This window comes from Microcella sp., assembly GCF_046296455.1.
GTDB lineage: Bacteria > Actinomycetota > Actinomycetes > Actinomycetales > Microbacteriaceae > Microcella.
In genome coordinates this window covers 1-57,671 of sequence record NZ_JBKBLF010000004.1, presented here as the reverse complement: position 1 = coordinate 57,671, position 57,671 = coordinate 1, and the positions used below count along the sequence as shown (strand labels likewise).

Genomic DNA, 57,671 nt, shown 5'->3' with positions numbered 1-57,671 from the left:
CGATGCTGGGCTTGAGCAGCTCGAGCTGCACGATCTCGTGGCGCTTCTTCTCGCCGCCCGAGAAGCCCTCGTTGACGTTGCGCTCGGCGAACGACGAGTCCATGCGCAGGGCCTCCATCGAGCCGCGCAGGTCTTTGATCCACGATCGCAGCGCGGGCGCCTCGCCGTCGAGCGCGGTCTTGGCGGTGCGCAGGAAGTTCGAGACGGTGACGCCCGGGATCTCGACGGGGTACTGCATCGCGAGGAACAGCCCGGCGCGAGCGCGCTCGTCGATGCTCATCGCGAGCACGTCGGCGCCGTCGAGCGTGATCGAGCCGCTATCGACGGTGTACCGGGGATGCCCGGCGATCGTGTACGCGAGCGTCGACTTGCCCGAGCCGTTAGGCCCCATGATGGCGTGCGTCTCGCCCGAGTTGATGGTGAGGTTGACGCCGCGCAGGATCTGCTTGGCGCCCTGATCGGTCTCGATGCTGACGTGGAGGTCGCGGATCTCAAGAGTGGCCATTGTGCGGTTCTTCCTTAGGAGGCGGTCGCCGGGTCGGCGATGTTCTGGGAGACGTCGACGAGCACGTCGGTGCCCTCGATCGTCACGGCGTAGACGGGAACCGGCTCGTAGGCCGGGAAGTTGCGGGGCTTGCCGGTATCGAGGGCGAACTTCGAGCCGTGGGCCCAGCACTCGATGGCATCGTCTTCGACGAAGCCCTCGCTGAGCGAGATCTCGCCGTGGGTGCAGGTGTCTCCGAGCGCGTGCACGGCGCCGGACGAGTCCATGACGACGGCGACGGGTGTGCCGTCGACGACGACCTTCTTGGCCGAGGCGGGGCTGAGCTCATCGAGAGCGCAGACGCGGGTCGCGGTCATCTCACACCACCGCCACAGCGTCGAGCTCGGTCTCGATCGCAGCGATGAGCCGCTGCTCGAGCTCGGGTGCGCCGATCTTCTGCACGACCTCGAGAAGAAAGCCGAGCACGACGAGCCGGCGCGCCTCCTGCTCGTCGATGCCCCGCGAGCGCAGGTAGAAGAGCTGCTCGTCGTCGAACCGGCCCGTCGCACTCGCGTGGCCCGCCCCGGCGATGTCGCCCGTCTCGATCTCGAGGTTGGGGATGGAGTCGGCGCGCGTGCCGTCGCTCAGCACGAGGTTGCGGTTCTGCTCGTACGAGTCGGTGCCCGTGGCGTCGCGGCCGATGAGCACGTCGCCCACCCAGACCGTGCGCGCTCCGGTGCCGTTGAGGGCGCCCTTGTAGGTGACGCGACTGATCGTCTGAGGGGCGATGTGGTGCACGTAGACGCGCTGCTCGAGGTGCTGGCCGGCGTCGGCGAAGTAGAGACCGAGCAGCTGGCCGTCGGCACCCGATCCGGCGAGGTGCACCGAGGGGTTCACGCGCACGATCGCGCCGCCGAGCGAGACGACGACGTGCTTGAGCCGGGCATCTTTGTCGACGCGGGCGAACTGGCTCGAGAGGTGCACCGACTCGGCGTCCCACTCCTGCAGGCTGACGACCGTCAGGTCGCTGCCTGCTCCGGCCACGATCTCGACATTCTCGGTGAGGCGCGCGCTTCCGCGGTTGTCGATCACGACGATGCCGCGAGCGTTGGGCATCGCCGTGATGACGGTGTGCGCGGCCCGCGGTGCGCGATCGGCACCCGTGCGGTCGATCGTCACCGCAACGGGCTCCTCGCTCGTGAGGGTGACCGAGAGTGCCTTCTGCGCGGTCGACCAGGCGTTGGCCGCGGCGCGCTCCTCGGCGAGACCGGCCGACCCGACACGAGCGTCGTCCATCGCGACCCACTCGGCCGTCACGCCGGTCGCGCTCGAGACCTCGGCCGGGAAGGCCGAGCCGTCGAGCTGACCGTCGATGAGGTCGCGGATCTTGTCGACCGGCGTCAGCTTCCACTCGAGCTCGCGACCCGTGACGACCGGGAAGTCGTCGTGGGCGGCGGAGGCGAAGCGCTCGTTGCGGGTCTGCACGGGCACGGGAGATCCCGGGCCGTGCGGGTGCTGCTGGGTCTCGGTCGTGGGCTCATGCAGTGTCGAGACACTGCCGGCGGGGGCGGAACTCATCTAGCCGACGCTGCCTTCCATGCTCATCTCGATGAGCTTGTTCAGCTCGAGTGCGTACTCCATGGGCAGTTCGCGCGCGATGGGCTCGATGAACCCGCGCACGATCATGGCCATGGCTTCGTCTTCGGGGAGCCCGCGCGACTGCAGGTAGAACAGCTGCTCTTCGCTCACGCGCGACACCGTCGCCTCGTGGCCGAGCTGCACGTCGTCGACGCGGATGTCGATCGCCGGGTAGGTGTCAGAGCGCGAGATGGTGTCGACGAGCAGGGCGTCGCAGCGCACGGTGTTAGCCGAGTGGTGCGCGTTCGCATCGACGCGCACTTCACCGCGGTAGCCGGCCCGCCCGCCGCCGCGCGCGATCGATTTCGATACGATCGACGACGTCGTGTACGGCGCCATGTGGATCATCTTCGCGCCCGCGTCCTGGTGCTGCCCGGGGCCCGCGAAGGCCACCGAGAGCGTCTCGCCCTTGGCGTGCTCGCCCATGAGGAAGATCGACGGGTACTTCATCGTCACCTTTGAGCCGATGTTGCCGTCGATCCACTCCATGGTGGCGCCCTCGTGCGCGACCGCACGCTTGGTGACGAGGTTGTAGACGTTGCTCGACCAGTTCTGAATGGTCGTGTAGCGAACGCGCGCGTTCTTCTTCACGATGATCTCGACCACGGCCGAGTGCAGCGAATCGCTCTTGTAGATCGGCGCGGTGCAGCCCTCGATGTAGTGCACGTACGAGCCCTCGTCGGCGATGATGAGCGTTCGCTCGAACTGGCCCATGTTCTCGGTGTTGATGCGGAAGTAGGCCTGCAGCGGGATCTCGACGTGCACGCCCGGAGGCACGTAGACGAACGATCCGCCCGACCACACGGCCGTGTTGAGGGCGGCGAACTTGTTGTCGCCGGCCGGGATCACGGTGCCGAAGTACTCGGTGAAGAATTCGGGATGCTCGCGCAGCGCCGTGTCGGTGTCCATGAAGATGACACCCTGGGCCTCGAGGTCTTCGCGAATCTGGTGGTAGACCACCTCCGACTCGTACTGCGCGGCGACGCCCGCGACGAGGCGCTGACGCTCGGCCTCAGGGATTCCGAGCTTCTCGTAGGTGTTCTTGATCTCCTCCGGCAGCTCCTCCCACGTGGTGGCCTGCTTCTCGGTGGAGCGCACGAAGTACTTGATGTTGTCGAAGTCGATGCCCGACAGGTCGGCGCCCCACAGCGGCATGGGCTTCTGGCCGAAGAGCTTGAGGCCCTTCAGGCGCAGGTCGAGCATCCACTGCGGTTCGTCTTTGAGGGTCGAGATGTTGCGCACGACGCTGTCGTCGATGCCGCGGCGCGCGGTTGCACCGGCGGTGTCGGAGTCGCTCCAGCCGAACTCGTACTGGCCGAGGCCTTCGAGCTCCGGTCGGTCGATGAGCACGTCAGACATGCGTTTCCTCTTCTCTCTACCGAACCCAACCGTGGTCGGGACGGGGACATTCCAGGACATCCTGTTGCGTGGCGGCCTTCGGCAGACGCTCAACGAGCGCCCATACACTGAGGTCGGACGAGATGTCGTGCGCTCAAGCCGCCCCGCAGTTCGATGATGCGTGGCCCGCGGTCGACACTGACTGATGAGCTTCGTCGATTCTATCGTGCGCAGCCTGAAAGAGGAGGAACCAGACCGTGAATCGGCTGTGGCAGGCGCTGGTCGGAGCGGGCCGGCGGGTCAAGGAGTGGCTGCCGACAACGGTCGACCGGCGGGTGCGGGTCATCGCCTGGGCCTCGCTCGTGAGCCAGACGCTCATCGTCGGCACCGGCGGGGCCGTGCGCCTCACCGGCTCGGGCCTCGGCTGCCCGACCTGGCCGCGCTGCACCGAGGACTCGTTCATCGCGACGCCCGAGATGGGTATTCACGGCATCGTCGAGTTCGGCAACCGCTTGCTGACGTTCGTGCTCGTGATCATCGCGATCATCGCCTTCCTCTTCGTCGTGCGCATGCGGCGCGAGCGCCCTGAACTGCTGCGGCTCTCAATCGCCCTCGGCCTGGGAATCCCGGCCCAGGCCGTCATCGGGGGCATCACGGTGCTCACCGAGCTGAACCCGTGGGTCGTGGGATTCCACTTCGTCGTCTCGGCCGTGCTCGTCGCCCTCGCGGTCGTGTTCGTGCACCGCGTGCACCGCGGGCGCACGACCGGCGAGCTGACCGTTCCCGCGCCGGTGCGCGCCCTGGCGCTCGCAACGGCCGCGGGCGCCTGGGTCACCGTGCTCGTCGGCATCGTCGTGACGGGCTCGGGCCCGCACGCGGGCGACGGCGGCGCGGCGCGCAACGGCCTCGACAGCGAGCTGCTTCAGCACGTGCACTCATGGCCCGCCTACATCACCGCCGGGCTCAGCGTGCTGCTGCTCATCGCGGCCATCCGCGTGGGCCGCCGACCGCTCGTGCGCGCCGTCGTGGCACTGCTCGCCGTCGAGGCCGTGCAGATCGTCGTCGGTATCGCGCAGGCGCGGCTCGGGCTTCCCGAGCTGCTCGTGGGCATCCACATGGTGCTCGCGTGCGTGCTCATCGCGGTGGTCACGCTCGCGCTGCTGACGCTGCGCCGTAGCGAGAGCGAGCTGTCGCCCGTCAGCCCGCAGCCGCTTCTCGCGAGCGCCGCCCGCTAGAACGGCAGCAGCGGGTCGATGCCCACGGCCACGAAGAGCAGCGTGAGATACGTGATGCTCGCGTGGAACACGCGCATCGGGGCGGCCTCGAGACCCCGTACGGCACGACTGTGCAGCCGGTGGCTCTCGACGATGAACCAGCCGCCGGCGAGGAGTGCCACCGCCGTGTAGAGCGCCCCCATGGGGGCGATGGGGATGAGCAGCAGGGATGCCGCGACCGTCGCCCAGGCGTACAGCACGACCTGCACCCCCACCGTGGCGCGGTCGCGCAGCACGGCGAGCATGGGCACGTCGGCGGCCGCGTAGTCCTCGCGGTACTTCATCGACAGCGGCCAATAGTGCGGCGGCGTCCAGAGGAACACGACGAGGAAGAGGATGAACGGGGGCCAGTCGAGCGAGCCCGTCACGGCCGACCAGCCGATGAGCACGGGGAAGCACCCGGCGATGCCGCCCCAGATGATGTTCTGCTCGGTGCGGCGCTTGAGCACGAGCGTGTAGATCACGACGTAGAACACGATCGCGGCGAGCGACAGCGAGGCGGCGAGCCAGTTCGTCGTGATCCCGAGCCACACGATCGAGACCACGCCGATCGTGTAGGCGAACACGAGCGCGGCGCGGTCAGAGACCTCGCCCGTCACGAGGGGCCGGTTCTGCGTGCGGTTCATCAGCCGGTCGATGTCGCGGTCGATGTACATGTTGAAGGCGCCCGCCGAGCCAGCCGAGAGTGCGCCGCCGACGAGCGTGGCGAGCACGAGCCAGATGCTCGGAAGACCGTCGGCTGCGAGGATCATGACGGGCGCCGTCGTGACGAGCAGCAGCTCGATGACCCGCGGCTTGGTCAGGGCGATGTAGGCCGAGAGGGTGCGTCGGATGCTTCGCGGTCGCGTCGTGACGGCGTGATCGAGAGCGGTATCCATAGCTCCTTCATTCGTGGCGCGGGAATGCCGCCAGTCTACGCGAGCGTTCATGGGAGCAGGGCCGCGCACCCGTCGCGGCATACGACCCTCTCTATACTGGCGGGGGCCGACGACGCCCTGCACGCCGACGCTCGTGCAGGAACGAGCGGGGCCCGCATCCGTCTGAAGAAAGGGCTGTACCGACGCCATGACCGACCTGACCTGGGATGACCTGGACCGCCGCGCCGTCGACACCGCCCGATTGCTCGCCGCCGATGCTGTCGAAAAGGTCGGCAACGGCCATCCGGGCACCGCGATGTCGCTCGCGCCCGTCGCGTACCTGCTGCACCAGAAGGTCATGCAGCACGACCCGAGTGACCCCACCTGGCTCGGTCGCGACCGCTTCATCCTGTCGGCGGGGCACAGCTCGCTCACACAGTACGTGCAGCTCTACCTCGGCGGATACGGCCTGGAGCTCGACGACCTGAAGGCGCTGCGCACCTGGGGCTCGAAGACCCCCGGCCACCCCGAATACGGCCACACCGACGGCGTCGAGATCACGACCGGCCCGCTCGGCCAGGGTCTCGCCTCGGCCGTCGGGTTCGCCTATGCCGCGCGATTCGAGCGCGGACTGCTCGACCCCGAGACGCCCGCCGGTGAGAGCGTCTTCGATCACCACGTCTACGTCATCGCCGGCGACGGCGACATCCAGGAGGGCGTGACGAGCGAGGCCGGATCGCTCGCGGGCCACCAGCAGCTCGGCAACCTCATCGCCATCTACGACTCGAACCAGATCTCGATCGAAGACGACACCGATATCGCATTCACCGAAGACGTCGCGGCGCGCTACGAGGCCTACGGCTGGCACGTGCAAACGGTCGACTGGAAGAAGACGGGCGAGTACGTCGAAGACGTGCACGCCCTGCACGGCGCGCTCGAGGCGGCCAAGGCCGAGACCTCGCGCCCGAGCCTCGTGATCGTCAAGACGATCATCGGCTGGCCCGCCCCCACGAAGCAGAACACCGGCAAGATCCACGGATCGGCGCTCGGCGGCGACGAGCTCGCCGCGACGAAGCGCGTCATGGGCTTCGACCCCGACGAGCACTTCGCCGTCGCCGATGAGGTCATCGCGCACACGCGCCAGGCCGTCGACCGCGGGCGCGCGCGCCGCGCGGCCTGGGACGCGCGATTCGCGGAGTGGGCCGCGGCGAACCCCGCCCAGAAGGCCCTGCTCGACCGCATGCTCGCGGGCGAGCTGCCGACCGAGCTCGACGCCGCGCTGCCCGTGTTCGAGGGCGGCACGAGCGTGTCGACCCGCGCCGCGAGCGGCAAGGTCATCAACGCCATCGCGGGCGTGCTACCCGAGTTCTGGGGCGGCTCGGCCGACCTCGCCGAGTCGAACCTGACCACGATCGCGGGCGGCGGCTCCTTCGCCCCGAGCGAGCACTCGACGCACGAGTGGTCGGCGAACCCCTACGGCCGGGTGCTGCACTTCGGTATTCGCGAGCACGCGATGGGCGCGATCCTCAACGGCATCGCCCTGCACGGCCGCACCCGCGTCTTCGGGGGCACCTTCCTGATCTTCAGCGACTACATGCGCCCCGCGGTGCGCCTCGCGGCGCTTATGAACGTGCCCGTCACCTACGTGTGGACCCACGACTCCGTCGCTCTCGGCGAAGACGGCCCGACGCACCAGCCGATCGAGCAGCTCGCCTCGCTGCGCGCTATCCCCGGCTTCTCGATCGTGCGGCCCGCCGACGCGAACGAGACGGCGCATGCCTGGAAGGCCGTGCTCGAGCGCCGCTCTCCCGCCGGCATCGCCCTCACCCGCCAGAACATCCCGGTGTTCGCGCGCGGCACGGGCGCCGCCTCGGGCGACGAGCTCGCCGCCGCCCACCACGTTGCGAAGGGTGCCTACGTGCTGGCGGAGGCCGCGAACGGCACCCCCGACGTGATCCTCATCGCGACGGGCTCCGAGGTCGCGGTGGCGATGGATGCGCGCTCGCAGCTCGCCGAGCACGGCATCCACGCGCGTGTCGTGTCGGCTCCCTGCCTCGAGTGGTTCGACGAGCAGAGCGCCGAGTACCGCGAGTCGGTGCTCCCCTCGTCGGTGACGGCCCGCGTCTCGGTCGAGGCCGGTCTCGCGCTGAGCTGGCACCGCTACGTCGGAGACCGGGGCCGCTCGGTGTCGATCGAGCACTTCGGTGCCTCGGCTGACTACCAGACGCTCTTCCGCGAGTTCGGCATCACCCCCGAGGCTGTCGTCGCCGCGGCACGCGAAAGCATCGCGGCGCGCTGACCCGCCCCACCCACTCTGTCCGCCACCACTCCACCACCCACGATTGAGGACACCATGAGCTCCACCCCCACTGCCCAGCTGAGCGACCTCGGCGTCAGCATCTGGCTCGACGACCTCTCGCGCGACCGCATCACTTCGGGCGGCCTCGCCGCGCTCATCACCGAGCGGGATGTCGTCGGCGTGACCACCAACCCGACCATCTTCGCGGCTGCACTCGCCACGGGCACGACCTACGACGCGCAGGTGCGCGAGCTCGCGGCCGCGGGCGTCGACGTCACGCGCGCCGTCTTCGAGATCACGACCGACGATGTCGCCGCCGCGAGCGACATCTTCTCCTCGGTCTACGGCGCGACGGGTGGCCAGGACGGCCGCGTGTCGATCGAGGTCGAGCCCGGGCTCGCGCACGATGCCGCCGGCACGATCGCGCAGGCCCAGCAGCTCTGGAAGAAGGTCGGCCGACCGAACGCGATGATCAAGATCCCCGCGACCTTCGAGGGCCTCGAGGCCATCACCGAGACGATCGCCGCCGGCATCAGCGTCAATGTCACCCTCATCTTCAGCCTCGAGCGCCACCGCGCGGTCATCGACGCCTACCTCACGGGCCTCGAGAAGGCGCACGCCGCGGGCATCGACCTCTCGACCATCCACTCGGTCGCCTCGTTCTTCGTGTCGCGCGTCGACACCGAGATCGACAAGCGGCTCGTCGAGATCGGCACCCCCGAAGCCCTCGCCCTCAAGAGCAAGGCGGGCATCGCGAACGCGCGGCTCGCCTACGAGGTCTTCGAGCAGGCCTTCGCGACCGAGCGCGCCGCCGCGCTCCTGGCCGCGGGAGCGAACGCCCAGCGCCCGCTCTGGGCTTCGACCGGGGTGAAAGACCCGAGCCTGCCCGACACCCTGTATGTGACCGAGCTGGCGGTCGGCCGCACGGTCAACACCATGCCCGAGAAGACCCTGCAGGCGACCTTCGACCACGGCGTTATCGCCGGCGACGCCGTCACGGGCAGCTACGACGAGGCGCGCGACGTGCTCGCCGCCCTCGACGCGCTCGGCATCTCGTACGACGAGGTGACCGCGCTGCTCGAGAAGGAGGGCGTCGAGAAGTTCATCGTCAGCTGGAACGAGCTGCTCGACACCGTGAGCGCCGCTCTCGAGGCCGCGCGATGACCCTCACGGTCGCCGCGCGCGGCGACGCGCAGCACGCTATCGACGCGCACGTTCCCTCGCTCGTCGAGCATCTCGTCGCAAGCCGCATCACGGCGGGCGACAGCACGCTGTGGGGTGCCGCGGCTGAAGCGGAAGCGAGCGTGCGGCTCGGCTGGACGCAGGCCGTCTCGGTCTCGCGCCCCCTCGTCGCCGAGATCGTCGCGCTGCGCGAGCAGTTGACCGAGCGCGGCATCACGCGCATCGTGCTCTGCGGCATGGGCGGATCGTCGCTCGCCCCCGAGGTCATCACCCGCACGGCAGGCGTGCCGCTCGTGGTTCTCGACTCGACCGATCCGAGTCAGGTCGCGACGGCCCTCGGCGAGCACCTCGGCCACACGGCCGTCGTCGTCTCGTCGAAGTCGGGCTCGACCGTCGAGACCGACAGCCAGAAGCGCAGCTTCGAAGCGGCCTTCCGGGCCGCGGGCATCGACCCTGCCGAGCGCATGATCATCGTGACCGACCCGGGCTCGCCGCTCGAACAGGCCTCGCTCGCGGCCGGATACCGCGTCTTCTCGGCCGACCCGACCGTCGGCGGCCGCTACTCGGCACTCACCGCCTTCGGCCTCGTGCCCTCGGGCCTCGCGGGCGTCGACCTGGATGCCCTGCTCGACGAGGCCGAGGCCGCGAGCCTGCCGCTCGCCGTCGACAGCGCCTCGAACCCGGGCCTGCAGCTGGGTGCCGCGATCGCCGGCACCGCGCCGCTGCGCGACAAGCTCGTCATCGTGGCCGACGGAACGCACATCGTCGGCCTCGGCGACTGGATCGAGCAGCTCATCGCCGAATCGACAGGCAAGAACGGGCTCGGCATCCTGCCCGTCGTCGTCGGCATCGATGCTCCCGAACTGACGAGCGGCGCGGCCGATGTGCAGGTCGTGCGCCTCGTCGCCGACACGCGCGCGACGCGCGAGGTCGCCGATGGCGAGATCGAGCTCTCGGGCTCGCTCGGCGCCCACCTGCTCACCTGGCAGTACGCCACGGCTGTCGCGGGAATGCTGCTCGGCATCAATCCATTCGATCAGCCCGATGTCGAGTCGGCCAAGGTCGCCGCGCGCGGGCTGCTCGACGCGCGCCCCGAGCCGCTCGAGGCGCTCTTCGTCGACGACGGCATCGAGGTCGTCGGGCCGGCCGGCCTGCTGAGCGGGGCATCCACGATCGGCGACGCCGTGCGCGCGCTCGAAGCGGCGGTTCCCGAGGGCGGCTACGTCGCCGTGCAGGCCTACCTCGATCGCATCGCGCACCCGGAGCTCGAGGCCGTGCGGCACCTCATCGCCGCGCGCACGGGCCGTCCGGTCACCTTCGGGTGGGGGCCCCGGTTCCTGCACTCGACCGGTCAGTACCACAAGGGCGGTCCCGCGCGCGGAGTCTTCCTGCAGGTGACCGGGTCTCTCGGTGACGACCTCGAGATCCCCGATCGCCCCTTCAGCTACGGTCAGCTCATCGCGGCGCAGGCGGCGGGTGACTCCGCTGTGCTCGCCGAGAAGGGCATGCCCGTCGTGACCCTTCGCGTGCGCGACGCCGATGGCATCGCCGCCATCATCGCGGCGATCTCCTGACCCGCTCCGCCACCACGAGGAGAACAATGGCCCCGGCCGCCATCGCCCGCGACAGCAATCCGCTGCGCTCCCCCGACGATCGTCGGCTCAACCGCATCGCCGGGCCGAGCGGGCTCATCATCTTCGGTGTGACGGGCGATCTGTCGCGCAAGAAGCTCATGCCCGCGGTCTACGACCTCGCCAACCGCGGCCTGCTTCCCCCGGGCTTCGCCCTCGTGGGTTTCGCTCGGCGCGACTGGGAGACCCAAGATTTCGAGCAGGTCGTGCACGACGCGGTCAAGCAGTACGCGCGAACCCCTTTCGACGAAGAGGTCTGGCGGCAGCTCGCCTCGGGCATCCGGTTCGTGTCGGGCGACTTCGACGACGACGATGCGTTCGCACGCCTGTCGGCGACGCTCGCCGAGCTCGACCGCGAGCGCGGCACCATGGGCAACCACGCCTTCTACCTGTCGATCCCACCGAAGTCGTTCCCGCTCGTCACCGAGCAGTTGCGCCGTAGCGGGCTCGCCGAGGCCCAGGCCGGCGAGTGGCGCCGCGTCGTCATCGAGAAGCCCTTCGGCAGCGATCTCACCACGGCGCGCGAGCTCAACGACGTCGTCGAGTCGGTGTTCCCGCCCGACTCCGTGTTCCGCATCGACCACTACCTCGGCAAAGAGACGGTGCAGAACATCCTCGCGCTGCGCTTCGCCAACATGATGTACGAGCCCATCTGGAACGCGAACTACGTGGATCACGTGCAGATCACGATGGCGGAAGACATCGGGGTCGGGGGCCGCGCCGGGTACTACGACGGCATCGGCGCCGCGCGCGATGTGATCCAGAACCACCTGCTGCAGCTGCTCGCGCTCACCGCCATGGAGGAGCCCGTCTCATTCGACGCGGCCGACCTGCGTGCCGAGAAGGAGAAGGTGCTTTCGGCGGTGCGGCTGCCGAAAGACCTCGCCACCGGAACGGCGCGCGGCCAGTATGCGAGCGGCTGGCAGGGCGGCGAATGGGTGCCCGGCTTCCTCGACGAGGACGGGATGAACCCCGCCTCGGTCACCGAGACCTACGCGGCCATGCGCCTCGACATCAACACGCGGCGGTGGGCCGGGGTGCCGTTCTACCTGCGCGCTGGTAAGCGGCTCGGCCGACGCGTCACCGAGATCGCCGTGGTCTTCAAGCGCGCGCCGCAGTACCTCTTCGCCGAGGCGCAGACGTCGGCGCTCGGGCAGAACGCCCTCGTGATCCGCGTGCAGCCCGACGAGGGCGTCACGATCCGCTTCGGGTCGAAGGTGCCCGGTGCCGGAATGCAGGTGCGCGACGTCACGATGGACTTCGGCTACGGCCACGCCTTCACCGAAGCGAGCCCCGAGGCCTACGAGCGGCTCATCCTCGACGTGCTGCTGGGCGACCCGCCGCTGTTCCCCCGCCATGAAGAGGTCGAGCTCAGCTGGAAGATCCTCGACCCCATTGAGGAGTTCTGGGCCACCCAGGGAGCGCCCGAGCAGTACGCGCCGGGAACCTGGGGTCCGCAGTCGGCGGACGACCTGCTCGCGCGCGACGGACGAGTGTGGAGGCGCCCGTGATCATCGACCTGCCCGACACGACCGCAAGCCAGGTGTCGAAGACCCTCGTGCGGATTCGCGACGAAGCCGGGGCTGTTGCCCTCGGCCGCGTGCTGACGCTCATCATCACGAGCGAGATCGGCGAGGAGGAGGACGTCATCGCGGCGGCCAACGAGGCCTCACGCGAGCACCCCATGCGCATCATCGTCGTCTCGACCGACAGTGCCGGCGCGACGGCGCGGCTCGACGCCGAGATCCGCGTGGGTGGCGACGCGGGCGCGAGCGAGGTCATCGTGCTCCGTGCGCACGGTGCCACCGCGACCGACCTGCGCGGGCTCGTCACGGGGCTGCTGCTGCCCGACGCTCCCGTCGTGTCGTGGTGGCCTGGCGAGTGCCCCGACGCCGTGTGCGAGACACCCCTCGGTCGGCTGGCACAGCGCCGCATCACCGATTCCGCCTCGACGACCGACCCCCACGCGACCCTGTCGCGCATCGCCGCGGGCTACCGGCCGGGCGACACCGACTTCGCCTGGACGCGGTTGACCCTGTGGCGCGCGCAACTGGCTGCGGCTCTCGATCAGCCGCCGTACGAGCCCATCACGCGCGTGCAGGTCGCGGGCGCTCCCGACAGCCCTTCGACGGCGCTGCTCGCCGCGTGGCTCGGCCTGCGCCTGCAGGTGCCGGTCGAGATCGATGTCGCCGACGGCAACCCCTCGTCGGGCATCCACCGCGTCGTCTTGCACCGCGCGAGCGGAGAGATCAGCCTTGAGCGCACACGAGCGGGGGTTGTCGAGCTGCACCAGCCGGGCCAGCCCACGCACGAGCTCTCGCTGCCGCGCCGGGGGCTGCGCGAGTGCCTCGCCGAAGAACTGCGTAGGCTCGACCCTGACGATGAGTTCGGCGCCGTGCTCGAGAGCGGGTTCGGCAGCTCGACCGCCGCCTGACGTCGGCGCCCAACGCGCCCCGCTCCGCAGAGAGGCTCCACCACTGTGACCACCGAACGCCGCGTGCTCGTGCACGCCGACCGCGCCGCTCTCGCCGGCTCGGTCGCCTCCCGTTTTCTCACCAAGATGATCGATCTTCTCGATGAGCGCGACGAGGTTCACCTCGTGCTCACGGGGGGCAGCGTCGGCATCGAGGTGCTCGCGGCGATCGCGGCGCTGCCGGCGCGCGACCAGATCGACTGGGCTCGGGTGCACGCGTGGTGGGGCGACGAGCGCTGGGTGCCCGCCGGGCACGCCGACCGCAACGAGCAGCAGGCGCGGGATGCCCTGCTCGACCTCGTCGCGATCCCGGCGTCGAACATCCACGCCTTCCCGGCCTCTGACGAAGGGCTCACGCTCGAGGAGGGTGCCGAGCGCTACCGCGACGAGCTGCTCGCCGCGGGCGGGGGCGACTTCCCGACCTTCGCCATCACGTTCCTCGGGGTCGGCCCCGACGGCCACATCGCCTCGCTCTTCCCCGAGCGCGACGGCCCGCGCGTGACCGAGACGGGCGTCATCGCCGTGCACGACTCCCCCAAGCCGCCGCCCGCACGGCTCACGCTCACGCTGCCGCTCATCAACCGCTCCGAGCGCATCTGGCTCGTGCTCGCGGGGGGCGACAAGGCCGCCGCCCTCGGCCTAGCGCTCGCCGGAGCGGCGGTCGCCGACGTTCCTGTCGGCGGCGTGCTCGGCACCAAGCGCACAGTCTTCTTCATCGACGACGATGCCTCGTCGGAGGTTCCCGAGTCGCTCATCGCGCCGACCAGCTACTGGACGGGCGCGATGGATCAGGCCGAGTGGACGCTCGGCGAGCAGTAGGGCGCGGTCGTCAGACGGCGCCGCGCCGCTGACGCAGCTTGAGAAGGGCCTCGTCGAGGATCTGAGCCGCTTCTTCGTCGGTGCGCCGCTCTTTCACGTAGGCCAGGTGCGTCTTGTACGGCTCGTTCTTGGCCACCTGGGGCGGGTTGTCTTTGTCGCGACCGGCGGGGAGGCCCGTCGACGGCGAGTCGATGACCTCAGGGATCTCTTCTTCGGGCAGGTTCGCCGCGAAGTGCCGCACGGTCTCGTTGCCCATCGCATCCCAGTACGAGATCGAGATGCGCTCGGCGTGGATGCCGCGGTCCTGCTCGCCCATCGGGCCGGAGCCCACGCGCGAACCCCGGATGGCGCTGCCGCCTGAAACCATGGTGTGCTCCTTAGACCGCGTCGAAGCGCGTGATGAGACCGAGCACGATGATCGAGCTCACCCAGACGAGGGCGAGGATGATCGTGATGCGGTTGAGGTTGCGCTCGGCGACGCCGGAAGCGCCGAGGTTCGACGTGACGCCGCCCCCGAACATGTCGGAGAGGCCGCCACCGCGCCCGCGGTGCAGCAGGATCATCAGAGTGAGCAGAAGGCTCGTGATCCCCAGGATGACCTGGAGCACGACCTGAAGGATTTCCACGGATCGGACCTCTCGCGCGTTTCGGACAGTCTCCTACCCTACCGGACGGCGGGCGGAGCGGGGATCAGGCAGTGCCGACGTGCTTCGGGAACCGGGCGATGCTCGAGAACTCGTCGACGTCGAGGCTCGACCCGCCGACGAGAGCGCCGTCGACATCCTTGTGCTTCATGAAGCCAGCGATGTTCGCGGCCTTGACCGAACCGCCGTACAAGATTCGGGTGCGCTCGGCGGCCTCGGCTCCGAGCACCTCGGCGATCGTCACGCGCAGCGCGGCGCAGACCTGCTGCGCCTGCTCGGGCGTGGCGGCCTGCCCCGAGCCGATCGCCCACACGGGCTCGTAGGCGACGACGACGTCGGCATCGGCTGCGAGCGCCTCGAGCACGACCCGCAGTTGCGCCACGGGCACCGCCGAGGGGCCGTGCTGCTCGAGGTCGTCGGCCGTCTCGCCGACGCACACGACGGGAACAAGGCCATGCCGCAGAGCCGCGACCGTCTTCTCGGCCACGACCTGGTCGGTCTCGGCGTGGTACTGCCGGCGCTCGCTGTGGCCGATGATGACGTAGCGGCAGTCGAGGGCTGACAAGAAGGCGCCCGAGATCTCGCCCGTGTAGGCACCGCTGTCGTGCACCGACAGGTCTTGCCCGCCGTAGCGCAGCTCGAGCTTGTCGGCGGTCACCAGCGTCTGCACGCTGCGCAGGTCGGTGAACGGCGGGAACACGGCGACCTCGACCTGGGCGTAGTCGTGCTTCGCGTCACGCAGGCTCCAGGCGAGCTTCTGCACGAACGCGATCGACTGCAGGTGGTCGAGGTTCATCTTCCAGTTGCCCGCAATGAGCGGGGTGCGTGCTACTGCCATCCGAGGACCTCCAGGCCGGGGAGCTTCTTGCCCTCGAGGAACTCGAGGCTCGCCCCGCCTCCGGTGGAGACGTGGCCGAAATCGCCGTCGGTGAAGCCGAGGGCGCGAACGGCGGCCGCGGAATCGCCGCCGCCGACGACACCGAGTCCTGAGACGCGCGTGAGCGCCTCAGCGACCGCCCGCGTGCCGCCCGCGAACGCTGCGAACTCGAACACGCCCATGGGCCCGTTCCAGAACACAGTGGTCGACGAAGCGACGAGCTCGGCGAAGCGCGCTGCGGTCTGCGGGCCGATGTCGAGCCCGATCCCGGATGCCCCGGCCGGGCCCTGCTCGATCGCATCGGCCGGCTGCACCGTGTGCGGCGCGTCGGCGGCGAAGCGCTCGGCGACGACCACGTCGGTCGGGAGCACGATCTGCACGCCGCGCCGCTCGGCCTCGGCGAGGTAGCCCCGCACGGTGTCGAGCTGGTCGGCCTCCAGCAGGCTCGCGCCCACCGAGTGGCCCTGCGCGGCGAGGAAGGTGAACAGCATGCCGCCGCCGACGAGCAGCCGGTCGACGCGCGGCAGCAGGTGCGCGATCACCCCGAGCTTGTCGCTGACCTTAGAACCCCCCAGCACGACCGTGTACGGCCGCTCGGGGCGCTCGGTGAGTCGATCGAGCACGTCGGTCTCGGCCGAGATGAGCGACCCGGCTGCGCTCGGCAGCGTCTGCGCGAGCTCGAAGACGCTCGCCTGCTTGCGGTGCACGACACCGAAGCCGTCTGAGACGAGCGCGTCGCCGAAGCGGGCGAGCTCGTCGGCGAAGGCTTGCCGCTCCGAGGAATCCTTCGCCGTCTCGCCGGGATTGAAGCGCAGGTTCTCGAGAACCGCAATGCCGCCGTCGGCCAGACCGGCCACGGCATCCGCCGCCGAATCGCCGACGGTGTCGCTCGCGAACGCCACCGGGGCGCCGAGCAGCTCGCTCAGGCGCTGCGCCACGGGGCGCAGGCTGTAGCGCTCGTCGGGGGCGCCCTCGGGCCGCCCGAGGTGCGAGACCACGATGACCTTCGCCCCGCGGTGCAGCAGGGCGTTGAGGGTCGGCAGCGACGCGCGGATGCGCCCGTCATCGGTCACGACGCCGTCGCTGAGCGGCACGTTGAGATCGCACCGCACGATGACGCGTCGACCGGAGAGGTCGCCGAGGGACTCGATCGTACGCAGGGCCACGGAGGCTCTTCCCGTCGTCGCCGCGCCTAGAGGCGCGCGCCGACGAACTCGGTGAGGTCGACGAGACGGTTCGAGTAGCCCCACTCGTTGTCGTACCAGGCCGAGACCTTCACGAGGTTGCCGCTCACGTTCGTGAGCTCGGCGTCGAAGATCGACGAGTGCGGGTTGAGCTGGATGTCGCTCGAGACGATCGGGTCTTCGGTGTACTCGAGGTAGCCCTTTAGGCGCCCCTCGGCCGCGGCGGCCTTGTAGGCGGCGTTGATCTGCTCGACCGTGAGGCCCTCGGTGGGGGTCACGATGGTGAGGTCGACGATCGAGCCCGTGGGCACCGGAACGCGGTACGACGAGCCGCTGAGCTTGCCCTGCAGCTCGGGCAGTACAAGACCGATGGCCTTCGCCGCGCCGGTGGATGCGGGCACGATGTTGATGGCGGCACCCCGCGCGCGGCGCAGGTCGCTGTGCGGACCGTCCTGCAGGTTCTGGTCGGCCGTGTAGGCGTGCGCCGTCATCATGAAGCCGCGCTCGATGCCGAAGGCGTCGTTGAACACCTTGGCGAGGGGGGCGAGGCAGTTCGTGGTGCACGAGGCGTTCGAGATGATGACGTCGGTGGCCGGGTCGTAGGTCTCTTCGTTGACGCCCATGACGATGGTGGCGTCATCGCCCGTCGCGGGCGCCGAGATGAGCACCTTCTTGGCGCCGCCGGCGATGTGCTTCTTGGCGTCCTCCGCCTTCGTGAAGCGGCCGGTCGACTCGATGACGATGTCGACGCCGAGGTCGCCCCACGGGAGGGCGGCCGGGTCGCGCTCTTCGAACACGCGGATGCGGCGGCCGCCGACCGTGATCGAGTCGCCGTCGTGCGAGACGTCGTGAGCGAGCACGCCGCCGACCGAGTCGTACTTCAGCAGGTGCGCCAGCGCGGCGTTGTCGGTGAGGTCGTTCACGGCGACGATCTCGAGGTCGCTGCCCTGGGCGAGAGCCGCCCGCAGGTAGTTGCGGCCGATGCGGCCGAATCCGTTGATGCCGACTTTCACGCTCACGGGATCTCCTGTTGCTCAGGCGCCCACGGCGCCATTGGTGGTGGTAGAGGTGGTGGGGTGGTGCGGGGGGAAAAGACGATGGCCGGGGCACGAGCCCCGGCCACGACGCCTGTTACGACAGTAGCAGGAGCCCGTCGCTGTGCGAGCGCGCCGCCGCGAAGCGGTCGGCCACGTTCTGCCAGTTCACGATGTTCCAGAAGGCCTTGACGTAGTCGGCCTTGACGTTGACGTAGTCGAGGTAGAAGGCGTGCTCCCACATGTCGAGCTGCAGCAGCGGCACGGTCGCCTGCGCCGTGTTGCCCTGCTGGTCGAACAGCTGCTGGATGATCAGGCGGCGTCCGATCGGATCCCACGACAGCACGCCCCAGCCCGAGCCCTGGATGCCCATGGACGCGGCCGTGAAGTGGGCGACGAACTGGTCGAACGAGCCGAAGAACTCGTCGATCGCGGCGGCGAGCTCACCCTCGGGCTTGTCGCCCCCCTCGGGCGAGAGGTTGGTCCAGAAGATCGAGTGGTTGATGTGGCCGCCGAGGTGGAAGGCCAGGTCTTTCTCGAGCCGGTTGATGTTGGCGAAGGCACCGGTCGCGCGCGCCTCGGCCATCGCCTCGAGCGCACCGTTGGCCCCCGCGACGTACGCGGCGTGGTGCTTCGAGTGGTGCAGCTCCATGATGCGGGCGCTGATGTGCGGCTCGAGCGCCGCGTAGTCGTAGGTCAGTTCGGGGAGCGTGTACACAGACATGAGAGCTCTTGTCTCCTCCAGATAGGGCGTCCGGTCGCCGGGCTGCCGACGACCGCGCTGACGGGGGGCCAGTCTACTGAAGGCAACCGAACCCCACCCCGCAGTGTTCCCGCTCGACGCGGCTCAGTCGAGATCGATGTCGGGCGGCAGGTTTGCGTCGGTGCCCGGGATGCCGAGGGTCTCGGCGCGCTTGTCGGCCATGGCGAGCAGCCGGCGGATGCGCCCGGCGACGGCGTCTTTCGTCATGGGGGGGTCGGCGTGGTGGCCCAGCTCGTCGAGGCTCGAGTCGCGGTGGTCGAGGCGCAGCTGACCGGCGTATCGCAAGTGCTCGGGCAGGTCGTCACCGAGGATCTCGAGGGCGCGCTCGACCCGGGCGCATGCCGCGACGGCCGCTTGCGCCGATCGCCGCAGGTTCGCGTCGTCGAAGTTGACGAGCCGGTTGGCCGTGGCGCGCACCTCGCGCCGGGCGCGCAGGGCCTCCCAGTCGGCGACCGTGGTCTCGGCCCCCATGAGCCGCAGCATCTGGCTGATCTTGTCGCCGTCGCGGATGACCACGCGGTGCACTCCGCGAACCTCACGGGCCTTCGCGGCGATGCCGAGGCGCCCCGCGGCGCCGACGAGGGCCATAGCGGACTCGTTGCCCGGGCAGGTGATCTCGAGCGCGGCCGATCGCCCGGGATCCGTCAGCGAGCCGTGGGCGAGGAACGCCCCGCGCCAGACCGCCGCGAGCTCGTCGCGCGACCCGGTGGTGAGACGGTTCGGAAGGCCGCGGACGGGCCGGCGCCGCGCATCCAGCAGCCCCGTCTGACGGGCGAGCGTCTCGCCGCCCTCGAGCACGCGCACGACGTAGGCGGGGGTCTTGCGGATTCCCCCGGGCGAGAGCATCGCCGCGTCGCTGCGCATGCCGTAGAGCTCGACGAGGTCTTTGCGCACACGACGGGCGATCGCCGGAGTATCGAGCTCGACCTCGACCGCGACGCGCCCCGAGATGAGGTGCAGGCCGCCGGCGAAACGCAGCACCGTGGCGAGTTCGGCAGCGCGCACCGTGGTCTTCGTGATCACCAGCTGCGAGAGCTCGTGCTTCACGTCAGCGGTCAACGCCACGGCGGTCGTCCTCTCGAGGGGGGCAGGTGAGGGGGTACGGCAATCGACCTTACTCGCGTCCCAGGTCGCGATGCTTCACGGTGATGCCCACGCTCGGCATCACCCGCATGCGCTCGGCGAGCTGCTGAACGAGTGCGACCGAGCGGTGCTTGCCACCCGTGCAGCCGATCGCGATCGTCGCGTGGCGCTTGTTCTCGCGCGCGTACCCGGCGAGTACGGGGGTCAGCATGGCCTCGAAGGCGTCGAGGAACTCGCGGGCGCCCTCTTGTGCGAGAACGTACTCGCTCACGGTCGCGTCGAGACCCGTGGCCGACCGCAGCTCGGGTTGCCAGAAAGGGTTCGGCAGAAAGCGCGCATCGGCCACGACGTCGGCATCGGTCGGAATGCCGTACTTGAAACCGAAGCTCTCGAGCGTGACCTTCACGCCGGGGCTGCCCTGTGCCGAGAAGATCTCGGTGACGGTCGTGGCGAGCTGGTGGATGTTGAACTCGGTCGTGTCGATGATGATGTCAGCGAGCTCGCGCACCTCGAGCATGCGCTCGCGCTCGCGCGCGATGCCGTCGAGCAGCGTGCCGTCCTCCTGCAGCGGATGCGGGCGACGCACCTGCTCGAAGCGCCGCACGAGAGCCGCATCGGTCGCTTCGAGGAACAGCACGCGAACGGTGTCGCGCGCGCGCAGCTCGGCCACGATCGCGGCGAGATCGGCGAACAGCTTGCCGCCGCGCACGTCGACGACCGCGGCGATGCGCGGCAGTGCGCTGCCGGGGTGCACGGCGAGGTCGACGAGCGGCCTCAGCATCTGAGGCGGCAGGTTGTCGACGACGTACCAGCCGAGGTCTTCGAGGGCATTCGCGACCGTCGAGCGGCCTGCGCCCGACATGCCGGTGACGATCAGCACATCGTGCGGCACGGTCTCGGGCATCAGTCCTCGCGTCGACTCGGGGTGGGGTTCCAGACTACCCGTCGTCGCGCAGGGTGCGATGGACGAGCCGGGCGGTCGCGGGCCCGATGCCGTCGACCGCGGTGAGCTCGTCGACGCTCGCCGCCCGCAATCGGGCGACCGAGCCGAAGTGCTTGAGCAGCTCGGTCGTGCGGTTCGGGCCGAGGCCCGGGATGCTCGAGAGTCGGGAGCGGATGTCGCGCGAACGCGTCGTGCGCTGGTAGCGCAGCGCGAAGCGGTGCGCCTCGTCGCGCAGCCGCTGCAGCAGGAACAGCGCGTCGGAGGACCGGGGAAGGATGACGGGGAAGTCGCTGTCGGGCAGCCACACCTCTTCGAGCCGCTTGGCGATTCCGCAGACGGCGATGTCGTCGAGCCCCTCGTCACGCAGGGCCCGCGCGGCCGCGGCGACCTGCGGCTGGCCGCCGTCGATCACGAGCAGGCCGGGGCGGTAGTGGAACGACTTGCGGCTCGCTCCCTCGCCCGTGGTGGGGTCGATCGCGGCCACAGGCGACGCGGCCTCGTCGTGCAGGTATGCCAGGCGGCGCCGCAGAACCTGGTAGACGGCGTCGGTGTCGTCTCGGGCATCCGCGATCGCGAACTTGCGGTACTGGTCTTTGCGCGGCAGCCCGTCTTCGAAGACCACCATCGACGCGACGGGGTTCGATCCTCCGAAGTGTGAGACGTCGTAGCACTCGAGGCGCAGCGGCGCCTCGGCGAGACCGAGGGCCTCTTGAATGTCAGCGAGCGCTTGCGATCGGGCCGTGAAGTCGCCGCTACGCCGGGTCTTGTACTGCACGAGAGCACCGAGAGCGTTCGTCGCGACCGTCTCGGCGAGCGCGGCCTTCTCGCCGCGCTGCGCCGTCTTGACGATCACGGCACCGCGCTCCCCCGCATCACGACGCCGTTCGGTCAGCACGGTCTGCAGGGCAGAGGCGTCGTCGGGCACCGCCGGCACGATGATCTCGCGCGCGGGCGCCGATGTGCCGTCGTAGGCGTTCTGCAGCACCGTGTCGACGAGCTCGGCCATCGTGACGTCGAGCTCGGTGTCGACGACCCAGCCGCGCACGCCGCGAATGCGCCCGCCGCGCACGATGAAGAGCTGCACCGCGGCCGCGAGCTCGTCGTAGGCGATGCCGAACACATCGGCGTCGGTGCGGTCGTCGAGCACGACGGCGCTCTTCGCGAGCGCCGTCTCAAGAGCCCCGATCTGGTCGCGGAGGCGCGCCGCCGTCTCGTAGTCGAGATCGCGCGCCGCATCGGCCATGGCGCTCTTGAGACCGCGCACGTAGCCCTCGTCGTTGCCGGCCATGAACGACGCGAAGTCGAGGGCGATGCCGCGGTGCTGCTCGGGGGTCACCCGGCCGACGCAGGGCGCCGCACACTTGCCAATGTCGCCGAGCAGGCACGGCCGGTTCGTCGCCTGGGCCCGCTTGTAGGTCGTGTCGGAGCACGAGCGCATCGGGAACGCCTTGAGCATGAGGTCGACGGTCTCGCGCACCGCCCACACCTTCGTGTACGGCCCGAAGTAGCGTGCGCCCGCGATACCGCGTGTGCGCGTGACCATGACGCGCGGCACCCGCTCGGCGAGCGTGATCGCCACGTAGGGGTAGGTCTTGTCATCGCGGAACTTGACGTTGAAGGGCGGCGCGAACTCTTTGATCCAGGTGTATTCGAGCGACAGTGCCTCGAGCTCGCTGCCGACAACCGTCCACTCGACGCCCTGCGCTGTGGTCACCATGCGCCGCGTGCGCTCGTGCAGGCTGTGCAGCGGCTGGAAGTAGTTGCTCAGCCGGCTGCGCAAGTTCTTGGCCTTGCCGACATAGAGCACGCGCCCGACGCCATCGGTGAAACGGTAGACGCCCGGCTCGGTGGGGATCTCACCCCGTTTCGGGCGCCAGTGCTCGCGCGGCGTCATGTCAGCGCTTCGCGCGACCAGCGCCCGCTGCCGTGGCCCGCCGCGCCGAGCCGCCCGTCGTCGAGGTCGCGGGCTGCTGGTCGAGCAGCTCGCGCAAGAAGAAGCCCGTGTGGCTCTCGGGCACGGCCGCGAGCTGCTCGGGCGTGCCGGTCGCGAGCACCTGCCCTCCCCCGGCACCGCCCTCAGGGCCGAGATCGATGAGCCAGTCGGCGGCCCGGATGACATCGAGGTTGTGCTCGATGACGATGACGGTGTTGCCCTTGTCGACGAGACCGTTGAGCACGAGCAGCAGCTTGCGCACGTCTTCGAAGTGAAGGCCCGTGGTCGGCTCATCGAGCACGTAGACGCTGCGGCCGTTCGAGCGCTTCTGCAGCTCGGTCGCGAGCTTGACCCGCTGCGCCTCGCCGCCCGAGAGGGTCGTCGCACTCTGACCGAGCCGAACGTATCCGAGCCCGACATCGACGAGGGTCTTCAAGAAGCGGTGGATGGCCGAGATCGGCTCGAAGAACTCCGCAGCCTCTTCGATCGGCATGTCGAGCACCTCAGCGATGTTCTTGCCCTTGTAGTGCACGGTCAGCGTGTCTCGGTTGTAGCGCGCGCCGTTGCACACCTCGCACGCGACGTAGACGTCGGGCAAGAAGTTCATCTCGATCTTGATCGTGCCATCGCCCGCGCAGTTCTCGCAGCGGCCGCCCTTGACGTTGAAGCTGAAGCGCCCCTGCAGGTAGCCGCGCGCCTTCGCCTCGGTCGTCTCGGCGAACAGCGCGCGAATGCGGTCGAACACGCCGGTGTACGTCGCGGGGTTCGAGCGCGGCGTGCGACCGATGGGCGCCTGGTCGACGTGGACGACCTTGTCGAGGTGCTCGAGGCCGCGAACGCGCACGTGCTTGCCCGGTACTTGACGGGCGCCGTTGAGCTTGTTCGCGAGCACCTTGTAGAGGATGTCGTTGACGAGCGACGACTTGCCCGAGCCGCTCACGCCCGTGACGGCCACGAAGGCCCCGAGCGGGAAGTCGACGGTGACGTCGCGCAGGTTGTTGGCCTTCGCACCGTCGACCGTGAGCATGCGCGAGGGGTCGATCGGGCGACGCGCAACCGTGTCGACCACCTGCCGACGGCCCGCGAGGTAGTCGCCCGTGATCGATGCCGGATTGGCGATGAGCTCGGCGTACGAGCCGGAGTGCACGACGCGGCCGCCGTGCTCGCCCGCCCCCGGCCCGATGTCGACGATCCAGTCGGCCGTGCGGATGGTGTCTTCGTCGTGCTCGACGACGATGAGGGTGTTGCCGAGGCTCTTGAGCTTGACGAGCGTGTCGATGAGCCGACGGTTGTCGCGCTGGTGCAGGCCGATCGAGGGCTCGTCGAGCACGTAGAGCACGCCCGTGAGCCCTGAGCCGATCTGTGTCGCGAGCCGGATGCGCTGCGCCTCTCCGCCCGAGAGGGTTCCCGCCGCGCGCGCCATGCTGAGGTAGCCCAGCCCCACCTCGAGCAAGAACTCGAGACGCGCCCGGATCTCGCGCAGCACGGCGGCGGCGATCGCCGCCTCGCGCTCGGTGAGCGTGATCGTCTGCATGAACGCGTAGGCGTCGAGCAGACTCAGCTCGGCCACCGCCGAGATGCTGCGCCCGTCGACGGTCACCGCGAGCACCTCGGGTTTGAGCCGTGCACCATCGCATTCCGAGCACGGCACCTCGCGGAGGTACTCGGCGAAGCGCTGCTGCGACCAGTCGCTCTCGGCCTCGGCGTACTTGCGCTCGATATACGGGATGACGCCCTCGAAGCCCGTTGAGTACGTGACGTCGCGCCCGTAACGGTTGCGCCACTTCACGCGCACGTCGAAGTCGTTGCCATTGAGGATCGCCTCGTGCGTGCTCTGCTCGAGCTCGCCCCAGGGGGTGTCGAGTGAGAAGCCGAGGTCGCGGCCGAGACCAGCGAGCAGCTTCTGGAAGTAGCTGTACAGGCCCTTGCCCTGCTGGTTCCAGGGAAGGATGACGCCGTCGTTGAGGCTCAGCGAGGGATCGCCGATGAGCAGGTCGACATCGACCGCCATGCGGGTGCCGAGGCCCGAGCAGACGGGGCACGCCCCGAACGGCGCGTTGAACGAGAACGTGCGCGGCTCGATCTCTGTCAGTTGCAGCGGGTGGCGGTTGGGGCAGCTGAGCCGCTCGCTGAAGGTGCGCGTGCGGTCGGATGCCGCGGGCTCGCGATCGACGAAGTCGACGACGACGAGACCCTCGGTCAGGCCCAGCGCGGTCTCGAGCGAGTCGGTGAGGCGTGTGAGCGCATCGTCGTTGGCGACCAGCCGGTCGACGACGACGGCGATGTCGTGCTTGATCTGCTTCTTGAGCACGGGCGGCTCGCTCAACTGCACGAGCTCGCCGTCGACCACGGCACGGGCGTAGCCCGAGGCGGCGAGCTCGCGGAACAGGTCGACGAACTCGCCCTTCTTCTGGCTGACCACCGGTGCGAGCACCTGGAACCGGGTGCCGGTCTCGAGGGTCATGAGCTCATCGGCGATCTGCTGCACCGTCTGGCGCTGGATGCGCTCGCCGCACTCGGGGCAGTGCGGGATTCCGACGCGCGCCCACAGCAGGCGCATGTAGTCGTAGATCTCGGTGATCGTGCCGACCGTCGAGCGCGGGTTGCGGTTCGTCGACTTCTGATCGATCGACACCGCGGGGCTCAGGCCCTCGATGAAGTCGACGTCGGGTCGGTCGACCTGCCCGAGGAACTGACGGGCGTACGCCGAGAGCGACTCGACGTATCGACGCTGCCCCTCGGCGAAGATCGTGTCGAAGGCGAGCGAGCTCTTGCCCGACCCCGAGAGCCCCGTGAACACCACGAGGGCATCGCGCGGGATCACGAGATCGACGTCGCGCAGGTTGTGCACGCGCGCGCCGCGCACGCTCAGGTGGGGAGCAGACTCGAGAGGGGTGACCGACACTCTGATGATTCTAGGTGCGGCCCCCGACAGCTGACTGAGTGGCAGGCTCAGCGCACGTGGCCGGCGTCGACCATGCCGCGCAGGTCTTTCTTGAGGTCTTGCACCTCGTCGCGCAATCGCGCCGCGAGCTCGAACTTGAGCTCCTCGGCCGCGGTCAGCATCTGCGCGGTCAGGTCGGCGATGATCGACTCGAGCTCGGCGGCCCCCTCGGCCCCTCGACCCTCGCGGCGCAGGGCGGGCGTGGCCGCGCGCTTGCCGCCCGCTGCCCCGCCGCGCTGCCGACTGGCGAGAAGCTCGGCCGTATCGGCCCCCTCGCGCACGAGCTGATCAGTGATGTCGGCGATCTTCTTGCGCAGCGGGGTGGGGTCGATGCCGTGCTCGGCGTTGTAGGCGACCTGTCGCTCGCGTCGACGCGTGGTCTCGTCGATCGCCTGCGCCATCGAGGGTGTCACGACGTCGGCGTACATGTGCACCTCGCCCGAGACGTTGCGCGCGGCGCGCCCGATGGTCTGGATGAGCGAGGTCGCCGACCGCAGGAACCCCTCTTTGTCGGCGTCGAGGATGGCGACGAGAGAGACTTCGGGCAGGTCGAGGCCCTCGCGCAGCAGGTTGATGCCGACGAGGACGTCGTAGACGCCCTGCCGCAGCTCGCTCAGCAGCTCGACGCGGCGCAGCGTGTCGACGTCGGAGTGCAGATAGCGCACCCGCACGCCCGCCTCCGTGAGGAACTCGGTGAGCTCCTCCGCCATTTTCTTCGTGAGCGTCGTGACGAGCACGCGCTCGTCGCGCTCGGTGCGCTGGCGGATCTGCTCGAGCAGGTCGTCGATCTGCCCCTTGCTGGGCTTGACGACGATGCCCGGGTCGACGAGACCGGTCGGGCGGATGATCTGCTCGACGACCGAATCGGTGATGCCCAGTTCGTACTTGCCGGGAGTCGCGGAGAGGTAGACCTTCTGGCCGGTGCGATCGAGGAACTCCTCCCATCGCAGCGGCCGGTTGTCGAGCGCACTCGGCAGGCGGAAGCCGTGCTCGACGAGAGTGCGCTTGCGCGAGGCGTCGCCCTCGTACATCGCGCCGATCTGGGGCACGGTCACGTGGCTCTCGTCGATCACCACGAGGAAGTCTTCGGGGAAGTAGTCGAGCAGGCAGTTCGGCGGCTCGCCCGGGGCCCGGCCGTCGATGTGCCGCGAGTAGTTCTCGATGCCGTTGCAGAAGCCGATCTGCTCCATCATCTCGATGTCGAATGTCGTGCGCATGCGCAGCCGCTGCGCCTCGAGCAGCTTGCCCTGGCGCTCGAGCTCCGCCAGCCGCAGCTCGAGCTCGTCCTTGATCGTCACGATCGCGCGCTGCATGGTGTCGGGCGAGGCCGCGTAGTGCGTCGCCGGGAAGACCGAGACGGCGTCGAGCGCCCGCACCACGTCGCCCGTGAGCGGGTGCAGCGCGTAGAGGGCTTCGACCTCGTCGCCGAACATCTCGATGCGGATGGCGAGCTCTTCGTACATCGGGATGATCTCGATGGTGTCGCCCCGCACCCGGAACTTGCCGCGGGAGAAGTCGACGTCGTTGCGCTGGTACTGCATGCCGACGAATTTGCGGATGAGCGCATCGCGCGGGATGCTCTGGCCGACCTGCAAGGCCACCATCGCCTCGAGGTACTCTTCTGCCGCGCCGAGGCCGTAGATGCACGACACGGTCGAGACGACGACGACGTCGCGGCGGCTCAGCAGCGAGTTCGTGGTCGAGTGCCGCAGCCGCTCGACCTCGGCGTTGATCGAGCTGTCTTTCTCGATGAACGTATCGGTCTGCGGAACGTACGCCTCGGGCTGGTAGTAGTCGTAGTACGAGACGAAGTACTCGATCGCGTTGTGCGGCATGAGGTCGCGGAACTCGGTCGCGAGCTGCGCCGCGAGCGTCTTGTTGTGCGCGAGCACCAGGGTCGGGCGCTGCACCTGCTCGATGAGCCAGGCCGTCGTCGCCGACTTACCCGTGCCCGTGGCCCCGAGCAGCACGATGTCGGTCTCGCCGGCGTTGATGCGCGCCGCGAGCTCGGCGATCGCCTGGGGCTGGTCGCCGCTCGGCCGGTAGTCGCTCACGACCTCGAAGGGCCGGACCGAGCGCGTGGGTTCCATGCCCCCAGCCTACGAGAGGGGGTCTGACACTCCGGTGTGCCGGGCGCGCTGCGCGACGAGGCGCTCCCAGAGGGCATCCACCTGCTGGATCGTGTGCGCGAGCGTGCCGCTCGTGTTGATGACGACGTCGGCGACCGCGAGCCGGTCGTCGTCGCTCGCCTGGGCGGCGACGCGATCGAGAGCGGATGCTCGATCCATGCCGCGCAGCGCGACGAGCCGCTCGACGCGCATGTCGGCCGGGGCGTGCACGACGACGACGGCCGCGAACTCCTCGGCCGACCGGGCCTCGACGAGCAAGGGCACGTCGTAGATCACGATCGCGGAGGGGTCGGCGGATGCGATCGCGGCGATGCGCTCGCGGTAGAGGCGGTGAACCTCGGGATGCACGATCGCGTTGAGATCGGAGAGCGCCGCGGGGTCGGAGAACACCAGGGCCCCGAGCGAGGGTCGGTCGAGCGATCCGTCAGCCGCGAGCACGGCCTCGCCGAACCGACGGCGCACGGCGTCGAGTCCGGGCGAGCCGGGCGCGACCGCCTCGCGCGCGAGCAGGTCGGCATCGATGACCGTCGCCCCGAGCTCGGCCAGTCGGGCTGAGACGACCGACTTGCCGGCAGCGATCCCCCCGGTGAGCGCGATCACATCCACGCGCCGACCATACCCCGTCGTCGCCGCGAGGAGCAGGTAGCATGACTCGCACGCGCCCCGATGGAGGTCTCCTGTGCTCGAACTGCTCACCGGTACCGGCCTCGCGGTGGCTGCGGGGCTCAACGCCTACGTGCCGATGCTCGTGCTCGGTCTCGCCGGCCGGTTTCTCGACTTCGTGGAGCTGCCCGCCGCCTGGGCCTGGCTCGAGAACGAGTGGGTGCTGTTGATCCTGGGCGTGCTGCTCGTGATCGAGCTCATCGCGGACAAGATCCCGGCCGTCGACTCGATCAACGACTGGATCCAGTCGATCGTGCGCCCGGCGGCGGGCGGAATCGTGTTCGGCACGGGAACGGCGACGCAGACGGCCGCGGTCACCGACCCCGCGGCGTTCTTCGAGTCGAGCGCCTGGGTGCCCGTGGTGGCGGGGGTCGTGATCGCACTCGTGGTGCACGGCGCCAAGATGTTCGTGCGCCCCGCTGCGAACGCCCTCACGGCGGGAGCCGCCGCTCCCGTGCTGTCGACCGGTGAAGACATCGGCGCGGTGATGCTGAGCCTGTTCGCGATCCTCATCCCGATCCTCGTCGTGGTCGCGATCATCGGGTTGATCGTGCTCGTGTTCTCGATCTTCCGACGCTTGCGCCGCCAGCGCCGCTCGGTCGCGCCCGCGTAGCGCGCATCCCGACGACGAACGGGCCGCCCCCGAGGGGACGGCCCGTTCGAAACCTCGGATCAGCGCGGAAGGCTGATCAGCTGTTGCTCGAGAGCTTCTCGCGCAGAGCGGCGAGCGACTCGTCGTCGGCGAGGGTGCCACCGGCGCTCGCGTCGGAGGAGAAGCTCGACCCGCCGGCGGCCGGCAGCTCGAGGGTCTCTTCGTCGACGAGGGCCGCGGCGACCTGCTTCTTGTGCGACTCCCAACGGGCCTGGGCGGCAGCGTAGTCCTGCTCCCACTTGGCGCGCTGCTCGTCGAAGCCGTCCTTCCACTCGCCCGACTCGGGGTCGAAGCCCTCGGGGTACTTGTAGTTGCCCGCCTCGTCGTACTCGGTCGGCATGCCGTAGACGGCCGGGTCGAACTCGGTGCCCTCGGGGTCGACGCCCTCGTTGGCCTGCTTGAGGCTCAGCGAGATACGGCGGCGCTCGAGGTCGATGTCGATGACCTTGACGAAGACCTCGTCACCGACCGAGACGATCTGCTCGGCGAGCTCGACGTGCTTGGCCGAGAGCTCCGAGATGTGCACGAGGCCCTCGATGCCGTCGGCGACGCGAACGAACGCACCGAAGGGGACGAGCTTCGTGACCTTGCCCGGGGCGACCTGGCCGATCGCGTGGGTGCGGGCGAAGACCTGCCACGGGTCCTCCTGCGTAGCCTTGAGCGAGAGCGACACGCGCTCGCGCTCGAGGTCGACCTCGAGGATCTCGACGGTGACCTCCTGGCCGACCTCGACGACCTCGCTGGCGTGCTCGATGTGCTTCCAGCTGAGTTCGGAGACGTGCACGAGGCCGTCGACGCCGCCGAGGTCGACGAAGGCGCCGAAGTTGACGATCGACGAGACGACGCCCTTGCGAACCTGACCCTTGGCGAGGTTGTTGAGGAAGGTCGACCGGCTCTCGGACTGCGTCTGCTCGAGCAGCGCGCGGCGCGAGAGCACGACGTTGTTGCGGTTCTTGTCGAGCTCGAGGATCTTCGCCTCGATCTCCTGGCCCAGGTAGGGCGTGAGGTCGCGGACGCGGCGCAGCTCGATGAGCGAGGCCGGCAGGAAGCCGCGGAGGCCGATGTCGACGATGAGACCACCCTTGACGACCTCGATGACAGTGCCGGTGACGACGCCGTCGGCGTCTTTGATCTTCTCGACATCGCCCCAGGCACGCTCGTACTGGGCGCGCTTCTTCGAGAGGATCAGTCGGCCTTCTTTGTCTTCCTTCTGGAGGACGAGGGCTTCGACCGTGTCGCCGACAGCGACGACCTCTTCGGGGTTGACATCGTGCTTGATCGACAGCTCGCGCGAGGGGATGACACCCTCGGTCTTGTAGCCGACGTCGAGGAGGACCTCGTCGCGGTCGATCTTGACGACGGTGCCTTCGATGAGGTCTCCGTCGTTGAAGAACTTGAGGGTCAGTTCGACCGCGGCCAGGAAGTCTTCAGCAGAGCCGATGTCGTTGATGGCGATCTGCTTGGGGGCCTGGGTCGTTGCGGGGGTCATGTAGTGGGTGCTCCGATGCGGACAGGAATCAGGCCAGAACGACGCGGTGCAGTGGTGTCGCCCGGGCATGCGGACAGGATTGCCGTCAAATCGACGACTCTCCAGCTTATCCCGCGCGGCCGGGCGGCGGCAACACGACGCAGAGACGGCCTCAGCCCAGCAGAGCGCTGCGGAGCGTGTCGAGTCCGACACCCCCGAGGTCGAGCGCGTTCTTGTGGAACACTTTGTTCGAGAACGCAGCACCCTCTTTGGCCTTGTACGCGTCGCGGATCTGCTCCCAGATTCGCTGGCCGACCTTGTACGAGGGCGCCTGGCCCGGCCAGCCCAGGTAGCGGTTGACCTCGAACGTGACGAAGCCGTCGTTCATGTTGACGTTCTTGCGCAGGAAGGCGAAGGCATCGTCGCTCGTCCAGACCGCCCCCGTCTCGGGGTGGATCTTCCCGAGGTGAACACCGATGTCGAGCACGACGCGCGCCGCGCGCATTCGTTGCCCATCGAGCATGCCCAGCCGATCGGCCGGGTCGTCGAGGTAGCCGAGCTCTTCCATGAGGCGCTCGGCATAGAGCGCCCAGCCCTCCGCGTGCCCGCTCGTGCCGGCCAGCAGGCGGCGCCACGAGTTGAGCTGCGCACGGTTGTAGACCGCCTGGCCGATCTGCAGGTGGTGGCCAGGAACGCCCTCGTGGTACACCGTCGTCGTCTCGCGCCAGGTGTCGAACTCGTCGACGCCCTCGGGGATGCTCCACCACATGCGGCCCGGCCGCGAGAAGTCATCGGTCGGCCCGGTGTAGTAGATCGCTCCCCCGGGTGTCGGGGCGATCATGCACTCGAGCTCTTTCACCGGCTCGGGAATCTCGAAGTGCGTGCGCGAGAGCTCGGCGATCGCTGTATCGCTGAGGTTCTGCATCCAGGCCTTGAGGGCATCGCGGCCGTGCAGCTTGCGCGACGGGTCTTTCTCGAGGTGCGCGATGGCCTCATCGACGCTCGCCCCCGGCAGGATCTCGCCGGCGATGCGCGTCTGCTCGGCGACCATGCGCGCGAGCTCGTCGATGCCCCACTCGTAGGTCTCGTCGAGGTCGATCGTGGCGCCCAGGAAGCGCCGCGACATGAGCCCGTACAGCTCGCGGCCGACGGCGTCGTGCTCGCGCGCGGCCGGGGCGAGCTCCGACTCGAGGAACGTCGCGAAGGTGCCGTACGCCTCGGCGGCCGCGGCGGCGTTGCGCTGGAGATCGCTGCGCAGGGCATCCGGAATCGTGCCGCCCTCGATCGCGGCCTCGGCGGCGAACTCGGGGAAGAAGCCATCGGGCGCGGCGTTGCGCTTCGCCTGCGCGAGCACCTCGACCACCTGCCGCCGAGCGGGCGTGTTGCCGGCCGCGATCCCCTCGCGCAGGGTCTCGGTGTAGCCCGCGAGCGCGCCCGAGACGTTGCCGAGTTTGCGGGCGATGATGCCCCAGTCGTGCTCGGTCGCCGTCGGCATGAGGTCGAAGATCTCGCGGATGCCCTGCGCGGGCGAGGCGAGCACGTTGATGTCGCGCTGATCCCACCCGGCCTCGGCGAGGTCGAGGTCGAGGCTGAGTTCGGCGCTCAGGTCGGTGATCGTCACCCGGTCGGTGTCGTCGACGGGGGTCGCCGCGGCGAGCTGCGCCAGGGCGGCGCGGGCGGCCTCCTCGTAGCGGGCGCGCCCGGCGGGCGAGAAGTCTTGGTACTCGTCGAGGCGGCCCGGCGCGCCGATATACGTCGCGGTGTCGGGGCTCAAGTCGACGAGCGTGGCGACCCACTGCTCGGCGATCGCGTCAACGGGAGTGGGGGTGCGGTCGGCTGCGCTGTCAGACATGCCGACGAGCCTAGTGCGCCGCCTCGTTCCAGTCGCGGCCCACGCCGACCTGCACGTCGAGCGGCACGGCCAGATCGGCCGCGGCGCCCATGCGCGCGCGCACGATCGCCTCGAGGGCCTCGCGCTCGCCCGCTGCGACCTCGAAGACGAGCTCGTCGTGAACCTGCAGCAGCAGGCGCGATCGCAGGGCGTGCTGCTGTATGTCGGCGGCGACATCGACCATGGCGATCTTCATGATGTCGGCGGCCGACCCCTGGATCGGAGCGTTCAGCGCCTGCCGCTCGGCATTCTCGCGCAGCACGCGGTTGGGACTCTTCAGGTCGGGGAACGGGCGTCGACGACCGAAGATCGTCTCGGTGTAGCCGTCCTCCTTCGCCTGCGCGACGACGCTGCGCAGGTAGTCGCGCACCGCTCCGAATCGGGCGAAGTAGTCGCTCATGAGCTGCTTGGCCTCGGCGGTGTCGATGCGCAGCTGCTTGCTCAGGCCGAAGGCGCTCAATCCGTAGGCGAGCCCGTAGCTCATCGCCTTGACCTTCGTGCGCATCTCGCTCGTGACGTCGGCCGGGTCGACGGCGAAGATGCGCGCGCCGACGAAGCGGTGCAGGTCCTCCCCCGAGCGGAAGGCCTCGATGAGGCCCTCGTCACCCGAGAGGTGGGCCATGATGCGCATCTCGATCTGCGAGTAGTCGGCGGTCAGCAGGCTCTCGAAGCCCTCCCCCGCTGTGAAGGCCGCGCGGATGCGGTGCCCGACCTCGGTGCGCACGGGGATGTTCTGCAGGTTCGGATCGGTCGACGAGATGCGCCCCGTCGTCGTTCCCGTCTGGTCGTAGGTGGTGTGGATGCGCCCATCGGGCCCGATCGCGGTCGTGAGGGTCTCGACGATCTGGCGCAGCTTGGTCGCGTCGCGGTGCTGCAGCAGCAGGCCGAGGAAGGGGTGTGGATGCGCCTCTTGCAGATCGGCCAGCGCCGCGGCGTCGGTCGAGTAACCCGTCTTCGTCGCGCGGGTCTTGGGCATGCCGAGCTCGTCGAACAGCACCTCTTGCAGCTGCTTCGGTGAGCCGAGATTGACCTCGCGCCCGATCTCGGCGAACGCCTGCTGCGCGAGCCGCGTCGTCGTCTCACCGAGCTCGGTGTTGAGCGCGTCGAGTGCCGCGCGGTCGACCGTGATGCCCGTGCGCTGCATGAGCGCGAGCACGGGAGCCGTCGGCAGGTCGATCTCGGCGAGCACGGTCTCGCTCGTGCCCGGGAGCGATTCGCGCTGCGCGGCGACGAGCCGGTGCAGGAACCACGCCACCGTCGCGGGGCTAATGCTCTCGGTGTCGGGAACGAGCTGGTTGGGATCGGCTTGCGGCATGGCCTCGCCGAGCACGTCGTGCACGAGGTCGGCGAGGTCGTACGACTTCGCGCCCGGGCGCTCGAGCCACGCGGCGAGGCGGGAATCCCACACGACCCCGTCGAGGGCGATGTCGAGCCCGGCGAGCACGCTCGCGGCCGCTTTGGCATCGGCGAGCAGCTTCGGCGCATCGCCCGACAGCCAGGCCTCGAGCGCGGCGTAGTCGGGGCGGTGCGCGGCCCAGTTGACCTGCACCGTCTCGGTCGCGGTCGCGAGCCCGAAGGCGGTGAGCTCGCCGTGCGGAGCATCCACGATCACCGCGACCTCGGCACCGGCCGTCGAGGCGAGCCACTTCGCGAGCTCTTCGTCGACGAGGGTGCGCACCGTCGGCAGATCGGTGCGCGGTTGCGCCTGCTCGAGCGCGCCCATGTCGGCCCCCTCGGCCTCGGCGATCTTCAGCACGCGCTCGGTGAGCGTTCTGAACTGCAACCGCTCGAACACCTGCTTCACGGCGGCGACATCCATGGGGCGACGATCGAGGTCGGGAGCCCGCACGGGCAGCTTGAGATCGGTGACGAGGCGGTTGAGACGGCGGTTGCGCTCGGCGCGGTCGCGCTGCTCGCGCAGGTTGGCGCCCACAACGCCGCCGATCTCGTCGATGTGCTGCCAGAGCCCGGCGAGCGAGCCGTATTGCGTGATCCACTTGACGGCGGTCTTCTCGCCCACCTTGTCGATACCGGGCAGGTTGTCGCTCGTCTCGCCGACGAGCGCGGCGATCTCGGGGTACTGCTCGGGGTTGATGCCGTAGCGCTCGCGCACGGCGTCGGGGTCGTAGCGTTTGAGCTCGCTGACGCCGCGGGCGTTCGGATAGAGCAGCGTGACGTCGTCGGTCACGAGCTGGATGGTGTCGCGGTCGCCCGAGACCACGAGCACGCGGAAGCCCTCGGCCGCCGCCTGCGTCGCGAGGGTCGCGAGAATGTCGTCCGCCTCGTAATCCTCTTTCGTGATCGTCGGGATGCTCATGGCCGCGAGCGCCTCTTGCAGCAGCGGCACCTGGCCCACGAACTCCGGCGGCGTCTCGCCACGCGTGCCCTTGTACTCGGGGTATTCGCGCGTGCGGAACGAGTAGCGCGAGATGTCGAAGGCGACGCCGACGTGGGTCGGCTTCTCTTTCGCCAGCAGGCTCAGGAACATCGACAGAAACCCGTGGATCGCGTTGGTGTACTGCCCGTCGCGCGTGACGAAGCTGTCGACAGGGAGGGCGTAGAAGGCCCGGAAGGCCAGCGAATGGCCGTCGACGAGCAGAAGGGTAGGCTTTGCGGAGTCCGTCACGGGGCCAGCCTAGCGAGGCACCCCGACCCGCTCCCGGGCGCAGCCCGCCCGGCCTCGCCGAGGATGCCATGACCCTGCTGCCCCCCGACCTCGATCCCGAGCTCGTCGAGCGTCTCGTCGGCACCGGCGGCGGCGCCCTGTGCCAGAAGATGGGCATCGAGTTTCTCGAGCTCTCGGCCGAGCGCTCGGTCGCCACGATGCCCGTCGAGGGCAACACCCAGGTCATCGGCCTGCTGCACGGCGGGGCGCACGTCGTTCTCGGCGAGAGCCTCGGGTCGATCTCGTCGGCCATCCACGCCGGCCCGGGCCGCTACGCGGTCGGCATCGAGATCAATGCGACCCACAGCCGCTCGATCACCGAGGGCATCGTCACGGGAACGTGCACGGCCCTCGTGCTCGGCCGCACACTCGCAACCCACGAGATCGTCATGACCGACGAGGCCGGGCGACGGCTATCGACGGTGCGCATGACGAACATGCTGCGCGACCGCTGACGGCGGTGCGGGATGCGCGGGGCTACTCTGCCGCGTCGCCCGCTTCGGCACCATCGGTCGACGACTTCTTGGCGCCATCCTTCTTCGCGCCGAGCTGATCGATGATCGCCTGGGCGACGGCCTGCATGGTCGTACGGCGGTCCATCGAGGCCTTCTGGATCCATCGGAACGCCTCGGGCTCGGTGAGCCCCATGCGCTCGTTGAGCAGGCCCTTCGCGCGGTCGACGAGCTTGCGGGTCTCGAACCGCTCGACGAGGTCGGCGACCTCGGCCTCGAGGGTCAGGATCTGCTGGTACCGGCTCAGGGCCACCTCGATCGCGGGCAGCAGATCGTTGGGGGTGAAGGGCTTGACCACATAGGCGAGAGCGCCCGCCTCGACCGCCTGCTCGACGAGCTCTTTCTGGCTGAAAGCGGTGAGCAGCACGACGGGGGCGATGTGGTTCTCGCTGAGCCGCTTGGCGGCCTCGATGCCGTCGAGCTGGGGCATGCGGATATCCATGATCACGAGGTCGGGGCGCAGCTCGGTGGCGAGGGCCACGGCCGTCTCGCCGTCGCCGGCCTCGCCGACCACGTCGAAGCCGTTGTCGCGCAGGATCTCGACGATATCCATGCGGATGAGGGATTCGTCCTCCGCGACGACGACGCGGCGGGGGGCGGTGGTCTGATCCTGGTCACTCACCCGAGAGAGCCTACGGTATCGTCGAGGCCCGAGGGTCGGACGACCCGAGCCGGCTTGGCGGAATGGTAGACGCGGCGCACTCAAAATGCGTTGTCCGAGAGGACGTGTGGGTTCGAGCCCCACAGCCGGTACAGAATGCTCATCCCGTGTGCTCGGCGGTGACCCGGTTGCCCTCTGCGCGACGCGATGCGTCGCGCCCCCAGCCGGTACAGCAGAACGAAAGGCCGCACCCCGAGAGGGTGCGGCCTTTCGTGCGTGGAGCGTCAGTCGGCGTGCTCGCCGCTCTCCCAGACGGGTGCGGCTGCATTGATGGCGTCGCCGACGACGTGCACGCGCAGGTCGTTGGTCGAGCCCGAGATTCCGGGAGGCGAGCCCGAGATGACGACGACCTTGTCGCCGACAGCCGCGAGCCCCTCGCGCAGCAGCACCTCGTCGACCTGGCGGTACATCGCGTCGGTGTGCGTCACGCGCTCGACCAGGAACGACTCGATGCCCCACGTGAGCGACATGCGGCGCGCGATGTCTTCTGAGGGCGTGAACGCCTTCATGGGGATGCGGAACCGCAGCCGCGACATGCGGCGGGCCGAGTCGCCCGACTCGGTGAAGACGCACACGAACTTGGCCTCGACGAAGTCCGCCACCTCGGCGGCTGCGAGCGTGATCGCCCCGCCCTGCGTGCGGGGCTTCGTACCGAGCGGCGGGATGCGCTCGAGACCGTGCTCTTCAGTCGACGAGACGATGCGCGCCATCGTCGAGACCGTGATCACAGGGAACTCCCCCACGCTCGTCTCGCCGCTCAGCATGACCGCGTCGGCGCCGTCGAGCACGGCGTTCGCGACATCGGAGGTCTCGGCGCGCGTCGGGATGGGGTTGCTGATCATCGACTCGAGCATCTGCGTCGCGACGATGACGGGCTTGGCCATGCGGCGAGCGAGCTCGACCGCGCGCTTCTGCACGATCGGCACGGCCTCGAGCGGCAGCTCGACCCCGAGGTCGCCGCGCGCGACCATGATGCCGTCGAAGGCCTCGATGATCTCTTCGAGAGCATCCACCGCCTGGGGCTTCTCGATCTTGGCGATGACCGGCACGGTGCGGCCTTCTTCGCGCATGATCGCGTGCACGCGGTTGACGTCGGAGGCGTTGCGCACGAACGAGAGAGCGATGTAGTCGGCGCCGAGCTTGAGGCCCCAGCGCAGGTCGTCTTCGTCTTTCTCAGAGAGCGCCGGCACGTTGACTGCGACGCCGGGCAGGTTGATGCCCTTGTTGTTCGAGACGGGGCCCGCGACGACGACCTCGGTGCGCACGCGCACGCCGTCGGTGTCGAGAACGCGCACCTTGACCTTGCCGTCGTCGATCAGCAGGAAGTCGCCCGGCTTGACGTCGGCGGGCAGGCCCTTGAACGTCGTGCTGCAGATCTCTTTCGTGCCGAGGATGTCGTCGGTGGTGATGGTGAAGACGTCGCCCTCGGCGAGCTCGTGGGGGCCGTTCTCGAACTTGCCGAGACGGATCTTCGGGCCCTGAAGATCGACGAGCACAGCGACAGGGCTGCCCGCGTCGGCTGCGGCCTGGCGCACGTTGCGATAGACCTCTTCGTGCACCTCGTAGGTGCCGTGGCTGAGGTTCATGCGGGCGACGTTGACGCCGGCCTCGATGATGGCACGGATGTTCTCATAGCTTGACGTCGCCGGCCCGAGGGTGGCGACGATCTTTGCGCGTCTCATGGTGTCCTTCAGTGGGGTGGTGGTGGTGGTGTGGTGCAGAAGCGGCGGAACTAGACGGTGAGCGGGCGGTCGGTCGCCCGCACGGGGGCCGGCAGGTCGCTCTCGCCCTGCAGGTAGGTGTCGACGGCCGCCGCCACGGCACGGCCCTCGGCGATCGCCCACACGATGAGCGAGGCGCCGCGACCGGCATCGCCGGCCACGAAGACGCCGGTCTCGCCCGTCGTGTAGTCGGCCTGCCGGGCGATCGCGCCCGAGCCCTCGAACGGCAGTCCGAGCTGGTCGTGCAGCGTGCCGCGCGCGGCGCCCGTGAAGCCGAGCGCCAGCAGCACGAGGTCGGCCGGGATCTCGCGCTCGGTGCCCGCCTTGGGAACCCTGCGCCCGTCGAGGTACTCGGTCTCGGCGACGCGCAACGCGCGCACCTCCCCCGCCTCGGTCGTCAAGAACTCGACGGTCGAGGCGAGATACATGCGCTCGCCGCCCTCTTCGTGGGCGCTCTGCACCTCGAACAGCGTGGGCTGCAGGGGCCAGGGCTGCGTGTCGGGTCGCTCGTGCGGAGGCTGCTTGCCGATCGCGAGGTTCGTCACGCTGAGCGCTCCCTGCCGGTGCGCCGTGCCGATGCAGTCGGCGCCCGTGTCGCCGCCGCCGAGCACGACGACGTGCTTGCCCTCGGCCGTGATCTGCCCGGCCACGGCGTCGCCCGCCTGCACGCGGTTCGACTGCGTCAGATACTCCATGGCGTAGTGGATGCCCAGGGCGTCGCGGCCCGGAATGGCCAGGTCGCGCGGCTCGGGCGCGCCGGTCGCGATCACGACGGCGTCGTAGCGCGTGCGCAGCTCGTCCCACGTGATGTCGACGCCGATCTCGACGCCGGCGCGGAACCGGGTGCCCTCGGCCTGCATCTGCGTGAGCCGGGCATCCAGATGGCGCTTCTCCATCTTGAAATCGGGGATGCCGTACCGCAGCAGACCGCCGATGCGGTCGTCCTTCTCGAAGACCGCGACGGTGTGCCCGACGCGCGTCAGCTGCTGCGCGGCCGCGAGACCGGCCGGACCGGACCCGACGACGGCGACGGTCTTGCCCGTGAGCCGCTCGGGCGGCACGGGCTGCACCCAGCCGTTGTTCCAGGCCTGCTCGATGATCGAGGCCTCGACCTGCTTGATGGTCACGGCCGGCTGGTTGATGGCCAGCACGCACGACGACTCGCACGGTGCCGGGCAGAGCTTGCCGGTGAACTCGGGGAAGTTGTTGGTCGCGTGCAGCCGCTCGATCGCCTGGCGGCCCTCGCCGCGCCACGTGAGGTCGTTCCACTCGGGGATGAGGTTGCCGAGCGGGCACCCCTGGTGGCAGAACGGGATGCCGCAGTCCATGCAGCGCCCCGCCTGACGGCGCAGCACGCCCGGATCGCCCTGCTCGTAGACCTCTTTCCAGTCCATGAGCCGCAGGGGCACCGGTCGGCGCGGCGGCAGCTCGCGCTCGGGAACATTGATGAAGCCGCGGGGATCAGCCACCGGTCACCTCCAGGATGCGGCCCCAGACGATATCGCCGTCGGGGTCGAGGCCTTCGTCGAGCGCCGTCTGGCGCGTCGCGAGAACTGCCGCGTAGTCGCGCGGCAGCACCTTGACGAATCGGTCGAGCGCACTCTCGCCGTCGGCGAGCAGCCGCCCGGCGAGGGCCGACTCGGTCTCGTCGAGGTGACGACGCAGCAGGTCGGTCACGAGCGCGCGGTCGTCGGCGTCGAGCGCCGTCAGCTCGAGCTCGCCCGTGCTGAGCGCGTCGCTGTTGACGCGCTCGCGTCGCAGGTCGTACACGTACGCGGTTCCGCCCGACATTCCGGCGCCGAGGTTGCGGCCCGTCGCGCCCAGGATCACCGCGGTGCCGCCCGTCATGTACTCGAGCGCGTGATCGCCCACGCCCTCGACGACCGCGGTCGCGCCCGAGTTGCGCACGAGGAACCGCTCGCCGACGATGCCGCGAATGAACATCTCGCCGCTCGTGGCGCCGTAGCCGATGACATTGCCCGCGATGACATTGCGCTCGGCGTGGAAGACCGCATCGCGCGTGGGACGCACGATGACGCGGCCGCCTGAGAGCCCCTTGCCGACGTAGTCGTTGCTGTCGCCGTAGAGACGCAGGGTGATGCCGCGCGGCATGAACGCGCCGAGGCTCTGCCCCGCCGACCCCGTGAGGGTCACGTCGATCGTGTCGGGAGCGAGCCCGTGCTCGCCGTGCAGCGTCGTCACCTGATGGCCGAGCATCGTGCCCACCGCCCGCTCGGTGTTGCGGATCGGCAGGTCGATGCGCACGGGCGACCCGTGCTGCAGGGCATCGGCACTGAGGCGGATGAGCTCGTTGTCGAAGTGCTCGTCGAGCTCGTGATCCTGCTCTTCGCGCTTGGTGCGCGGAGCGTTCTCGTCGAACTCGGGCCCGGCGAGGATCGGCGACAGATCGAGACCGTCGGCCTTCCAGTGCCGCACCGCGCGGTCGACATCGAGCAGGTCGGCGCGGCCGATCGCTTCTTCGAGCGAGCGGAAGCCCAGTTCGGCGAGGTACTCGCGCACCTCCTGCGCCAAGAACTCCATGAAGGTGATCACGAACTCGGGCGTGCCGGTGAATCGCTTGCGCAGCTCGGGGTTCTGAGTAGCGACGCCGACCGGGCAGGTGTCGAGGTGGCAGACGCGCATCAGGATGCAGCCGGAGACGACCATCGGCGCCGTGGCGAAGCCGTACTCCTCGGCGCCGAGCAGCGCCGCGATGATGACATCGCGCCCGGTCTTCATCTGGCCGTCTGCCTGCACCGTGACGCGCCCGCGCATGTTGTTGAGCATGAGCGTCTGCTGGGCCTCGGCGAGACCGAGCTCCCACGGCGTTCCCGCGTGCTTGAGCGAGTTGAGCGGGCTCGCGCCCGTGCCGCCGTCGTGGCCCGAGATGAGCACGACATCGGCCTTCGCCTTCGCGACGCCCGCGGCGACCGCACCGATGCCCGACTGGCTGACGAGCTTGACGTGCACGCGCGCGCCCGGGTTGGCGCGTTTGAGATCGAAGATCAGCTGCTTGAGGTCTTCGATCGAGTAGATGTCGTGGTGCGGCGGCGGCGAGATGAGCCCCACCCCTGCCGTGCCGTGGCGCAGGCGCGCGATCCACGGGTATACCTTGTTGGCCGGCAGCTGCCCGCCCTCGCCGGGCTTGGCGCCCTGCGCCATCTTGATCTGGATGTCGTCGGCGTGCGTGAGGTACAGGCTCGTGACACCGAAGCGCCCCGAGGCGACCTGCTTGATGGCACTGCGCTTCTCGGGGTCGAGCAGTCGCTCGGGGCTCTCGCCGCCCTCACCGGTATTGCTGCGGCCGCCGATGCGGTTCATCGCGATCGCGAGCGTCTCGTGCATCTCGGGGCTGATGGCTCCCATGCTCATCGCGCCCGTCGTGAAACGGCGGATGATCGACTCGACCGACTCGACCTCGTCGAGCGGCACGGGCGTGCGGCCCTCGGTCTTGAAGCGGAACAGCCCCCGCAGGGTCATGAGGTTCTCGGCCTGGTCGTCAACGGCCTTCGTGTACTCGCGGAAGATGTCGTAGCGCTTGGCACGCGTCGCGTGCTGCAGCCGGAAGACCGTCTCGGGGTTGAACAGGTGGGGCGGGCCCTCGCGGCGCCACTGGTACTCGCCGCCCGTCTGCAGCCGCTCGTGCGGGTTGACCGGCGCCGAAGCGGGGTACGCGAGCTCGTGCCGCGCGGCGTTCTCCGCCGCGATCGTGTCGATGCCGACGCCGCCGAGCACGCTCGAGGTGCCCGTGAAGTAGCGGTCGACGAACTCTTGGCTCAGCCCGACCGCCTCGAAGGCCTGCGCGCCCGCATACGACCCGACCGTCGAGATGCCCATCTTCGACATGATCTTGAGCACGCCCTTGCCGAGCGCCTTGATGACGTTGCGCACGGCCTTCTCGGGGGTGATGCCGACGATCATGCCCGAGCGCACCAGGTTCTCGACGGTCTCCATCGCGAGGTAGGGGTTGATCGCCGAGGCGCCGTAGCCGATGAGCACGGCGCAGTGGTGCACCTCGCGCACGTCACCCGCCTCGACGATGAGCCCCACCTGCATACGCTTCTCGGTGCGGATGAGGTGGTGGTGCACGGCCGCGAGCATGAGCAGCGAGGGCACGGGCGCGAGGTCGGCCGTGGAGTCGCGATCGCTCAGCACGATGAACTCGGCCCCGTCGGCGATGGCCTCGTCGACCTCGTCGCACATCGCGGCGATGCGCTTCTCGAGCGCCTTCGGCCCCTTGTCGACGCGGTAGAGCCCCTTGATGGTCGTCGTGAGCGAGCTGCCGGGTCGCGGGTCGATGTGTTGGATTTTGGCGAGCTCGTCGTTGTCGATGATCGGGAAGTCGAGGATGACCTGGCGGGCGTGACGCGGCGTCGCCTCGAGCAGGTTGCGCTCGGGCCCGAGCCCGAGCCGCATCGAGGTGACGACCTCTTCGCGGATCGAGTCGAGCGGTGGATTCGTCACCTGGGCGAACTGCTGGGTGAAGTAGTCGAACAGCAGCCGTGCCCGGTCGGAGAGCACGGCGATCGGCGTGTCGGAGCCCATCGCGCCGAGGGGCTCGGCGCCGGCCTTCGCCATCGGGGCCAGCAGGATGCGCACCTCCTCCTCGGTGTAGCCGAACGTGCGCTGGCGGCGCACGATCGAGGCGGGGGTGTGCACGATGTGCTCGCGCTCGGGAAGGTCTTTGAGGTGGATGCGCTGGCCCTCGAGCCACTCGCCCCACGGCTCGAGCCCGGCGAGCTGGGCCTTGATCTCGTCGTCTTCGATGAGCCGACCGTCGACCGTGTCGACGAGGAACATCTTGCCGGGGCGCAGCCGGCCCTTGCGCACGATGCGGCTCGGCTCGATGTCGAGCACGCCGATCTCGCTCGCGAGCACGACGAGCCCGTCGTCTGTCACGATGAACCGACCGGGGCGCAGGCCGTTGCGGTCGAGCGTCGCACCGACGAGCGAGCCGTCGGTGAAGACGAGAGCGGCCGGGCCGTCCCACGGCTCCATGAGCATGCCGTGGTACTCGTAGAAGTCGCGCAGCCCCGGATCGATGTCGGTCTGGTTCTCCCACGCCTCGGGCACCATCATCATGATCGCGTGCGGCAACGAGCGGCCACCGAGGGTCAGCAGCTCGACGACCTCGTCGAACGATGCCGAGTCGCTCGCCCCCGGGGTGACGATCGGGAACACGTCGCGCAGATCGCCGAAGAGGTCGGACTGCAGCTGCGACTGCCGGGCGCGCATCCAGTTGCGGTTGCCCTGCACGGTGTTGATCTCGCCGTTGTGCGCGATCGAGCGGAACGGTTGAGCGAGGGGCCACGAGGGGAAGGTGTTCGTGGAATAGCGCGAGTGCACGAGTGCGAGCTTCGAGGTGAAGCGCTCGTCGCTCAGGTCGGGGTAGAACGGCTCGAGCTGCAGCGTCGTGACCATGCCCTTGTAGACGAGCGTGCGGCACGAGAGCGAGGGGAAGTACGAGCCGAGCTCGCGCTCGGCGCGCTTGCGCGCCCGGAACGTCTGCCGGTCGAGAGCGATGCCCGCGAGCGGCTGACCGTTCTCGTCGGTGCGCGAGGAGCGCACGACCAGCTGTTCGAAGACGGGCATCGCCTCGCGGGCGAGGTTGCCGATGAGCTGCGGGTCGGTCGGCACGAGGCGCCAGCCGATGAGCTCGAGGCCCTCGCTCGCGATGATGGCCTCGATGCCGGCCTTCTCTCGCGCGCGCTCGTCGTCGTCGGTCGGCAGGAACGCGGTGCCGATGGCGTACTGCCCGACCGGCGGCAGGGCGAACGGCAGCACGGCGCGCAGGAAGGCGTCGGGGATCTGGGTGATGATGCCCGCGCCGTCGCCGGTGCCCGCGTCGGAGCCGACGGCCCCCCGGTGCTCGAGGTTGCGCAGTGCGTCGAGGGCGGCCTGGATGATGTCGTGGCCCGCCGTGCCGCGCAGGGTCGCGACCATGGCGAGGCCGCACGCGTCGTGCTCGCGGGCAGGGTCGTACATGCCCTGCGCAGCAGGCACCGTCGAGAAGCGCTGCATCGGCGATGTGAGTTCCATCAGAACCGTCCTCACGTTGTTGCGGGAACCGTGTGGGACGTCGCTGGCCCGAAGGGTGGATGCGCGCGCAGAGTGCGCCGCAGATGCCGGATCGAGTGTGGTGGCGATCCTCTTCACCTCCTGCGGCGCTCGGTGAGCGTCGTAGGGTGTGTCACGGCTTCGCGGCGGACCCGCTTGTGGCGTCGGTCGAACCGGTTGCACCGGCGGCGACGACAGCGTCATTGCTCTCGTCGTCGGAGTCGGTGTAGACGTCTTCGGAGTCTACCCCAGCCTCGGGCGACCACTCCCGACCCGCGACGTACGGCGAGGGCTCGAGGCCCGTGTGGCGCCGCGACTGCACGATGATGATGATGAGGCCGACGAGCACCGCAACCCAGGCGCCCCACACGTTGACGCGGATGCCCAGGAACAGCTCGCTCGGGTCGAGGCGGATCGTCTCGAACACGCTGCGTCCTGCGCCGTACCAGATGAGGTAGACGCCCAGCAGCTTGCCCCACTGGAGGGTGAGGCGCTTGTCGAGCAGCAGCATGACGGCGACGCCCGCGAGGTTCCAGACGATCTCGTACAGGAAGGTGGGGTGGAACAGCACGTCGGCGGGCAGACCCACCGGGATCGCGTCGTTCGGGCGGTCGATCTCGAGGCCCCACGGCAGGTCGGTGGGCAAGCCGAACAGCTCTTGGTTGAACCAGTTGCCGAGCCGCCCGAAGGCCTGCGCGAGCAGCAGCCCGGGTGCGAGCGCGTCGGCGAAGCTCCAGAACCGGATGCCCGTGACGCGGCAGCCGATCCACACGCCCAGGGCGCCGCCGATGAGCGCTCCGAAGATCGCCATGCCGCCCTCCCAGATGTAGAGGGTCTTGAGCAGGTCGGCACCCTCGAAGAAGTAGTCGTCGGGGTGGGTGAGCACGTGGTAGATGCGCCCGCCGATGATGCCGAAGGGCACCGCGAAGAGCGCGATGTCGAGGGTGATCCACGGCTCGGCGCCGCGCGCCGAGAGCCGGCGGTTGGTGAGCATGACCGCCGCGACGATGCCCGCGAGGATGCACAGGGCGTAGGCGTAGATGTTGACGTCGAAGCTGAACCAGGTCAGCCCGATGTCGCGCAGCCACTGACCGAGGTTGAACACCTGCCACTCGGGGGGCGGGCTCGGGATGCTGAGGGGCTGGATCACGTCGTCAGAACCTTTCACAGGCGGTCAGGCATGGTGGGGGGCCGCAGACAGCCTAGCGGCGCGTTCCCGCGGCGAGCTCGCCCGCGACCTTCGCCACCTCGGCCACGCCACCCTGCTCGAGGGCGGCCACGAGGCGCGAGCCGACGATGGCTCCGTCGGCGTAGCTCAGCACGTCGGCGACCTGCTCGGCGGTCGAGATGCCGAGCCCGACGCACGCGCTCGTCGACCCGGCCTCGCGCAGGCGTGAGACGACGCCGCGCGCCGCCTTGTCGACGTCATCGCGGGCTCCCGTGATGCCCATGGTCGACACGGCGTAGACGAACCCGCGGCTCGATTCGACCGCCTGCTTCATGCGGGCGTCGCTCGACGAGGGCGCGGCGAGGAACACGCGGTCGAGATCGTGCTCGCTCGAGGCCGCCATCCACTCGGCCGCCTCATCGGGGATGAGGTCGGGCGTGATGAGACCCGCTCCCCCGGCGTTCTGCAGATCGGTGGCGAAGCGCTCGACGCCGTACTGCACGACCGGGTTCCAGTAGGTCATGACGAGCAGCGGCGCGTCGACGCGCGCGCGGATGCGCTCGACCGCCTCGAAACCGTGCCGCAGGCGGAACCCGTTGCGCAGCGCTGTCTGCGTCGCGCGCTGGATCGTGAGGCCGTCCATGACGGGGTCGCTATAGGGCAGCCCGAGCTCGACGATGTCGACGCCGTTCTCGACGAGCGCGACGGCGGCATCGACGCTCGCATCGAGACTCGGGAAGCCCACGGGGAGGTACCCGATGAGCGCGCCGGAGGCCTCGTCGTTGCGGGTGCGGATCGTGTCGGCGACCGTGCTCATGCCGAGGCCTCCGCCGCCGCGGCGTCGAGCAGCCCGAAGTAGCGCGCGGCGGTCTCCATGTCTTTGTCGCCGCGGCCGCTCAGGGAGACGAGCACGATGCCTTCCGGCCCCAGCTCGCGGCCGAGCTCGATCGCACCGTGCAGGGCGTGCGCCGTCTCGATGGCGGGGATGATGCCCTCGGTGCGGCTCAGCAGGCGCAGGGCATCCATCGCCTGGGCGTCGGTCACCGGACGGTACTCGGCACGCCCGATCGAGTCGAGCCAGGCGTGCTCGGGGCCGACGCCGGGGTAGTCGAGGCCGGCCGAGATCGAGTGCGACTCCATCGTCTGACCGTCGTCGTCTTGCAGCATGAGGCTGCGGGCGCCGTGCAGCACGCCCGGACGGCCCTTCGAGATCGTCGCGGCGTGGAACATCGTGTCGACGCCGTCGCCCGCCGCCTCGTTGCCGACGAGGCGCACCGAGGCGTCGTCGAGGAAGGCGTGGAAGATGCCCATGGCGTTGCTACCGCCCCCGACGCACGCGACGACGGCGTCGGGCAGACGGCCGGTGAGAGCGAGCACCTGCTCGCGGGCCTCGACGCCGATGACCGAGTGGAAGTCGCGCACCATCGTCGGGAACGGGTGCGGGCCCGCGACCGTGCCGAGCAGGTAGTGGGTGTTCTCGACGTTCGCGACCCAGTCGCGCAGCGCCTCGTTGATGGCGTCTTTGAGCGTGCGGGATCCGACCGTGACGGGGACGACCTCGGCACCGAGCAGCTTCATGCGCGCGACGTTGAGCGCCTGGCGCTCGGTGTCGACCTCGCCCATGTAGACGACGCACTCGAGTCCGAAGAGCGCGGCCGCCGTGGCGCTCGCCACGCCGTGCTGCCCCGCCCCGGTCTCGGCGATGATGCGCGACTTGCCGAGGCGCTTGGCGAGCAGGGCCTGGCCGAGCACGTTGTTGATCTTGTGGCTGCCGGTGTGGTTGAGGTCTTCGCGCTTGAGGATGATGCGCGCGCCTCCCGCGTGCTCGGCGAACCGCCGGGCCTCGGTGATGATCGAGGGCCGACCGGTGTAGGTGCGGTGCAGCTCGGCGAGCTCGGCCGCGAAGCTCGGATCGGCCTTCGCCGCCTGATACGCGGCATCGAGCTCGTCGAGCGCGGCGATGAGCGACTCGGGCACGAAGCGCCCGCCAAACTCGCCGAAGTAGGGGCCGACCTGTTCGCGAAGGTTCATGAGACCGCCAGGAATTCGTTGAGGGAGGCGACGGGGTCGCCACCGGTGACCAGGGCTTCGCCGACCAGCACCACATCGGCTCCTGCTCGACGGTAGTGCTCGACGTCTGCGACTCCGCTGACCGCCGACTCGGCGATGCGCACGATGCCGTCGGGGATGCTCGGCGCGAGCCGGCCGAACAGGTCGCGATCGAGCTCGAACGTGCTCAAGTCGCGCGCGTTGACTCCGATGACACTTGCACCGAGGTCGACGGCCCGACGCACCTCGTCGGCGTCGTGGGTCTCGACGAGCGGCGTCATGCCGAGCTCGATGATGAGCTCGTGCAGCGAACGCAGCATCGCATCGTCGAGCGCGGCGACGATAAGCAGCACGAGATCCGCGCCCGCGGCGCGCGCCTCGAGCACCTGGTACGGCTCGGCGATGAAGTCCTTTCGCAGCACGGGGATGCTCACGGCGGCCCGCACGGCGTCGAGATCGGCGAGGCTGCCCCCGAACCGGCGCTCCTCGGTGAGCACACTGATCGCGGACGCGCCGCCCTCGGCGTACTGCCGCGCCAGCAGGGCAGGGTCGGGGATGCTCGCGAGAGCACCGCGCGAGGGGCTCGCGCGCTTCACCTCGGCGATGACCTTGATGCGGTCACCGCGCTGCAGCGCGGAGCGCGCATCGAGCGCGGCCGGCATGGCGAGTGCCGCGCGCTCGACCTCGGCGAGCGGACGCAGGGTGCGGCGCCGGGCCGCGTCGTCGAGGGCGCCGGCGACGAGGCCGCCGAGCACCTAGGAGTGCGCCTTCGGGAGGTACTTCGGGCCCTTGACGCCGTAGCCGGCCTTCGCCATGACGCCGCCGATGATCCAGCCCACGAGCACGAGAGCGGCACTCGCCCAGACGAGCCACGCGAGCTCGAAGAAGAAGGCGACCGTGCCGATCGTGAAGCCGATGAGCATGATGGTCACGGCGGTCCAGGCGGCGGGCGAGTGTCCGTGGCCGGGGTCGTTCTGCGCGTTCATCATCACTCCTGTGGGGTCGGTCGATTGAGTGCGAGTCTACCGTGCCGTGGGGTCGTCGCCGTCGCTCAGGGCGTCCCACGCGTCGAGTCGGGCGCCGTGGCCCGAGCCCTCTGCCGGCGCGAGCCGCACGGCATCGTAGCGCCGCGACCGGGGCGGCCAGCGGGATGCTGTGGCCGCGATGAGCAGCCCCACAACGATCCCGGCCGCGCCAGCCGCGATCGCGACCGCGGGCCACACGGTGAGCGCGGCCTGCTCGACGAGACCGGCCACCGCGGTCTCGCCCGCGACCCCCGTCGTCTCGGTGATGCGAGCACGGGCGGCAGCCACGGGATCGCTCGCGGCGAGCACGCCCGAGACGGCGATGCCGAGGCCCAGCAGCGCTTGCAGCAGCCCCAGGACGACGCGGAAGACGGGACCGGCGAGTGCGAGAGCGCCGACGAGGGCGAGCGCCGCGAGCGCGAGAGGCGGCACGGCGGGCGCCGCGACATCCCCGGCCGCGATGACGACGCGCTCGTCAGCGAGCGTCACGACGACCCACGGCTGCGACCAGGCGAGGAACGCCGTCGCGCCGACCACGAGCGGCAGCACGAGTGCCAGCAGCCGCACGCGGCGCGAGCCCGCCCGCGGCGACTCCGGCGCGCTCGACGCCTCGCGGGGATCGGTCACGATGCGCCTTTCTGTAGGGCGTTCGCGATCGCGACGGCGCGCAGGGGCGCCGCGGCCTTCGAGAGCGTCTCTTGAAACTCCGTCTCGGGCACCGAGTCGGCCACGAGCCCCGCGCCGGCCTGCACGCGGGCGACGCCGTCTGCGAGGTAGGCGGTGCGGATGGCGATGGCGAGATCGAGATCGCCCGAGAATCCGAAGTATCCGACCACTCCCCCGTACACGCCGCGGCGCGCCGGCTCGAGCGCGTCGATGATCTGCAGCGCCCGCGGCTTCGGGGCGCCGCTGAGCGTTCCGGCCGGGAAGGTCGCGCGGAAGACGTCGATGGGCGTGACGTCGTCGCGCAGGTCGCCCTCGACGCTCGAGACGAGGTGCATGATGTGGCTGAAGCGCTCGACCTGCATGAACTCGGTGACCTCGACCGTGCCGGCGCGGCAGACCTTCGAGAGGTCGTTGCGACCGAGGTCGACGAGCATGAGGTGCTCGGCCTGCTCTTTTCGGTCGGCGAGCAGCTCGTCGGCGAGCTCGCTGTCGCGCTCGGGGGTCTCGCCGCGCGGGCGGGAGCCCGCGATCGGGTGCGTGTACACGCGACCGTCGGTGACTTTGACGAGCGCCTCGGGCGACGAACCGACGATCGCGTAGGGCGCTCCTTCGGCGGTCTCGAGGGCGAGCGCGTACATGTAGGGCGAGGGGTTGAGGGCTCGCAGCACCCGGTAGACATCGAGGGGGCTCGCGGTGAGCTCGTGATCGAACCGCTGGCCGACGACGACCTGAAAGACGTCGCCGTCGCGGATGAACTGCTTCGAGCGCTCGACGGCCGCGAGGAACTCGGCGGGGGTCGACCGGTGGTGCGGCCGAGGGGCTGCATCGAGGTCGATCCGGGCGATGCCGGGCTCGGCGGGGGCGGCGAGAGCCGACTCGAGGGCGTCGAGCCGGCGCTGGGCATCCAGCCACAGCGACTGCTCGTCATCGACGCCATCGCCGAGCGCCGTCGCGATGAGCGACACGGTGCCCTGGCGGTGGTCCATGACGATGAGCTCGCTCACGAAGGCCATGGCGAGTTCGGGGCAGGGGAAGTCGCTCGGCGGCGCATCGGGCAGATGCTCGACCTGGCGTACGGCGTCCCAGCCGATGAACCCGACGAGGCCGCCCGTCAACGGCGGATTGCCGGGCACCTCGGGCGAGCGCCAGCGCGCGTAGAGCGCGTCGAGCGCGGCGAGGGTCGTCGACGGCATCGGTCCGCCGAAGGCGCGCTCGGCATCCAGCGAACCGGCGAGCCAGACGGCCGATCCCGCGTGCTCGGTCAGCACCCCGAACGAGCGCACCCCGACGAACGAGTAGCGCGACCAGATGCCGCCCTGCTCGGCCGACTCGAGCAGGAATCCGCCCGTGCGGCCCTCGGCGAGCGAGCGGTAGAGGCCGACGGGGGTGAGCGCGTCGGCGAACAGCGTGCGGATGACGGGCACGACCCGCGACCCGCGAAGCTGCTGGGCGAACTGCTCGCGCGTCGTCGTGCTCACGAGCCGGCCCCGACCACGGGAGCGAGCGGATCGACGTCGAAGCACGAGCGCGCGCCCGTGTGGCAGGCGACACCCACCTGGTCGACCTGCACGAGAAGCGTGTCGCCATCGCAGTCGAGCGCCGCACCACGCACGTGCTGCACGTGCCCGCTCGTGTCGCCCTTGCGCCAGTACTGCTGCCGTGAGCGGCTCCAGAACGTCACGCGACCCTCGGTGAGGGTTCGGCGCAACGCCTCCGCGTCCATCCAGCCCACCATGAGCACCTCGCGCGAGTCGTGCTGCTGGATCACGGCGGGCAGCAGGCCCCCCGCGTCGAACCGCACCCGGTCGAGCACCGCATCGATGTCGAGCTCGCTCATCGCACGCTCATCCCCTCTGCGCGCAGCGCATCCTTGACCTGGCCGACGGTGAGCTCGGCATTGTGGAACACGCTCGCGGCGAGCACGGCGTGCGCCCCCGCGGCGACCGCCGGCGCGAAGTGCTCGAGCGCACCGGCACCCCCCGAAGCGATGACCGGAACGCTCGAGATCGCGGCGATGGCACGGATCAACTCGAGGTCGAACCCCATCTTGGTGCCGTCGGCATCGATCGAGTTGACGAGCAGCTCGCCCGCACCGCGCTCGATCGACTCGCGGGCCCATGCGACGGCGTCGATCTCGGTGCGCTCGCGGCCGCCGTGCGTCGTGACGACGAAGCCGCTCGGGGCTGCCGCGTCGCGCGTGACGTCGAGCGAGAGCACGCACACCTGCGCGCCGAATCGGTCGGCGATCTCGCCGATGAGCGCGGGGCGCCGGATGGCGGCACTGTTGACGCCGATCTTGTCGGCGCCGTGCGCGAGCAGCCGGGCGACGTCGTCGACCGCGCGCACACCGCCGCCGACGGTGAGCGGGATGAAGACCTGCTCGGCGGTGGCCCGCACGAGGTCGAACATCGTCTCGCGATTGTCGACCGTGGCCTTCACGTCGAGGAAGGTGATCTCGTCGGCACCCTGCTCGTAGTAGGTGCGCGCGAGCTCGATGGGATCGCCCGCGTCGCGCAAGTCGAGGAAGTTGACCCCCTTGACCACGCGGCCCGCGGCGACGTCGAGGCAGGGGATGACCCGGACGGAGACGGCCATCAGATGCGCGCGGCGTGGATCGAGCTGACGAGGATCGCGCGGGCCCCGAGGTCGTACAGCGCATCCATGACGTGGTTCGTCTCGTCGCGCGGCACCATGGCCCGCACGGCGACCCACGAGCCATCGGCGAGCGGTGAGACCGTGGGCGATTCGAGGCCGGGGGTGATGGCCTGCGCCTTCTCGAGCAGCTCGCGCGGCAGGTCGTAATCGATGAGCACGTACTGGCGGGCGACGAGCACGCCCTGCAACCGGCGCTGCAGCGTCGCGATGCCGGCGCGCTCGGGCTGCGCGCTGATGAGCACGGCCGTCGATTCGAGGATGACGGGGCCGACGATCTCGAGGCCCTGGGCGCGCAAGGTCGACCCGGTCTCGACGACGTCGGCGATCGCATCCGCCACCCCCAAGCGGTTCGAGACCTCGACCGCGCCGTCGAGCTTAACGATCTGCGCCGAGACGCCGTGCTGGGCGAGGAAGTCGGCGACGAGCTTCGGGTAGCTCGTGGCGATGCGCAGCCCCGCCAGGTCGCTGAGCCCCGCGACGGTGCCGGGGGGCGCCGCGAAGCGGAAGGTCGAGCCGCCGAAGTCGAGCGGCTGAATCTCGACGGCGGCCGACCCCGAGTCGAGCAGCAGGTCACGGCCGGTGATGCCGACGTCGAGCGCGCCCGAACCCACGTAGGTGGCGATGTCGCGCGGCCGCAGGTAGAAGAACTCGACACCGTTGCGCGGGTCGCTCACGGTGAGCGCGCGCGGATCGCGGCGCCCCGCGTAGCCGGCCTCGACGAGCATCTCGACGGCGGTCTCGGAGAGCGATCCCTTGTTGGGTACCGCGATTCTCAGCATGGTCTGGTCTCTTCGAAGGTGGAGCGCCCGTGCCGGGCGGAGGGTGGACTAGAGGTGCTTGTAGACGTCGTCGAGCGTGAGGCCCTTCGCGACGAGCAGCACCTGGAGGTGGTACAGCAGCTGCGAGACCTCTTCGGCCGTCGACTCGTCGCTCTCGTACTCGGCGGCCATCCACACCTCGGCGGCCTCCTCGACGATCTTCTTGCCGATCGCATGGATGCCCGCATCGAGCTGCGCGACGGTGCCCGAGCCCTCGGGGCGCAGGCGCGCCTTCTCGCTCAGCTCATCGAAGAGCGCGTCGAAAGTCTTCACCGGCCCAGGCTACCGGCCCGGCGCCGAGAGCACGGCCGACTAGGAGACGCCGAGCAAGTCGATCACGAAGACGAGCGTCTTGCCCGACAGTCGATGGCCGCCGCCGGCGGGGCCGTAGGCGAGGTGCGGCGGGCACACGAGCTGGCGCCGACCGCCGACCTTCATGCCGGGGATGCCCTTCTGCCAGCCCGCGATGAGGCTGCCGAGAGGGAAGTTGATCGACGATCCGCGGTTCCACGAGGCGTCGAACTCTTCGCCCGTCTCGAACTCGACGCCGACGTAGTGCACGTCGACCGTGGCGCCGGGGGTGGCTTCGGCGCCCGTGCCGACGACGAGGTCGGTGATGACGAGGTCGGTGGGCGCGGGGCCCTCGAAGAAGTCGATCTCGGGCTTCGTGTTCTGGCTCATGCCTCCATCCAATCAGACCCGGCCGGGCGATCCGTGCGTGTGCGCCTCGGCGGCGGCCCGCAGCTTGGCGATCGCCGCCTCGACGCTGTCGCGCCCGTACACGGCCGAGCCCGCGACGAAGGTGTCGGCCCCCGCCTCGGCCGCGATGCCGATCGTGTCGAGCGCGATCCCGCCGTCGACCTGCAGCCACACATCGAGCCCGTGGCGGTCGACCGCCTCGCGCAGGGTGCGCAGCTTCGGCATCGTCTCGACCATGAACGACTGGCCCCCGAACCCGGGCTCGACCGTCATGACGAGCACCTGGTCGAACTCGGGCAGCAGCTCGAGGTACGGCTCGATGGCGGTGCCGGGCTTGACCGCGAGGCCGGCGCGGCTGCCGCGCTCGCGCAGCGCGCGCGCCGTCTCGACGACATCGCTCGCCGCCTCGGCGTGGAACGTCACCGAGAACGCGCCGAGCTCGGCGTAGCCCGGCGCCCAGCGGTCGGCGTCGCTGATCATGAGGTGCACGTCGAGCGGAATCGGCGCGATCGCCTGCAGCCTCCCGACCATCTGCGGGCCGAACGTCAGATTCGGCACGAAATGGTTGTCCATGACGTCGACGTGCACGAGATCGGCGCTCGCGATGCGCTCGACATCGCGCTGCAGGTTGACGAAGTCGGCCGACAGGATGCTCGGGTTGATGCGCACGGTCACGTCGCCAGCGTAGCGAGGCGGCTGCGATGGATGCTCGGGGCTCAGCGTCGTGTCAGCAGCTGGATGAACATCGCATCGGTTCCATGCCGGTGCGGCCAGAGCTGCGCGGCCCCGTGGGCGAGCCCGCCGAGGTCGAGGGGGGTGCGGGCGATGCCGGCCAGCACGGCCCGGGCGTCGAGCGGAGCGACCTCGGTGGAGTACTCGGCGAGGAGGGCATCCACGATCGCCGTCGTCTCATCGGGGTGCGGCGAGCACGTGACGTAGGCGAGCACTCCCCCGGGCCGCAGCGCCGCGAGCGCGCTGCGCAGCAGCTGACCCTGCAGCGCGGCGAGCGGCGCCACGTCGGCGGCGGTCTTGCGCCAGCGCGCCTCGGGGCGGCGGCGCAGGGCGCCCAACCCCGTGCAGGGGGCATCGAGCAGGATGCGGTCGTAGGTCTCGGGTTCGAGATCGCCGATCGCGCGGCCGTCGCCGACGCGCACCTCGACCGCGGGGTCGACCGCGCGCAGGGCACGCCGCACGAGCTCGGCGCGCGCGGGAACGACCTCGTTGGCCGTCAGCACGGCTCCGGCCGCGCGGGCCTCGGCCGCGAGCAGGGCCGCCTTGCCCCCCGGGCCCGCGCACAGGTCGAGCCACCGCTCGCCCGCCTGCGCGGGACGTGCGCGCGACAGTGCGAGCGCGGCGAGCTGCGAGCCCTCGTCTTGCACTCGCGCGGCCCCCGAGGCGACGAGGGGGTGCCCGGCCGGGTCGCCCGCCGCCGAGCGGGCACCCACGGGCGAGTAGGGCGTGCGGTCTCCGAGCGCCTCGGCCTCGCTCAGCCCCGGCAGTGCCGTCAGCGTGACGCGCGGTGCCGCGTTGTTCGCGACGAGCAGGTCGTCGAGCTCGCCGCCGCGGCCCTCGCGCTCGAGCGCGGCCCTCAGTGCGTGCACGAGCCAGGCGGGATGCGCGTGGGCGATACCGGCGCGCTCGTCGGGGTCGGTCACGCCCTCGAGCAGCCGCTGCGTCCACACCGCGTCGTCGTCGCGCGCGATCGTGCGCAGCACGGCGTTGACGAACCCGGTCGTGCGCGCGGCGCGGGCGCGGCGCGTGAGCTCGACGGTCTCGCCGACCGCGGCGTGCGCGGGCGTGCTCATGCCCAGCAGCTGGTGCGCACCGAGACGCAGCACGTCGAGGGCGACAGCGTCGATCGCCTCGATCGCTCGGCCCGCGGCGTGCGCGATGACCAGGTCGTAGTGGCCGCGGCGGCGCAGGGTGCCGTACGTGAGCTCGGTCGCGAAGGCCGCATCGGCACCGCTCAGCCGCGCGCGCCGCAGGCGCGTCGGCAGCAGCAGGTTGGCGTAGGCATCGTCATCGGCGACCGCGCGCAGCACGTCGAAGGCCACCTGTCGCGGGGTCGCGCTCGTGCGCGCGCGCACCTGCGCGCCCGGGGACTGCGGTCGCTGCGTCACGCGAAGACCGGCTCGCTGTCGACCGGCAGGCCCCGGGCCCAATCGGCAGCGGACATCGGCTGCTTGCCGGCCGGCTGCACGCGTAGCAGCTCGAGCGGCCGCGTCGCTGTGCCGACGAGCACTCGGCCCGCCGCCCGCAGCATCGTTCCCGCGGGGATCGGCGCGGTATCCCGCGCGATCGCCGCTTCGTGGATCTTGATGACCTGGTCGCCCCAGCGGGTGAACGCTCCCGGCTCGGGGGTGACGCCGCGGACGCGCGCGTAAACGGCCTCGACCGGCTCGGCCCAGCGCACCGCGGCGTCGTCGCGCGTGAGCTTGGGGGCGAGGGTCACCACGCCCCGCTGCGGCCGCGCGTTCGCCGTGCCCGCCGCGAGGGCGTCGACGACCTCGCTCACGAGCGCGGCACCCGTGCGACTGAGCTCGTCGAGCAGTGAGCCCGCGGTGCGTTGGGCGCCGATCGGCGTGACGAGCCGCGCGTACCAGTCCCCTTCGTCGAGGCCCTCGGTCAGCTGGAACACCGTCGCGCCGGTCTCGCTGTCTCCCGCGATGATGGCGTGCTGAACCGGTGCGGCGCCCCGCCAGCGCGGCAGCAGCGAAAAGTGCAGGTTGATCCAGCCCAGCCGGGGCCACGACAGCAGCGGTGGCCGCACGAGCGCGCCGTAGGCCACGATGACACCGAGGTCGACCGAGAGCGGATGCAGCTCGTGCTCGATCTCGCCGAGTCGTCGCGCCTCGAGCACAGGCACGCCCAGCCGCTGCGCCTCGAGCGCGACCGGGGTGGGGGTCAGCAGGCGCTTGCGGCCCTGCGGCGTGGCCGGCCGGGTGATGACCCGCACGATCTCGTGCTCGCTCGCCGCGAGGGTCGTCAGGCTCGGCACGGCAGCCGCGGGGCTGCCGGCCACGACGAGTCGCAACGCGGGCATACCCCCATTCAACCGGATGCCCGCACCCCGCTCGACCGGCTCACGAGCCGGGCGCCCGGCCGGTCGGGTCGTCGAACGGCTCGGAGTCGTCGAACCGCACCCGCAGCGCGGGCACGCGGCGCCGAGGCGGGGCTCCCGGCACGCGCGGCGATCGCGCGGTGGCTCCGCGCACGAGCTCGGCCTTGAGCACCGCCGCGACCTCGGCGCCGCGAGCGTAGTCGAGCCGCGCGATGGCTCGCACCCGGCCCTCGTCGAGCTCGATGGGCCCGAGCACGTCGACGCCGTCAATCTCGTCGAGCTGGGCCGTGGCGCGCGCGACGGCCTCGGGGGTGCCCGCGAGCGCCGCGACGCGCACGGCGGGAGGGAATCGCAGGGTGCGCCGGTCGGCGAGCTCGGCGGCGGCGATGCGCTCGGGACTGCCGGTGGCGAGCGCGGTCGCGACCGTGCCGCCGACGCCCACGAGCAGCACGGGGGCATCGGGGGCCGCGAGCGCGGCCGCGTTGCACCACCACCGCACGCAATCTTCGACGACGCGCAGGCTCTCGCGCGCGAGCATGCCCTCGCCGTCGAGCAGCAGCACCGCGCGATACCCGCCCGCCACGAGCGGTTCGGCCCCGCGCGTCGCGACGACGAGCGTGCGCCCGCTCGGTGCGGACTGCAGCGGCGTCGTGCCGTCGGAGACGACGACGCGAGCGCCGGGGAAGGCCCGCCCGAGCTCGTCGGCCGTGCGCACCGAGCCCTGCCCGATCGTGCGCCACCGATCGCCCTCGCAAGTGGAGCAGCGCCACCCGACCGCGAGCGCGCCGCACCAGCGGCACGAGGCGGCGGCGCCCGCGCGCGCGATGCCGAGCGGGCCGCGGCAGGCCGTGCAGCGCGCCGTCTCGCCGCATTCGGCGCACGCGAGGCGCGGCGAGTAGCCCGGTCGGGCGACCTGCACGAGCACCGGACCGCGGTGCAGGGCATCGCCGACCGCGCGCCACGCGCTCGTCGGGATGCGCGCGCGCGCAGCGGCCGCGTCGGGGGCCGTCTGATGCGCGGTCGGCGTGATGCGCCGCCGCCAGCGCCCCGCCGGCTCGACCGTCGTCATCCAGCCGAGCTCGACGAGACGCTGCACGTCGGTGCTGCGGGCGTGGGCAGCGAGCACGAGCGCGCATCCCGCATCTTCCTGCCGCAGCAGCGCGAGGTCGCGGCTGTGGATGCCCGGCGCATGGGGCTCGACATGCAGGTCGTCGCCGTCGTCCCACAGGGCGACGAGCCCCAGCGCGGGCGCGGGCGCGAGCAGCGCCGAGCGGTTGCCGATGACGATGACGGCACGGGGTTCGAGTGTGCGCAGGAAGGCCCGATAGCGGTCGGCCGCCGGCTGCGCAGCGTCGATGCGCGCGACGTCGTCGCCCGGCACGAGGGCCGCCAGGCAGGTCGCGAGGTGGTCGAGGTCGCGGTAGTCGGGCACGCTGATGATGGCGCTGCGGCCCGCGGCCAGGGTGGCGGCGGCGAGCTCGGCGAGCGTGCGCATCGCGGCCGGCACCCAGGTTCCGTCGACGAGCTCGACCGGCGCGGGGATGGCCGTGAGGGCGACACGACGGGCCGGGTGCGTCTCGGCGGTGCCGACCGCGTCGAGCGGCTCGCCCGCCGCCGGGAGGAGCGCCGCGAGGGCCTCGGCCGGGTAGCCGGTGATCGCCGGGGTGGCCGGCCGCGTGCGGTCGCGCGCCGCGGCCGCGGCGGCCGAGTC

The 57,671-nt window shown here is 70.1% G+C and carries 49 protein-coding genes and 1 tRNA gene (1 of these 50 running past the window's edge); 10 read left to right on the top strand and 40 right to left on the bottom strand.

Annotation, left to right across the window (positions count from 1 at the left end; genetic code table 11):
• The 4 genes in view from sufC to sufB are tightly spaced (at most 14 nt apart) and all read right to left on the bottom strand, a layout consistent with a single transcriptional unit that may run on beyond the window.
• Positions 1-505, bottom strand: the 5' portion of a protein-coding gene (sufC, locus tag ACK4HH_RS03355) for a Fe-S cluster assembly ATPase SufC (RefSeq protein ID WP_409648269.1). Its footprint begins 260 nt before the window's first position; the window shows 505 of its 765 coding nt (coding positions 1-505); the start codon lies at positions 503-505; its stop codon lies beyond the left edge, outside the window.
• Between the two features lie 14 nt (positions 506-519).
• Positions 520-861, bottom strand: coding sequence for a non-heme iron oxygenase ferredoxin subunit (locus ACK4HH_RS03350; protein ID WP_409648267.1), 342 nt, complete (start codon positions 859-861; stop codon positions 520-522).
• A 1-nt stretch (position 862) separates the two neighbouring features.
• The gene (sufD, locus tag ACK4HH_RS03345) at positions 863-2,062 is read right to left on the bottom strand and encodes a Fe-S cluster assembly protein SufD (protein WP_409648266.1); all 1,200 of its coding nucleotides are present in this window, start codon (positions 2,060-2,062) and stop codon (positions 863-865) included.
• Positions 2,063-3,481 carry a Fe-S cluster assembly protein SufB gene (gene sufB / locus ACK4HH_RS03340; RefSeq protein ID WP_409648264.1) on the bottom strand — a complete coding sequence of 473 codons (1,419 nt, stop codon included), beginning with the start codon at positions 3,479-3,481 and terminating at the stop codon, positions 2,063-2,065. It lies immediately after the preceding gene.
• A 236-nt stretch (positions 3,482-3,717) separates the two neighbouring features.
• Between sufB and ACK4HH_RS03335 the strand changes: the two genes are divergently transcribed.
• A complete protein-coding gene (locus ACK4HH_RS03335; RefSeq protein ID WP_409648262.1) occupies positions 3,718-4,695 on the top strand; it encodes a COX15/CtaA family protein in 978 nt (325 codons plus the stop codon).
• Here the strand turns inward: ACK4HH_RS03335 and ACK4HH_RS03330 are convergent.
• Entirely contained in the window at positions 4,692-5,612 is a 921-nt protein-coding gene (locus ACK4HH_RS03330) for a heme o synthase (protein ID WP_409648260.1), read from the bottom strand. The two genes, ACK4HH_RS03335 and ACK4HH_RS03330, sit on opposite strands and share 4 nt — an antisense overlap.
• 187 nt (positions 5,613-5,799) lie before the next feature.
• On the opposite strand from ACK4HH_RS03330, the gene tkt reads away from it, so the two are divergent.
• The 6 genes from tkt to pgl are packed head-to-tail and all read left to right on the top strand — an operon-like array spanning position 5,800 to position 13,995.
• Positions 5,800-7,890 (top strand): transketolase, encoded by a 2,091-nt coding sequence (gene tkt, locus ACK4HH_RS03325; protein ID WP_409648258.1) that lies wholly within the window; start codon positions 5,800-5,802, stop codon positions 7,888-7,890.
• Between the two features lie 54 nt (positions 7,891-7,944).
• Positions 7,945-9,054: a transaldolase gene (tal, locus tag ACK4HH_RS03320; protein WP_409648257.1), complete on the top strand. Its 1,110-nt coding sequence runs from the start codon at positions 7,945-7,947 to the stop codon at positions 9,052-9,054.
• A complete protein-coding gene (locus tag ACK4HH_RS03315; protein ID WP_409648256.1) occupies positions 9,051-10,646 on the top strand; it encodes a glucose-6-phosphate isomerase in 1,596 nt (531 codons plus the stop codon). Before tal ends, ACK4HH_RS03315 begins: the two co-directional genes overlap by 4 nt.
• A gap of 26 nt (positions 10,647-10,672) precedes the next feature.
• Complete coding sequence (gene zwf / locus ACK4HH_RS03310) at positions 10,673-12,214, top strand: glucose-6-phosphate dehydrogenase (protein WP_409648254.1); 1,542 nt, start codon at positions 10,673-10,675, stop codon at positions 12,212-12,214.
• The gene (locus tag ACK4HH_RS03305; RefSeq protein WP_409648252.1) at positions 12,211-13,137 is read left to right on the top strand and encodes a glucose-6-phosphate dehydrogenase assembly protein OpcA; all 927 of its coding nucleotides are present in this window, start codon (positions 12,211-12,213) and stop codon (positions 13,135-13,137) included. Before zwf ends, ACK4HH_RS03305 begins: the two co-directional genes overlap by 4 nt.
• Positions 13,138-13,182: 45 nt before the next feature.
• The gene (gene pgl / locus ACK4HH_RS03300; RefSeq protein ID WP_409648251.1) at positions 13,183-13,995 is read left to right on the top strand and encodes a 6-phosphogluconolactonase; all 813 of its coding nucleotides are present in this window, start codon (positions 13,183-13,185) and stop codon (positions 13,993-13,995) included.
• Between the two features lie 10 nt (positions 13,996-14,005).
• Here pgl and ACK4HH_RS03295 read toward each other — a convergent pair whose 3' ends face one another.
• The 12 genes from ACK4HH_RS03295 to coaE form a co-directional block, all read right to left on the bottom strand.
• Positions 14,006-14,362 carry an RNA polymerase-binding protein RbpA gene (locus tag ACK4HH_RS03295; RefSeq protein WP_409648249.1) on the bottom strand — a complete coding sequence of 119 codons (357 nt, stop codon included), beginning with the start codon at positions 14,360-14,362 and terminating at the stop codon, positions 14,006-14,008.
• A 10-nt stretch (positions 14,363-14,372) separates the two neighbouring features.
• Positions 14,373-14,621, bottom strand: a complete 249-nt coding sequence (gene secG, locus ACK4HH_RS03290) for a preprotein translocase subunit SecG (RefSeq protein ID WP_255159460.1) — start codon at positions 14,619-14,621, stop codon at positions 14,373-14,375.
• Positions 14,622-14,685: 64 nt separating this feature from the next.
• The gene (tpiA, locus tag ACK4HH_RS03285; protein WP_409648247.1) at positions 14,686-15,477 is read right to left on the bottom strand and encodes a triose-phosphate isomerase; all 792 of its coding nucleotides are present in this window, start codon (positions 15,475-15,477) and stop codon (positions 14,686-14,688) included.
• Positions 15,468-16,682, bottom strand: coding sequence for a phosphoglycerate kinase (locus ACK4HH_RS03280; RefSeq protein WP_409648245.1), 1,215 nt, complete (start codon positions 16,680-16,682; stop codon positions 15,468-15,470). Before ACK4HH_RS03280 ends, tpiA begins: the two co-directional genes overlap by 10 nt.
• A 26-nt stretch (positions 16,683-16,708) precedes the next feature.
• Positions 16,709-17,719 carry a type I glyceraldehyde-3-phosphate dehydrogenase gene (gene gap / locus ACK4HH_RS03275; RefSeq protein ID WP_409648243.1) on the bottom strand — a complete coding sequence of 337 codons (1,011 nt, stop codon included), beginning with the start codon at positions 17,717-17,719 and terminating at the stop codon, positions 16,709-16,711.
• 112 nt (positions 17,720-17,831) lie between these two features.
• Positions 17,832-18,458, bottom strand: coding sequence for a superoxide dismutase (locus ACK4HH_RS03270; protein WP_409648241.1), 627 nt, complete (start codon positions 18,456-18,458; stop codon positions 17,832-17,834).
• Positions 18,459-18,581: 123 nt separating this feature from the next.
• The gene (gene whiA / locus ACK4HH_RS03265; protein ID WP_409648240.1) at positions 18,582-19,562 is read right to left on the bottom strand and encodes a DNA-binding protein WhiA; all 981 of its coding nucleotides are present in this window, start codon (positions 19,560-19,562) and stop codon (positions 18,582-18,584) included.
• Positions 19,563-19,611: 49 nt separating this feature from the next.
• Entirely contained in the window at positions 19,612-20,484 is an 873-nt protein-coding gene (gene rapZ / locus ACK4HH_RS03260) for an RNase adapter RapZ (RefSeq protein WP_409648239.1), read from the bottom strand.
• A 34-nt stretch (positions 20,485-20,518) separates the two neighbouring features.
• Positions 20,519-22,417 carry an excinuclease ABC subunit UvrC gene (gene uvrC, locus ACK4HH_RS03255; protein ID WP_409648237.1) on the bottom strand — a complete coding sequence of 633 codons (1,899 nt, stop codon included), beginning with the start codon at positions 22,415-22,417 and terminating at the stop codon, positions 20,519-20,521.
• 1 nt (position 22,418) lies between these two features.
• Positions 22,419-25,361 carry an excinuclease ABC subunit UvrA gene (gene uvrA, locus ACK4HH_RS03250; protein WP_409648236.1) on the bottom strand — a complete coding sequence of 981 codons (2,943 nt, stop codon included), beginning with the start codon at positions 25,359-25,361 and terminating at the stop codon, positions 22,419-22,421.
• A 47-nt stretch (positions 25,362-25,408) separates the two neighbouring features.
• Positions 25,409-27,490 carry an excinuclease ABC subunit UvrB gene (gene uvrB / locus ACK4HH_RS03245; RefSeq protein WP_409648235.1) on the bottom strand — a complete coding sequence of 694 codons (2,082 nt, stop codon included), beginning with the start codon at positions 27,488-27,490 and terminating at the stop codon, positions 25,409-25,411.
• A 9-nt stretch (positions 27,491-27,499) separates the two neighbouring features.
• Complete coding sequence (gene coaE, locus ACK4HH_RS03240) at positions 27,500-28,135, bottom strand: dephospho-CoA kinase (RefSeq protein WP_409648233.1); 636 nt, start codon at positions 28,133-28,135, stop codon at positions 27,500-27,502.
• Between the two features lie 73 nt (positions 28,136-28,208).
• Here coaE and ACK4HH_RS03235 point away from each other — a divergent pair, with 73 nt between their 5' ends.
• Complete coding sequence (locus ACK4HH_RS03235; protein WP_409648232.1) at positions 28,209-28,805, top strand: DUF4126 domain-containing protein; 597 nt, start codon at positions 28,209-28,211, stop codon at positions 28,803-28,805.
• A 76-nt stretch (positions 28,806-28,881) separates the two neighbouring features.
• Here ACK4HH_RS03235 and rpsA read toward each other — a convergent pair whose 3' ends face one another.
• The 3 genes from rpsA to polA form a co-directional block, all read right to left on the bottom strand.
• Positions 28,882-30,333, bottom strand: a complete 1,452-nt coding sequence (gene rpsA, locus ACK4HH_RS03230; protein WP_255159472.1) for a 30S ribosomal protein S1 — start codon at positions 30,331-30,333, stop codon at positions 28,882-28,884.
• A 151-nt stretch (positions 30,334-30,484) separates the two neighbouring features.
• Positions 30,485-32,164 carry a DUF885 domain-containing protein gene (locus ACK4HH_RS03225; RefSeq protein WP_409648231.1) on the bottom strand — a complete coding sequence of 560 codons (1,680 nt, stop codon included), beginning with the start codon at positions 32,162-32,164 and terminating at the stop codon, positions 30,485-30,487.
• Between the two features lie 10 nt (positions 32,165-32,174).
• Positions 32,175-34,829 carry a DNA polymerase I gene (gene polA / locus ACK4HH_RS03220; RefSeq protein WP_409648230.1) on the bottom strand — a complete coding sequence of 885 codons (2,655 nt, stop codon included), beginning with the start codon at positions 34,827-34,829 and terminating at the stop codon, positions 32,175-32,177.
• 68 nt (positions 34,830-34,897) lie between these two features.
• Between polA and ACK4HH_RS03215 the strand changes: the two genes are divergently transcribed.
• Positions 34,898-35,323 carry a hotdog fold thioesterase gene (locus ACK4HH_RS03215; RefSeq protein ID WP_409648229.1) on the top strand — a complete coding sequence of 142 codons (426 nt, stop codon included), beginning with the start codon at positions 34,898-34,900 and terminating at the stop codon, positions 35,321-35,323.
• 22 nt (positions 35,324-35,345) lie between these two features.
• On the opposite strand, the gene ACK4HH_RS03210 is transcribed toward ACK4HH_RS03215, so the two are convergent.
• On the bottom strand, positions 35,346-36,002 hold the full coding sequence (locus ACK4HH_RS03210; RefSeq protein WP_409648227.1) for an ANTAR domain-containing response regulator: 657 nt from the start codon (positions 36,000-36,002) through the stop codon (positions 35,346-35,348).
• 48 nt (positions 36,003-36,050) lie between these two features.
• Here ACK4HH_RS03210 and ACK4HH_RS03205 point away from each other — a divergent pair.
• Positions 36,051-36,133, top strand: a tRNA-Leu gene (locus ACK4HH_RS03205).
• 132 nt (positions 36,134-36,265) lie between these two features.
• Here ACK4HH_RS03205 and pyk read toward each other — a convergent pair.
• From pyk to ACK4HH_RS03110, 19 genes are all read right to left on the bottom strand, one after another.
• Positions 36,266-37,723, bottom strand: a complete 1,458-nt coding sequence (pyk, locus tag ACK4HH_RS03200) for a pyruvate kinase (RefSeq protein WP_409648226.1) — start codon at positions 37,721-37,723, stop codon at positions 36,266-36,268.
• A gap of 50 nt (positions 37,724-37,773) precedes the next feature.
• Entirely contained in the window at positions 37,774-39,231 is a 1,458-nt protein-coding gene (locus ACK4HH_RS03195) for a glutamate synthase subunit beta (protein ID WP_409648224.1), read from the bottom strand.
• Entirely contained in the window at positions 39,224-43,801 is a 4,578-nt protein-coding gene (gltB, locus tag ACK4HH_RS03190) for a glutamate synthase large subunit (RefSeq protein ID WP_409648223.1), read from the bottom strand. Before gltB ends, ACK4HH_RS03195 begins: the two co-directional genes overlap by 8 nt.
• Positions 43,802-43,952: 151 nt before the next feature.
• Entirely contained in the window at positions 43,953-44,969 is a 1,017-nt protein-coding gene (gene lgt / locus ACK4HH_RS03185; RefSeq protein WP_409648221.1) for a prolipoprotein diacylglyceryl transferase, read from the bottom strand.
• A gap of 52 nt (positions 44,970-45,021) precedes the next feature.
• A complete protein-coding gene (gene trpA, locus ACK4HH_RS03180; protein WP_409648220.1) occupies positions 45,022-45,804 on the bottom strand; it encodes a tryptophan synthase subunit alpha in 783 nt (260 codons plus the stop codon).
• On the bottom strand, positions 45,801-47,018 hold the full coding sequence (gene trpB / locus ACK4HH_RS03175; RefSeq protein ID WP_409648219.1) for a tryptophan synthase subunit beta: 1,218 nt from the start codon (positions 47,016-47,018) through the stop codon (positions 45,801-45,803). Before trpB ends, trpA begins: the two co-directional genes overlap by 4 nt.
• Complete coding sequence (trpC, locus tag ACK4HH_RS03170) at positions 47,015-47,791, bottom strand: indole-3-glycerol phosphate synthase TrpC (RefSeq protein ID WP_409648217.1); 777 nt, start codon at positions 47,789-47,791, stop codon at positions 47,015-47,017. Before trpC ends, trpB begins: the two co-directional genes overlap by 4 nt.
• On the bottom strand, positions 47,792-48,025 hold the full coding sequence (locus ACK4HH_RS03165) for a DUF6704 family protein (protein ID WP_409648216.1): 234 nt from the start codon (positions 48,023-48,025) through the stop codon (positions 47,792-47,794).
• Positions 48,026-48,058: 33 nt separating this feature from the next.
• Positions 48,059-48,688, bottom strand: coding sequence for a Trp biosynthesis-associated membrane protein (locus ACK4HH_RS03160; RefSeq protein WP_409648215.1), 630 nt, complete (start codon positions 48,686-48,688; stop codon positions 48,059-48,061).
• The gene (locus tag ACK4HH_RS03155; protein ID WP_409648214.1) at positions 48,685-50,205 is read right to left on the bottom strand and encodes an anthranilate synthase component I; all 1,521 of its coding nucleotides are present in this window, start codon (positions 50,203-50,205) and stop codon (positions 48,685-48,687) included. The genes ACK4HH_RS03160 and ACK4HH_RS03155 overlap by 4 nt, the downstream gene beginning before the upstream one ends.
• Entirely contained in the window at positions 50,202-50,564 is a 363-nt protein-coding gene (gene hisI / locus ACK4HH_RS03150) for a phosphoribosyl-AMP cyclohydrolase (RefSeq protein WP_409648213.1), read from the bottom strand. The genes ACK4HH_RS03155 and hisI overlap by 4 nt, the downstream gene beginning before the upstream one ends.
• On the bottom strand, positions 50,561-51,322 hold the full coding sequence (gene hisF, locus ACK4HH_RS03145; RefSeq protein WP_409648212.1) for an imidazole glycerol phosphate synthase subunit HisF: 762 nt from the start codon (positions 51,320-51,322) through the stop codon (positions 50,561-50,563). Before hisF ends, hisI begins: the two co-directional genes overlap by 4 nt.
• A complete protein-coding gene (hisG, locus tag ACK4HH_RS03140) occupies positions 51,322-52,161 on the bottom strand; it encodes an ATP phosphoribosyltransferase (protein ID WP_409648211.1) in 840 nt (279 codons plus the stop codon). Before hisG ends, hisF begins: the two co-directional genes overlap by 1 nt.
• A gap of 48 nt (positions 52,162-52,209) precedes the next feature.
• On the bottom strand, positions 52,210-52,473 hold the full coding sequence (locus tag ACK4HH_RS03135; protein ID WP_409648210.1) for a phosphoribosyl-ATP diphosphatase: 264 nt from the start codon (positions 52,471-52,473) through the stop codon (positions 52,210-52,212).
• Positions 52,474-52,512: 39 nt separating this feature from the next.
• Complete coding sequence (locus ACK4HH_RS03130; RefSeq protein WP_409648209.1) at positions 52,513-52,881, bottom strand: FKBP-type peptidyl-prolyl cis-trans isomerase; 369 nt, start codon at positions 52,879-52,881, stop codon at positions 52,513-52,515.
• 12 nt (positions 52,882-52,893) lie between these two features.
• Positions 52,894-53,574 (bottom strand): ribulose-phosphate 3-epimerase, encoded by a 681-nt coding sequence (gene rpe, locus ACK4HH_RS03125; RefSeq protein WP_409648208.1) that lies wholly within the window; start codon positions 53,572-53,574, stop codon positions 52,894-52,896.
• Positions 53,575-53,615: 41 nt separating this feature from the next.
• The gene (locus ACK4HH_RS03120) at positions 53,616-55,019 is read right to left on the bottom strand and encodes an RsmB/NOP family class I SAM-dependent RNA methyltransferase (RefSeq protein WP_409648207.1); all 1,404 of its coding nucleotides are present in this window, start codon (positions 55,017-55,019) and stop codon (positions 53,616-53,618) included.
• On the bottom strand, positions 55,016-55,933 hold the full coding sequence (gene fmt, locus ACK4HH_RS03115) for a methionyl-tRNA formyltransferase (protein ID WP_409648441.1): 918 nt from the start codon (positions 55,931-55,933) through the stop codon (positions 55,016-55,018). Before fmt ends, ACK4HH_RS03120 begins: the two co-directional genes overlap by 4 nt.
• A 49-nt stretch (positions 55,934-55,982) precedes the next feature.
• A partial coding sequence (locus tag ACK4HH_RS03110) for a primosomal protein N' (protein WP_409648205.1) occupies positions 55,983-57,671 on the bottom strand: 1,689 nt, incomplete at its 5' end.

What these genes read in the sequence shown, in the direction of transcription:
- ACK4HH_RS03350 (WP_409648267.1), bottom strand. Translation starts at nt 861, where the DNA reads ATGACCGCGACCCGCGTCTGCGCTCTCGATGAGCTCAGCCCCGCCTCG.
- sufD (WP_409648266.1), bottom strand. Translation starts at nt 2,062, where the DNA reads ATGAGTTCCGCCCCCGCCGGCAGTGTCTCGACACTGCATGAGCCCACG.
- sufB (WP_409648264.1), bottom strand. Translation starts at nt 3,481, where the DNA reads ATGTCTGACGTGCTCATCGACCGACCGGAGCTCGAAGGCCTCGGCCAG.
- ACK4HH_RS03330 (WP_409648260.1), bottom strand. Translation starts at nt 5,612, where the DNA reads ATGGATACCGCTCTCGATCACGCCGTCACGACGCGACCGCGAAGCATC.
- tkt (WP_409648258.1), top strand. Translation starts at nt 5,800, where the DNA reads ATGACCGACCTGACCTGGGATGACCTGGACCGCCGCGCCGTCGACACC.
- tal (WP_409648257.1), top strand. Translation starts at nt 7,945, where the DNA reads ATGAGCTCCACCCCCACTGCCCAGCTGAGCGACCTCGGCGTCAGCATC.
- ACK4HH_RS03315 (WP_409648256.1), top strand. Translation starts at nt 9,051, where the DNA reads ATGACCCTCACGGTCGCCGCGCGCGGCGACGCGCAGCACGCTATCGAC.
- zwf (WP_409648254.1), top strand. Translation starts at nt 10,673, where the DNA reads ATGGCCCCGGCCGCCATCGCCCGCGACAGCAATCCGCTGCGCTCCCCC.
- ACK4HH_RS03295 (WP_409648249.1), bottom strand. Translation starts at nt 14,362, where the DNA reads ATGGTTTCAGGCGGCAGCGCCATCCGGGGTTCGCGCGTGGGCTCCGGC.
- tpiA (WP_409648247.1), bottom strand. Translation starts at nt 15,477, where the DNA reads ATGGCAGTAGCACGCACCCCGCTCATTGCGGGCAACTGGAAGATGAAC.
- ACK4HH_RS03270 (WP_409648241.1), bottom strand. Translation starts at nt 18,458, where the DNA reads ATGTCTGTGTACACGCTCCCCGAACTGACCTACGACTACGCGGCGCTC.
- rapZ (WP_409648239.1), bottom strand. Translation starts at nt 20,484, where the DNA reads ATGCCCGAGACCGTGCCGCACGATGTGCTGATCGTCACCGGCATGTCG.
- uvrC (WP_409648237.1), bottom strand. Translation starts at nt 22,417, where the DNA reads ATGACGCCGCGCGAGCACTGGCGCCCGAAACGGGGTGAGATCCCCACC.
- uvrB (WP_409648235.1), bottom strand. Translation starts at nt 27,490, where the DNA reads ATGGAACCCACGCGCTCGGTCCGGCCCTTCGAGGTCGTGAGCGACTAC.
- rpsA (WP_255159472.1), bottom strand. Translation starts at nt 30,333, where the DNA reads ATGACCCCCGCAACGACCCAGGCCCCCAAGCAGATCGCCATCAACGAC.
- ACK4HH_RS03225 (WP_409648231.1), bottom strand. Translation starts at nt 32,164, where the DNA reads ATGTCTGACAGCGCAGCCGACCGCACCCCCACTCCCGTTGACGCGATC.
- ACK4HH_RS03215 (WP_409648229.1), top strand. Translation starts at nt 34,898, where the DNA reads ATGACCCTGCTGCCCCCCGACCTCGATCCCGAGCTCGTCGAGCGTCTC.
- pyk (WP_409648226.1), bottom strand. Translation starts at nt 37,723, where the DNA reads ATGAGACGCGCAAAGATCGTCGCCACCCTCGGGCCGGCGACGTCAAGC.
- gltB (WP_409648223.1), bottom strand. Translation starts at nt 43,801, where the DNA reads ATGGAACTCACATCGCCGATGCAGCGCTTCTCGACGGTGCCTGCTGCG.
- trpA (WP_409648220.1), bottom strand. Translation starts at nt 45,804, where the DNA reads ATGAGCACGGTCGCCGACACGATCCGCACCCGCAACGACGAGGCCTCC.
- trpB (WP_409648219.1), bottom strand. Translation starts at nt 47,018, where the DNA reads ATGAACCTTCGCGAACAGGTCGGCCCCTACTTCGGCGAGTTTGGCGGG.
- ACK4HH_RS03165 (WP_409648216.1), bottom strand. Translation starts at nt 48,025, where the DNA reads ATGATGAACGCGCAGAACGACCCCGGCCACGGACACTCGCCCGCCGCC.
- hisI (WP_409648213.1), bottom strand. Translation starts at nt 50,564, where the DNA reads ATGAGCGAGCTCGACATCGATGCGGTGCTCGACCGGGTGCGGTTCGAC.
- hisF (WP_409648212.1), bottom strand. Translation starts at nt 51,322, where the DNA reads ATGGCCGTCTCCGTCCGGGTCATCCCCTGCCTCGACGTCGCCGCGGGC.
- hisG (WP_409648211.1), bottom strand. Translation starts at nt 52,161, where the DNA reads ATGCTGAGAATCGCGGTACCCAACAAGGGATCGCTCTCCGAGACCGCC.
- ACK4HH_RS03130 (WP_409648209.1), bottom strand. Translation starts at nt 52,881, where the DNA reads ATGAGCCAGAACACGAAGCCCGAGATCGACTTCTTCGAGGGCCCCGCG.